The following is a 56,471-nucleotide window of genomic DNA, read 5'->3' as shown; positions in this document are numbered from 1 at the left end:
CGACACGTTCAACGACAGGTCGTTGGAGTCGACCACGCCTTTGATGAAGCGCAGGTACAGCGGCAGGAACGACTCAGCCTGATCCATGACGAACACACGCTGCACGTACAGCTTCAGGCCTTTCGGCGCTTCACGCTGGTACAGATCGAACGGAGCACGGGTCGGTACATAAAGCAGCGAGGTGTACTCGAGCTTGCCTTCGACCTTGTTGTGGCTCCAGCTCAGCGGGTTTTCAAAATCGTGAGCAACGTGCTTGTAGAACTCCTGGTATTCCTCGTCCTTTACTTCAGTGCGAGGGCGAGTCCACAGGGCGCTGGCGCGGTTGACGGTTTCCCATTCAACGGCAGGCTTGTCTTCACCTTCAACGGCTGCCACTTCTTTGGGCAACTCGATCGGCAAGGCGATGTGGTCGGAATACTTCTTGATGATGTTGCGCAGACGCCAGCCATCGGCGAATTCGTCTTCACCGGATTTCAGGTGCAGGACAATGCGCGTACCACGGTCAGCCTTCTCGACGGTGGCGATTTCGAATTCGCCTTCGCCTTTGGACGACCAGTGCACGCCTTCGCTGGCAGCGAGGCCGGCACGGCGACTGAATACGTCAACTTTATCGGCAACGATGAAGGCCGAGTAAAAACCGACACCGAATTGACCGATCAGGTGCGAGTCTTTTTTCTGATCGCCAGACAGGTGTTTCATGAAATCGGCAGTGCCGGACTTGGCGATGGTGCCCAGATGGGTCACCGCGTCTTCACGGCTCATGCCGATACCGTTGTCTTCGAGGGTGACGGTTTTAGCGTCTTTGTCGAAGCTCACACGGATTTTCAGTTCAGCGCCGCCTTCCAGCAAGTCAGGCTTGGCGAGGGCTTCAAAGCGTAATTTATCGACAGCGTCAGAGGCGTTCGAGATCAATTCGCGAAGGAAAATTTCCTTGTTGGAATACAGCGAATGGATCATGAGGTGCAGCAGTTGCTTCACCTCGGTCTGGAAGCCCAGGGTTTCCTTTTGAGTTTCCACACTCATGGTCATCAAACTCCAATCAGATGGCATAAGCCGCGACCTTGAGGTCGACGGCGGGTTGTCCTCAGAGTTGGGGGCTGAGATCAGGATTTCAAGGGCTCTTCGATTTTGAAGTGAGCGCGGGCCGTGGCAATGGGCTCGGCCTCAGTGCTTTGCCAAGCGGTAATCGCCACGTTTGCCACCCGCCGCCCCTGTCGGCACACCTGGCATCTGGCCCAGGTATCGCGAAACTGCCCCGCGCGCAGGTAGTCGAGGGAAAAGTCGATAATCTTCGGCACGCCGGGTGAGCCGGTGAAGATCAGCAGGTGCAGTGCCGCCGAGAGTTCCATGAACCCGGCAATCACCCCGCCATGAATCGCCGGCAATAAAGGATTACCAATGTTGTCCTTGTTGGCCGGCAGGCGAAACAGCAGCTCATCCCCGACACGCGAACATTCGACGCCGATCAGTTTGGCGTAAGGAATCAGGTGCAGCAGCGAGGCGTAGTCCCCTTGGGCATGGGCCTGTTGAAATTGTTCCTTGAACGTGTCGGTCATTTCGCCCCTCCAGCAATGACGCCGCCAAAACCTTTAGTGCCTTTAATGCCCTTGCCCATGCGCATGAAGGTACCCACCGCATGGGCGATGGGCTGCTCGGGGTCGTCCTGATAGGCAAAACCGCGCGCGAAGATGACGTCGGTGGTCACTCGGTAGCATTGGGCGAAGCCGTACACGTCCTTGTGCGGCTCGGCGGCATGCATGTAGTCGATGCGCAAGTCGAGCGTCGGACAGACTTCGAATTCGGGCAGCACGCAAAGGGTAGCCATGCCGCAGGCGGTGTCCATCAGCGAGGTCAACGCTCCACCATGAATCACCCCGGTTTGCGGATTGCCGACGATCTGCGGGCTGTACGGCAGAATCACCGTCAATCCTTCGCTGCTGGCGCTGTGAACGCGCATGCCGAGTACCTGACAATGCCGCAAGGCCGACAGGAATCGCGTCGCACGCTCAAAAACGGGGTTTTCGGCCATTGGATTAAACTCTTCTTAGTGTCTGGGCAAAGTAGCAGGCAAGAAGGAAAAAGTTCCGCTGCAAAACAAACTTATATATCTGTGCGAATTGAGGAACTTAACCCTATTCGCCGCGCTCGAAAGGCCAGTAGATATTTTCCATCAGGAGAAACACCCCATGCGTAAGACTTTAGCTATTGCCTTGATGTTGACCGCTTCCCTCGGTCTCGCTGCCTGCGATAAAAAATCCGAGGACAAAGCTCAAGATGCTAACCAACATGCCGAGCAAGCTCAGGAAAAAATGAGCGAAGCTCAGGATAAAGTGAACGAGGCAGCAAAAGAAAACGCCGAAGCTGCCAAAGCTCAGGCCGAATCGAACGCAGCAGCGACAAAAGAAGCCGCGCCAGAAGCACCTAAAAACTAAAAGCGTTTTTAGTGATAAAAGAAAACCCGCCAAGTGCGGGTTTTCTTTTATCTGCGGCTTTTGTTTGCAATGCAGTATTAGATCAAAATCGTCCTAAAAGTCGGACTAATCATCAGCAACAACGAACACACTAAGCCGACGAACCACACCAGGCTGCGCTGCCAGGCCAAGTCCGCCCAATAGCACAACAGATATATGATGCGCGCGATCACAAAGACGATCGCCAGCGCATCGATCAGCCATCCCGCCGTCTGCGTGGTGTGCGCGATCAACACCCCCACCGCAAAGATCATGAACGCCTCGAAACTGTTCTGATGGGCCGCCAATGCACGGGCACCGAAGCCTGTAAGTTGCGCCTGCTGTTGGCGCGGCAGGTGATTGTTGTAACCACCCTGCTCGTTCATGGCTTTGGCTACCGGGATCTTTGCCACGAAAATCAACAATGCACTGATAAACACACACCAGAACGGAATACTCATCAAGCAGCCTCCTTGTTAACTTCAGGCAATGGCGCCTCTGTGGGGGTATAGACCATCACATCGAGAACGTCGGAGTGAAATTCGCGGCGATACAACACCAGCACGACGCCGGCACTCATCAACATAAACAACCAGGGACTAACGAACCACGCCAGCATGGTCATGCCGAAGTAATAGGAACGCAGACCGAAGTTGAACTGGTTAGCCGCCATGGAAATGACACGTGCCGCTCGGGAAGCAAAGGCTTTACGCTCTTGCTCGGACACATGGCGCTCGCCGATCATCGGTGCCGAGCCCACGAGAATGGCCGCAAAGTTGTACTGACGCATGCACCAGCTGAACGTAAAGAACGCATAGACAAACACCAGCGCCAGGCACAACAACTTGATCTCCGACATGCCCTGGGAAGCCTGTTGCACCATCGGGATATCCGCCAGCAACGACACGGCTCTGTCGGACGCACCCAATACCGTGAGAATACCGGCCAGGATAATCAGCGTGCTGGAAGCGAAGAACGAGGCATTGCGCTCCAGGTTACCGATCACGCTGGCATCGGCAATGCGGTTGTCGCGCAACAGCATGCGGCGCATCCAGTCTTCGCGATACAGGTGCAACACGCTGGCCAGGCACGCGGTGTCGCGGCCTTTCCATGTCGCGTAACGGGTGTAGCCACCCCAGCAGATGACAAACCAGAGCGCGGCGAGGATGTGGATGATGTTGGTGTGGATGAACGACATGCAATTCCCTGTGAGACGTTGGCATTGGTGAACCTTGTAGGAGCGAGGCTTGCCCGCGAAGACGACATAACATTCGACAAAATTATCGCCTGACACAACGCCTTCGCAGGCAAGCCTCGCTCCTACAGGTAGTGCTTCGACGTTAGCGCAAGGAAAAAGACACTGCATCACACGCATAAAAAATGCCCCGTATCGATTGATACGGGGCATTTCCATTTTTTGCCAGGAAGCAGCTCGAGGCCCGCTTGTGATGGGCTATGAAGCAGCTTAAGCCAGGGCTTCGGCGCGCTTGCCCAGCAGACGATCGCAGACCACCGCGACCACCAGGGTCATGACCGCCGGCACCAGCCACGCCAGACCCTGCTCGCTCAGTGGCAGGTGAGTCAGCTGGGTCGGCATCCAATCGGCCAGACCGGCGCCCTTGAGGGCATCGATCAGACCGAAGATGAACGACACCAGCATCACCGGACCGACGATGCGGCCCTGCTCATGCCAGAAGTCCTTGCAGAAGCTCAGCGCTACCAGGGCGATGCACGGCGGGTAGATGGCGGTCAGCACCGGGATCGAGAACGCGATCAGCTTGGTGAGGCCCAGATTGGACACCAACAGGGAGAACGCAGCCAGGATGATCACCAGCGTCTTGTAAGACAGTGGCAGTACACGGCTGAAGTATTCGGCACAAGCACACGTCAGACCGACCGCTGTCACCAGGCAGGCCAGGGAGATCAGCACTGCAAGGAAACCGCTGCCGAGCGAACCGAATGTGTGCTGAACATACGCGTGCAATACCGCCGCGCCATTGGCAGCACCAGCCGCCACTTCATGACTGCCCGAACCGAGACGGAACAGACTGACGTAAACCAGCGCCAGGCCCACGCCGGCAATCAGACCGGCAATGATCGCGTAACGGGTGATCAGCGCTGGTGATTCCACGCCACGGGAGCGGATCGCATTGACAATGACAATGCCGAATACCAGCGCACCCAGGGTATCCATGGTCAGGTAACCATTGATAAAGCCTTGGGAGAACGGTGCTGCGACATATTCAGGAGTGGCCACGCCGATATCACCGGCCGGCAACGCAAACGCGGCGATGCCGAGAACGGCCAGGGCGATGATCTTCAGCGGTGCAAGGAAACGTCCTACGGTGTCGAGCAGGCGGCCCGGGTAGAGCGAGATGAAGAACACCAGCAGGAAGTACACCGAGCTATAGAGAAACAACGCCAGCGGGCTCTCGCCAGTCAGCGGCGCCAGGCCCACTTCGAACGACACGGTCGCGGTACGTGGCGTTGCGAACAACGGGCCTACAGCGAGGTAGCACGCAGCTGCCAGCAGGCCACCGGCGACTTTACCGATCGGGCTGCTCAAGGCATCCATTGCACCACCGACCTTGGCCAGGGCGACAACGGTGATCACCGGCAAACCAACCGCGGTGATCAGAAAACCCAGCGCCGCCATCCAGACATTAGGCCCGGACTGCAAACCGACGATAGGCGGGAAGATGATGTTGCCAGCCCCGACGAACAGGGCAAATGTCATAAAACCCAGTGCCAGGATGTCCTGGCCTTTCAACACTTTCATTAAGGAAATACCACACTACTGAATCGGAATTTAGAGAGGGATTTCCCTTATGGGTGAGGGAAATGCTGTCGGCCCGTATAGGACTAACCCGTTTAGCGCGTTGCTGCCTTGTGGGCTGCGGACGCAAAAATGGCTGCTAGCCTAACGAATTTGCACGACAAACGCACTGTTACAGGGCGAACTATCCGATACGCGACATTTCAATGTCGCGTTTTTGCATGTAAATGGTGGGCTGCTGCAAGTAAGCCTTCGCGGGCAAGCCTCGCTCCTACAGGTATTGAGTCGTTCGCCGAATTAGAGAACGACATAAATCCGTAGGAGCGAGGCTTGCCCGCGAAGAGCCCCTCCCCGCAAACCCACCCCCCGGAAACGACAAAGGCCACCCGAAGGTGGCCTTTGTTTGGCGAAGCGTCAGTTAAGCGCGAGGCTTACTTGATCGCCCAACCGGTCAGCTCGGACAAAGCCTTGCCGATGTCTGCCAGCGAACGCACGGTTTTAACGCCTGCGTCTTCCAGGGCAGCAAACTTCTCGTCTGCAGTGCCTTTGCCGCCAGAGATGATTGCGCCAGCATGGCCCATGCGCTTGCCCGGAGGAGCAGTCACACCAGCGATGTAGGAAACAACCGGCTTGGTCACGTGTGCCTTGATGTAGGCAGCCGCTTCTTCTTCAGCCGAACCGCCGATCTCGCCGATCATCACGATCGCTTCGGTCTTCGGGTCTTCCTGGAACAGCTTCAGGATGTCGATGAAATTCGAACCCGGGATCGGGTCACCACCGATGCCGACGCAAGTCGACTGACCGAAACCGGCGTCAGTAGTCTGCTTCACAGCTTCGTAGGTCAGGGTGCCGGAACGGGAAACGATACCGACCTTGCCTGGCAAGTGAATGTGACCAGGCATGATGCCGATCTTGCATTCGCCTGGAGTGATCACGCCTGGGCAGTTAGGACCGATCAGGACTACGCCCAGCTCGTCGCACTTGACCTTGGCATCCAGCATGTCCAGGGTAGGAATGCCTTCAGTGATGCAAACGATCAGCTTGATGCCGCCGAAGGCTGCTTCCAGGATGGAGTCCTTGCAGAAAGGAGCTGGAACGTAGATCACGCTGGCGGTGGCGCCAGTGGCGGCTACAGCATCTTTCACGGTGTTGAACACTGGCAGACCCAGGTGTTCGGTGCCGCCTTTGCCTGGAGTTACACCACCAACCATCTTGGTGCCGTACTCGATGGCTTGCTGGGTGTGGAAACTACCTTGCGAACCGGTAATACCCTGGCAGATAACTTTGGTGTCTTTATTGATCAGGACGCTCATTATTTGCCCTCCGCAGCTTTGACAACTTGTTGAGCAGCGTCGGTCAGGCTGGTAGCAGCGATGATGTTCAAACCGCTTTCTGCCAGTACTTTAGCGCCCAGCTCAGCGTTGTTGCCTTCAAGGCGAACAACAACCGGGATTTTCACGCCGACTTCTTTCACAGCGCCGATGATGCCTTCGGCAATCATGTCGCAACGAACGATGCCGCCGAAGATGTTGACCAATACTGCAGCGACGTTAGTGTCGGACAGGATGATCTTGAACGCTTCGGTTACGCGTTCTTTGGTAGCACCGCCGCCCACGTCGAGGAAGTTGGCTGGTTTGCCGCCATGCAGGTTGACGATGTCCATGGTACCCATGGCCAGGCCAGCACCGTTGACCATGCAACCGATGTTGCCTTCCAGTGCTACGTAGTTCAGTTCGAACTTGGCAGCGTGCGCTTCGCGCGGATCGTCTTGCGACGGATCGTGGAAAGTCTTCAGCTTAGGCTGACGGTACATGGCGTTGGCGTCGATATTGATCTTGGCGTCGAGGCAATGCAGATCGCCGTCAGCCTTGATCACCAGCGGGTTCACTTCCAGCAGAGCCAGGTCGTGATCCTTGAACAGCTTGGCCAGACCTACGAAGATCTTGGCGAACTGAGCAACTTGCTTGCCTTCCAGACCCAGCTGGAATGCCAGCTCGCGACCCTGGAATGGCTGAGCGCCAACCAGTGGATCGATAGTGGCTTTCAGAATTTTTTCTGGAGTGTCGTGAGCGATTTTCTCGATGTCCACGCCACCTTCGGTGGAAGCCATGAACACGATGCGACGGCTCGAACGGTCAACGACAGCGCCCAGGTACAGCTCTTTAGCGATATCAGTGCACGACTCAACCAGGATCTTGGTGACTGGCTGGCCATTGGCATCAGTCTGGTAAGTCACCAGACGCTTGCCCAACCACTGTTGAGCGAATGCTTTGGCGTCTTCTTTGCTGCGAACCAGCTTTACGCCGCCCGCTTTACCGCGACCACCAGCGTGGACCTGGGCTTTGACAACCCACTCGGTGCCGCCGATTTTGTCGCAAGCTTCTGCTGCTGCTTCCGGGGTGTCTACTGCGTAGCCGGTGGAAACTGGCAGGCCGTATTCAGCGAACAGCTGCTTACCCTGATACTCGTGAAGATTCATGCTTATTACCGTCTTCGTTAGGTACTGCGCATTCGGTGCTGCACCGTTCTGGTGCCGCACCACCTGTGACTGCTGCTTGCGTAGCTTTCCAGTTACCCGGTGCAGCTACGCAAGACTGCGTCCAGCGGACATTCCGCGGTGAGTCTTGCACGCAAGGCTCACGACGGGCCGTACCGCCGTGGTTTCTTATTGTCTTAACGCTTCTTGCGGTTGGCGATGTGGATGGCACCGCCATTCACAGCCAAAGCTGCTTCGTGCAAGGCTTCAGACAGGGTCGGATGGGAGAAAACCATCATGCCCAGGTCTTCAGCGCTGGTGCCGAATTCCATACCGATCGCGCCCTGCTGAACCAGTTCTGCAGCGCTCGGGCCAATCACGTGGACGCCCAATACGCGGTCAGTCTTGGCATCGGCAATGACTTTCACGAAACCGCCGGTGTCGTTGGCTGCCATGGCACGGCCACTGGCTGCGAACGGGAAGGTGCCAACGTTAACTTCAACGCCTTCAGCCTTCAAGGCCTGCTCGGTTTTGCCGACCCACGCGATTTCCGGGTGAGTATAAATAACTGACGGGATCAAGTCATAGTTCATCTGGGCTTTGTGGCCCTTGATGCGCTCGACAACCATGATGCCCTCTTCCGAGGCCTTGTGTGCCAGCATCATGCCGCGAACCACGTCACCGATGGCGTAAACGCCCGGTACAGTGGTGGCGCAGTGATCGTCAACGTGCACGAAACCGCGCTCGTCCAGGGTCACACCGCAATCAGCAGCCAGCAAATCAGTGGTCACCGGACGGCGACCAACGGCTACGATCAGCTTGTCGAAAGTGATGTTCTGTTCGCCGTTGGCATCGGTGTAGTTCACAACGACTTCGTCGCCGTTCACTTTGGAACCGGTAACGCGAGCGCCCAGCTTGATGTCCAGACCTTGTTTGGTCAGGGTTTTCAGCGCTTCCTTGGAAACGGCAGCGTCAGCGGCCATCAGGAAGGTGTCCAGCGCTTCTAGAACGGTAACTTCTGCACCCAGACGGGACCAGACCGAACCCAGTTCCAGACCGATCACGCCAGCGCCAATCACGCCCAGACGTTTTGGAACCGATTGGAATTCCAGCGCGCCAGTCGAATCAACAATCACATTCTGGTCGACAGGAGCCGGTGGAATGTCGATCGGACGCGAACCTGGAGCCAGAATCACGTTCTCGGCTTCAATGATTTCTACCGAACCGTCAGGCTTGGTGACTTCGACTTTCTTGCCGGCCAGCAGTTTGCCGTGGCCCTGGATCGAGGTCACACCGTTTGCCTTGAACAGGGTGGCAACACCCGAGGTCAGGCCTTTGACGATGTTGGCTTTACGGCCGACCATTGCTGGCACGTCCATGGTCACGCCAGCGTGGTTGATACCGTGGATCGCGAAGCCGTCTTGGGCTTCGTGGAACTTCCAGGAGCTGTCCAGCAGCGCCTTGGATGGAATGCAGCCGACGTTCAGGCAAGTACCGCCGAGGGCCAGTTTGCCTTCCTTGTCGGTGTATTTCTCGATGCAGGCAGTGGAGAGGCCCAATTGCGCTGCTTTAATGGCAGCCACGTAGCCGCCAGGGCCCGCGCCAATCACTACCACGTCGAATTTCTGAGTCATGTGTCATTCCTTCTCGAATCAAACCGGACGGCCCCTTTTGGGGACCGTCGTGGGACGAAGCTGGTCATTACAGAAGGGCCGTCCATCGCTGAACGGCCCGCGCAACGAAATCAGATATCCAGCAGCAAACGAGCCGGGTCTTCCAGCAGGTTCTTGATGGTAACCAGGAAGGTCACAGCTTCTTTGCCGTCGATCAAACGGTGATCGTAGGACAGAGCCAGGTACATCATCGGACGGATAACGACTTGGCCGTTGATCGCCATAGGACGCTGCAGAATGTTGTGCATGCCCAGGATGGCCGCTTGTGGCGGGTTGACGATCGGAGTCGACATCATCGAACCGAAGGTACCACCGTTGGTGATGGTGAACGTACCACCGGTCATTTCGTCCATCGACAGCTTGCCGTCACGAGCCTTCTTGCCGAAGGTGGCGATGCCGCCTTCGATTTCAGCCAGGCTCATCAGTTCGGCGTTACGCAGAACCGGTACAACCAGGCCGCGGTCGCTGGAAACAGCAACACCGACGTCGGCGTAGCCGTGGTAAACGATGTCAGCACCGTCGATCGACGCGTTGACAGCCGGGAAGCGTTTCAGCGCTTCGGTGGCAGCCTTGACGAAGAACGACATGAAGCCCAGGCGCACGCCGTTGTGGGACTTCTCGAACAGATCCTTGTACTTCGAACGCAGGGCCATGACTTCGGTCATGTCGACTTCGTTGAAAGTGGTCAGCATTGCCATGTTCGATTGAGCTTCAACCAGACGCTTGGCAACGGTGGCCCGCACGCGGGTCATCGGTACGCGCTTCTCGATGCGATCGCCGGCAGCGAACACTGGAGCAGCAGCGGCAGGCGCAGCAGCCTTGGCAGGCGCGGCAGCCGGAGCGGCTTTCTTGGCAGCTACAGCGGCAACAACGTCTTCCTTGGTCACACGACCGCCTTTGCCAGTACCGGCAACGGAAGCGATGTTGATGCCGTTTTCTTCAGCCAGCTTGCGAGCAGCCGGTGCAGCAACAGGATCGTCTTCGCCCGCTTCGGCAGGAGCAGCGGCAGCGGCAGGTGCAGCAGCGGCAGGAGCAGCGGCGGCAGCACTGCCCTCACCGATGGAGCCCAGAACTTCGTCGGACAGAACGGTGTCGCCTTCGTTCTTGACGATAGCGCCCAGCACGCCATCAGCGGTGGCCAACACTTCCAGTACGACTTTGTCAGTTTCGATGTCGACGATCAGTTCGTCACGCTTGACGGCGTCGCCCGGTTTTTTGTGCCAGGTGGCAACGGTGCCATCGGCAACCGATTCCGGGAAAGTGGGGGCTTTGATTTCGATAGCCATTATCTGTGGGTCCTTAAATTCGGTTTCAGGTGCGCGAAGGCGTTAAACAGTAAAGGCGTCTTGCAGCAGTTGTTCCTGCTGCTCAGCGTGCATCGATGCATAACCACAAGCAGGTGCAGCAGAAGCCTCACGGCCCGCGTACTCGAGTACGAGAGACTTGTTGAGCGTACTGATGCTACGACGCAAGTGGTGTTGGCTGCAGTACCAGGCACCCTGGTTCATCGGCTCTTCCTGACACCAAACGGCATGCTTGGCGTTGGTGTAAGGAGCCAGGACTTCTTTCAGGTCGTCCTCAGGGAATGGGTACAGCTGCTCGATACGCACGATGGCGATGTCATCACGACCTTCGGCACGGCGTTTTTCCAGCAGGTCGTAGTAGACCTTGCCGCTACACAGAACAACGCGCTCGACCTTTTTCGGGTCCAGGGCATCGATTTCCGGGATAACGGTCTGGAACGAACCTTCGGCCAGATCTTCCAGGGTCGAGATGGCCAGTTTGTGACGCAGCAGCGACTTCGGAGTCAGGACGATCAACGGCTTGCGCAGCGGGCGAATCACCTGACGACGCAGCAAGTGGTAGATCTGAGCCGGGGTGGTCGGGACGGCAACCTGAACGTTGTGCTCGGCGCACAGTTGCAGGTAACGCTCCAGGCGGGCCGAAGAGTGCTCCGGACCCTGACCTTCATACCCGTGCGGCAGCAGCATGGTCAGACCGCAGAGACGGCCCCACTTGTGCTCGCCACTGGTGATGAACTGGTCGATAACCACTTGGGCACCGTTGGCGAAGTCGCCGAACTGTGCTTCCCAGATCACCAACGCCTCAGGCGTGGTGGTCGAGTAACCGTATTCGAACGCCAGCACGGCTTCTTCGGACAGGAACGAATCGTACAGGTCGAAACGTGGCTGGCCCTTGTACAGGTTTTGCAGCGGGACGTAGGTACCCGCGTCTTTCTGGTTGTGCAAGACAGCGTGACGGTGCGAGAACGTACCGCGACCGATGTCCTGACCCGTCATGCGAATCGGGTGACCTTCGAACGCCAGGGTCGCGTACGCCATGGTTTCGGCGTAACCCCAGTTGATCGGCAGGCCGCCGGCTTGCATTTTCTGACGGTCTTCGTAGATTTTCGAGACCTGGCGCTGAACCACGAAGCCTTCCGGAATTTCCAGCAGCTTGGCGGACAGTTCCTGCAAGGTTTTCAGATCGAAGCGAGTGTCGTGACGCGCGGTCCAGGCGTGGCCCAGATACGGACGCCAATCCACGAACAACTCTTTGTTCGGCTCTTTGACCAGGCTTTTTACCACGTGCAGGCCGTTGTCCAGCGCATTGCGGTATTCGTCGACTTTCGCCTGAACACGCTCTGCGTCCAGCACACCGCTCTGGGTCAGACGATCGGCATACAGCTCACGGGTGGTGCGCTGTTTGGTGATCTGCTGATACATGATTGGCTGGGTGCCGCTAGGCTCGTCGGCCTCGTTGTGGCCGCGACGACGGTAGCAGACCATGTCGATTACCACGTCACGCTTGAACTGCATGCGGTAGTCGATGGCCAGCTGGGTCACGAACAACACGGCTTCCGGATCATCACCATTCACATGGAGAATCGGCGCCTGGATCATCTTCGCAACGTCGGTCGCGTACTCGGTGGAGCGCGAGTCCAGCGGGTTGCTGATGGTGAAACCGACCTGGTTGTTGATCACGATGTGCACGGTGCCGCCGGTCTTGAAACCGCGGGTCTGCGACATCTGGAAGGTTTCCATGACCACACCTTGACCGGCGAATGCCGCGTCACCGTGGATGGAGATCGGCAGAACCTTCTCGCCGGTAGGGTCGTTACGACGATCCTGACGGGCGCGAACCGAACCCTCGACCACCGGGGAAACGATTTCCAGGTGTGAAGGGTTGAAGGCCATGGCCAGGTGAACTTCACCACCGGTGGTCATCACGTTGGACGAGAAGCCCTGGTGATACTTGACGTCACCGGAACCCAGCTCGACCTTCTTCTTGCCTTCGAACTCGTCGAACAGCTCGCGCGGGTTCTTGCCGAAGGTGTTGACCAGTACGTTGAGACGGCCACGGTGGGCCATGCCGATCACGATTTCCTTGGTGCCGTAGGAGCCGGAACGCTGGATCAGCTCGTCGAGCATCGGAATCAGGCTCTCGCCGCCTTCCAGACCGAAACGCTTGGTACCCGGGTATTTGGTCCCGAGGTATTTTTCCAGGCCTTCGCCAGCGGTGACGCGCTCAAGCAGGTGGCTCTTGATGTCGACGGAGTACGTGGGACGGCCGCGCACGCTTTCCAGACGCTGCTGGAACCACTGACGCTGCTCGGAATCGGTGATATGCGTAAATTCAGCGCCGATGGTGCGGCAATATGTCTGCTGCAACGCTTCGTGAATTTCGCGTAGGCTCGCCTCCTCTTTGCCGATGAACAGGTCGCCGGCACGGAAGGTCGTATCAAGATCGGCATTGGTCAAGCCGTAATGATTGATTGACAGGTCTGCAGGTGCAGGACGCTGCCACAGCCCCAGCGGGTCAAGCTGGGCTGCCTGGTGGCCACGCATACGGTAGGCCTGGATCAATCGCAGCACTTCAACTTGCTTCTTCTCGTGCTCACTGCTCACGCTACCGGCGGAAACCGGTTGGGCGCGGCGCTGGTTCTTTGCCAGCAAGACGAAATGATCGCGAATTGTGGAGTGCGAAACATCGGTGACAGGGTTGCCATCAGCAGGCAACTTCTGGAAGTAGGTGCGCCACTCTTCTGGCACAGCGTTAGGGTCGTGCAGGTAGAGCTCGTAGAGCTCTTCCACATAGGCAGCGTTACTACCGGATAGGTAGGCGCTGTTCCACATGCGCTGCATCACGCTTTCTTGCATGCTTGGTCACCCTCGGTTAGGGGAACACCACCGGCGTCGACACCGAGCAAACTTGCAGAAGTCCGAATGCAGCGACTAAAACAAGCCACTTAGGATCACGCTGATAGTCCGGGTACCAGCCCGGATGCCCCTGCTTGTCTCATTTCTTCAAAATAAGAGCGGCAGCCTTTTAAGCTGCTGCTCAGGTTAAAACTACGGCGCCGGTTGAAGCCTGCGCCGTAGCATCTACGGGTACAGCGGTCCTACGGGTACAGCAGCTGAATCACACGCCGCTTTGCAGCAACATGTTACGGATGTGACCGATGGCCTTAGTCGGGTTCAGGCCTTTCGGACAAACGTTGACGCAGTTCATGATGCCCCGGCAGCGGAATACGCTGAACGGGTCATCCAGCGAAGCCAGACGCTCGGATGTCTTGTTGTCGCGGCTGTCTGCCAGGAAGCGATAGGCTTGCAGCAGAGCAGCCGGACCCAGGAACTTGTCCGGGTTCCACCAGAAGGACGGGCACGAAGTCGAGCAGCAAGCGCACAGGATGCACTCGTACAGACCGTCGAGCTTTTCACGCTCTTCAGGGGACTGCAGACGCTCGATGGCCGGAGCCGGCGTGTCGTTCTGCAGGTATGGCTTAACCTTTTCATATTGCTTGTAGAAGATGCTCATATCGACGACCAGGTCACGGATAACCGGCAAACCTGGCAGCGGACGAACGATCAGCTTGTTACGTTTAACGACGGCAGACAGCGGCGTGATGCATGCCAGACCGTTTTTGCCGTTGATGTTCATGCCGTCGGAACCGCAAACACCTTCACGGCAAGAGCGACGATAGGAGAAACCTTCGTCCTGCTCTTTGATCAGGGCCAGCACGTCCAGCACCATCAGGTCTTTACCACCGGTATCAACCTGGAATTCCTGCATGAACGGCGCAGCGTCCTGATCAGGGTTGTAACGATAAACACTGACTTGCAACATGGCGGCCACCCTTAATAAGTCCGAATCTTAGGTTCAAAAGTCGGAACAGTCTTCGGCGAGAAGTTCACAGCACGCTTGGTAACGCGCTTGTCACCCGGGAAGTACAGGGTGTGGCACAGCCAGTTTTCATCGTCACGGTCTTCGAAGTCTTCACGGGCGTGAGCACCGCGGGACTCTTTGCGCACTTCTGCAGCGATGGCAGTGGCTTCGGCCACTTCCAGCAGGTTCTGCAGTTCCAGCGCTTCGATACGCGCCGTGTTGAACGCCTGGCTCTTGTCGTTGATCTTGACGTTGGCGATGCGCACGCGCAGATCAGCCAGCTGAGCAATACCCTTCTGCATGTATTCGCCGGTACGGAACACACCGAAGTAGTTCTGCATGCAGCTTTGCAGTTCGCGACGCAGGGTTGCCACGTCTTCACCTTCGGTACGCTCGTTCAGAGCGGACAGACGTGCCAGGGCAGCGTTGATGTCGGCGTCGGTGGCGTCATCGTATTCGATACCGTCGCTCAGCGCTTTTTCCAGGTGCAGGCCGGCAGCGCGGCCGAATACCACCAGGTCAAGCAGCGAGTTGCCGCCCAGACGGTTGGCGCCGTGAACCGATACGCACGCCACTTCACCCACTGCGAACAGGCCAGGGATGATTTCGTCGACGCCTTCGTCGTTCTGGGTGATTGCCTGACCGTGAATGTTGGTCGGAACGCCGCCCATCATATAGTGGCAGGTCGGAACGACCGGAACCGGAGCAACAACAGGGTCAACGTGTGCGAAAGTCTTGGACAGTTCGCAGATGCCTGGCAGACGGCTGTGCAGCACTTCCTCGCCCAAGTGGTCGAGTTTGAGCATTACGTGGTCGCCATTCGGACCGCAACCGTTGCCGGCGATGATCTCTTTAACCATCGAACGGGCAACAACGTCACGACCGGCAAGGTCTTTGGCGTTCGGAGCATAACGCTCCATGAAACGCTCGCCGTGCTTGTTGATCAGGTAACCACCTTCACCACGGCAACCTTCGGTAACCAGTACACCGGCGCCGGCGATGCCGGTCGGGTGGAACTGCCACATTTCGATGTCTTGTACCGGTACGCCGGCACGCAGCGCCATACCAACGCCGTCACCGGTATTGATCAGGGCGTTGGTGGTCGAAGCGTAGATACGACCTGCACCGCCGGTGGCCAGTACGGTAGCCTTGGCGCGGATGTAGGTGGTTTCGCCGGTTTCGATGCAGATGGCAATCACGCCGACGAATGCGCCGTCCTGGTTCTTCACCAGATCAACAGCGTAGTACTCGTTAAGGAACGTGGTGCCGGCTTTCAGGTTGCCCTGATAAAGGGTGTGCAGCAGCGCGTGACCGGTACGGTCGGACGCGGCACAGGTACGGGCGGCCTGGCCACCTTTACCGTAATCCTTCGACTGACCGCCGAATGGACGCTGGTAGATGCGGCCCTGTTCGGTACGGGAGAACGGCAGACCCATGTGGTCCAGTTCGAAAACTGCAGCCGGGCCTTCCTGACACATGTATTCGATAGCGTCCTGGTCACCGATGTAATCGGAACCCTTGACGGTATCGTACATGTGCCAGCGCCAATCATCGTTCGGATCAGCGGACGCGATGGCGCAGGTGATGCCACCCTGGGCCGATACGGTGTGCGAACGGGTCGGGAAAACCTTGGTGATCACGGCAGTCTTGTGACCGCCTTGTGCCAGTTGCAGCGCTGCGCGCATGCCGGCACCGCCGCCACCAATAATGATGGCGTCGAAAGAAATCGTTGGAATGTTAGCCATGGATCAGATACCCCAGAGAATCTGCACACCCCAGACGAAGTAAGCGAACATCGCAACGCCGCATACTGCCTGGAAAAGGAAACGTACTGCAGTCGCGGACTTGCCCAGCGCCATCGGCGTCAGGTAGTCAGTCGCGATAGTCCACATGCCGACCCAGGCGTGAGCGCCCAGGGCTACAAGGGCCAGCAGACTGAAGATACGCATCCAGTTGCTTGCGAACAGTTCGTGCCATTGGGTGTAGCCAATGCCAGGATTCGCAACGAGGTATCCGATCAGGAAGATGAAATAAGCCGCGAGAACGACCGCAGACACACGCTGTGCCATCCAGTCATAGAGGCCCGAACGCGACAGGTTCGTAACGCTGGTTACCATATCCAAACTCCCGCCAGAACGATCAACACCGCAGATACGGCGATAATGATTTGCGAGCCCAGTTTGCCGCCTTCCAGCGTCTCACCGATGCCCATATCCATAATCAAATGGCGCACACCGGCTACCAGGTGATACAGAAGAGCGGACAGGAGGCCCCATGCTACGAACTTGGCCAGCGGGCTGGTCAAGCATGCCTTCACCTCGGCAAAACCTTCCTCGGAACCCAGAGACTTGCCCAATGCATAAAGCATGAAGCCAAGGCCCAGGAAGAGGATGATGCCGGAAACACGGTGAAGAAACGACGTAACGCCGGTGATGGGGAGTTTGATGGTCCTTAGGTCTAGGTTTACAGGTCGTTGGCTTTTCACGGCTTTTTTTCACACTGAAGAGCCCCTAACAATCAGGGCAAAGTTGTTGGGGAGTGCACTGGTCAGGTAACCACCACCCAGGGATGCGACCCCCAATAAAGCAGGCCCAAAAGCCCCTGGCGGTCGGTGGCCGAGTATAGACAGTTAGGCTACTAATGACAACGCGTTCACCTTCCCCTAATAGCTGATTGCACAAGTGACATAAAAGGCGTAAATGGCAGTCAATTTCGAGGAAAAAGTCCGGTTAAAGCCTTCTGGAGCAAGACTTTAGGCAAATTGACATTCGAATTTATCTCACTATAGTGGTGCGGGCCCTGCGTGGGGGGTCTGTCTGATGATTTCAAGCATAAATAGGAGGCCACATGGCTGACAAAAAAGCGCAGTTGATCATCGAGGGCGCAGCCCCCGTCGAGCTGCCCATTTTAACCGGCACCGTTGGTCCCGATGTTATCGACGTTCGGGGCCTGACGGCCACGGGCCGTTTCACCTTTGACCCTGGTTTCATGTCGACTGCCTCCTGCGAGTCGAAGATCACCTATATCGACGGCGACAACGGCATTTTGCTGCACCGCGGCTACCCGATCGAACAGCTGGCTGAAAAGTCGGACTACCTGGAAACCTGCTATCTGCTGCTCAATGGCGAATTGCCGACCGCAGAACAAAAGGCCCAGTTCGTCGGCACCGTGAAGAACCACACCATGGTTCACGAGCAATTGAAGACCTTCTTCAACGGCTTCCGTCGCGACGCCCACCCGATGGCCGTCATGTGCGGCGTAGTGGGCGCCCTCTCGGCCTTCTACCACGACTCCCTCGACATCAATAACCCGCAGCATCGCGAAATCTCCGCGATCCGCCTGGTTGCCAAGATGCCGACCCTGGCCGCAATGGTTTACAAGTACTCCATGGGCCAACCCATGATGTACCCGCGCAACGACCTGTCGTACGCGGAAAACTTCCTGCACATGATGTTCAACACCCCGTGCGAGATCAAACCGATCAGCCCGGTACTCGCCAAGGCCATGGACCGGATCTTCATCCTCCATGCCGACCACGAGCAGAACGCATCGACTTCTACCGTACGTCTGGCCGGCTCGTCGGGTGCCAACCCGTTCGCCTGTATCGCCGCCGGTATCGCTGCACTGTGGGGCCCTGCCCACGGCGGTGCGAACGAAGCCGTTCTGACCATGCTTGACGAGATTGGCGATGTTTCGAACATCGACAAGTACATCGCCAAGGCCAAGGACAAGAACGATCCGTTCAAACTGATGGGCTTCGGTCACCGGGTTTACAAAAACCGCGACCCTCGTGCCACCGTCATGAAGCAGACCTGCGACGAAGTACTGAAAGAACTGGGCATCACCAACGATCCGCAACTCGAACTGGCTATGCGCCTGGAAGAGATCGCCCTGACCGATCCGTACTTCATCGAACGCTCGCTGTACCCGAACGTCGACTTCTACTCGGGGATCATCCTCAAGGCGATCGGCATTCCAACCAGCATGTTCACCGTGATCTTCGCTCTGGCGCGGACTGTCGGCTGGATTTCCCACTGGAAAGAAATGCTCTCCAGCCCGTACAAGATTGGCCGTCCGCGTCAGCTGTACACTGGCTATGAGTCGCGTGATATCACCCGGCTTGAAGACCGCAAATAAGACCTGTCTTGCGATAACGTCTTAAGTTGCACCGGAAACGGCCTCTATAAATAGAGGCCGTTTTTGTTTGTGCCTGACGTTGAGTTACGCGGCAGCCTGAGGGCCGACCGGGCTCTGTGGTTGTGTACATATCCGTTTCTTCGGTTGCGCCGGCTGGCGGTTCCGCTCTTACAGCGGGTCACTTTGGAAAAGCGCCAAAGTAACCAAAGCGCTCTTGCCCCTTTCGTTCGGTGCCTCGCCCAGGCTCGGCATGCCCTCGCTCCGGTCCTGCCCCGTGGGCCCGCCGCGATCGGCCATCCATGGCCGGGCGCGGCTAACCCGGCATCCATGCCGGGTTGCCCACTGCGCAGAACCTCCACTCGGCCTCTCGAGGGGGCGGTGCATCAAGATCAAAAGCTGCAGGCGAGCTAACGCTCGGCCTATAGAGTGGTGAAAAAAAGAGCGGATGGCTCTGATTTTGGATGTGCTCTGATTTTTTGTGGGAGCGGGCTTGCTCGGGAAGCTGTTGATCTTGCTGTTGCTTTGGCTTTTGATCTTGATCTTGATCTCGCCCCTTTCCCAGAGGCCGAACGCAGGCGTTGCGTAGGGGGCACCGCGGCAAGGATGCCGCGGTAGCCGCCCCCCGGAGCAATGCCTTCGTTATGGCATGCCGAGCCTAAGCGAGGCACCGAATGGAGGGGCAAGAGCGCTTTGGTTACTTTCGCGCTTTTCCAAAGTGACTCGCTGTAAAAGCGAAACCGCCAGCGGCCGTGACCGCAGAAACGGATATGTACACAATCAAATAGCCTGGTCGACTATCAGGCAGCCTTCGCGGGCAAGCCTCGCTCCTACAAGGGCGGGCGATAACCGCCAGCCGACGCTACCGCAGAAACGGATATATACACGATCAAAGAGCAGGCCACCTCCGCGGAAAAATCATACAGAGTCCGATAACCGCCCAATAAAAAATGCCCCGATCTCTCGACCGGGGCATTCGTTTTAACGCAGCTTATATATAGAAGCCTCAGTGCGAAACCGCCCCGCTCGCCCCCAACCCGGTCTGCGAACGAACAAACTGCGGGAAGAACAGCGCGCGTTCGTTCACACCTTCGGCGGACTTGTCAGTGACCGAGAAGAACCAGATCCCGACAAACGCAATGGCCATGGAGAACAGCGCCGGGTATTCATACGGGAAGATCGCCTTCTCGTGACCCAAGATCTGCACCCAGATGGTTGGCCCCAACACCATCAAGCCAACTGCACTGACCAGACCCAGCCAGCCGCCGATCATCGCACCGCGAGTCGTCAGCTTCTTCCAGTACATGGAAAGCAGCAGTACCGGGAAGTTACAGCTCGCCGCGATGGAGAACGCCAGGCCCACCATGAACGCGATGTTCTGCTTCTCGAACAGAATACCCAAGCCGATCGCCAGCACCGCCAGAGCGATGGTGGTGATTTTCGAGACACGGATCTCGTCCTTCTCGTTGGCCTTGCCCTTCTTGATCACACTGGCGTACAGATCATGGGACACCGCCGAAGCACCGGCCAGGGTCAGACCAGCCACCACCGCCAGGATGGTTGCGAACGCCACCGCCGAGATGAAGCCCAGGAAGATACTGCCACCCACCGCGTTGGCCAAATGCACCGCCGCCATGTTGTTGCCGCCCATCAGCGCGCCAGCCGCATCTTTGAAGGCCGGATTGGTGCTGACCAGCAGAATCGCGCCGAAGCCGATGATGAAGGTCAGGATGTAGAAGTAGCCAATGAAGCCGGTTGCATACAGCACGCTTTTACGCGCTTCTTTAGCGTCACTCACGGTGAAGAAGCGCATCAGGATGTGCGGCAGGCCAGCGGTACCGAACATCAGTGCCAGGCCGAGGGAGAACGCCGAGACCGGATCCTTCACCAGACCGCCCGGGCTCATGATCGCTTCACCTTTAGGGTGAACCTTGATCGCCTCGGAGAACAGCGCGTTGAAGTCGAAGTTGACGTATTTCATCACCATCAGTGCCATGAACGAGGCACCGGACAGCAACAGCACCGCCTTGATGATCTGCACCCAAGTGGTCGCCAGCATGCCGCCGAACAGCACGTACAGGCACATCAGGATACCGACCAGGATCACCGCAACGTGATAGTCGAGACCGAACAGCAGCTGAATCAGCTTGCCAGCACCCACCATTTGCGCAATCAGGTAGAAAGCCACCACCACCAGCGAACCGCAAGCCGACAGCGAGCGGATCTGGGTCTGCCCAAGGCGGTAGGACGCCACGTCGGCAAAGGTGTACTTGCCCAGGTTGCGCAGGCGCTCGGCGATCAGGAACAGAATGATCGGCCAGCCCACCAGGAAGCCGATCGAGTAGATCAGGCCATCGTAGCCAGAGGTAAACACCAGGGCGGAAATACCCAGGAAGGATGCCGCGGACATGTAGTCACCGGCAATCGCCAAGCCGTTCTGGAAACCGGTGATCTTGCCGCCCGCCGCATAGTAGTCGGCGGCCGAGTTGTTTTTCTTGGAAGCCCAGTAAGTGATACACAGGGTTGCACCCACGAATGCCACGAACATCAGGATCGCGGAAATGTTGAGTGGTTGTTTCTGTACCGCACCCGTCAGGGCTTCAGCCGCCCAGACGCCAGGTGCAAAGGCTGCGATGCTCAATAGAGCCATTAGACGCCGGATCATTGCTGAGCCTCCTTGAGAATCGCATTGTTCAAGTCGTCGAATTCGCCATTGGCGCGTCGCACGTAAATGCCCGTCAGGATAAAGGCCGAAACGATCAGCCCGACACCGATCGGAATGCCCCAAGTAATTGAGGACTCGGGGCTGATTTTTGCGCCCAGGATATGCGGTCCGTAAGCAATCAAAAGAATGAATCCGGAGTACAGCCCAAGCATGATCGCTGAAAGAATCCAGGCGAATCGTTCTCTCTTGCTGACCAGCTCCTTGAAGCGCGGGCTGTTCTGAATCGAGAGGTAAATGCTGTCGTTCATTGTTTTTATCCTCGCAGCACAGATTTAGTTGGAACGGTATCCACTCTATGCGGCTGCCGGACAGGTTCCAGACGACCTTAGTATTAGAACGACATGACAGAGTCGCCATTTCTCATGCATGCGTTAAACACATAAAAAAGCAAAAGGCCCCTTGGCATAAATGCCAAGGGGCCTCGAGAGCTGCTGACTAGACGCGTCAGGTCAAATCACTTGGTCCAGTCGGCAACGCGATCCGGGTGTTTAGCCACCCAATCCTTCGCTGCTGCTTCAGGCTTGGCGCCGTCCTGAATCGCCAACATGACTTCGCCGATTTCGTCTTTCGATGCCCATTGGAAGTTCTTCAGGAACTTCGCAACTTCCGGCGCCTTGGTTGCCAGCTCTTTGCTACCGATGCTGTTCACGGTTTCAGCCGCGCCATAAACGCCTTTCGGGTCGTCCAGGAAGCGCAGTTTCCACTTGGCGAACATCCAGTGCGGCACCCAACCGGTGACGGCAATGGATTCGTTTTTCTTCTCGGCACGGGTCAGCTCGGCAATCATGCCGGCGCCGGAACTGGCCTTGAGGGTATAGCCGTCCAGGCCATAGTCCTTGATCGCCTGCTCGGACTTGAGCATCACGCCTGAACCGGCATCGATACCGACGATACGATTTTTGAAGCTGTCGTCGGTTTTCAGATCGGCAATAGACTTGGCCTTGACGTACTCCGGCACGATCAGGCCGATTTTTGCATCCTTGAAGTTCGGGCCGTAATCGACGACCTGATCCTTGTTCTTGGTCCAGTATTCACCGTGAGTCACGGGCAGCCACGCCGACAGCATGGCGTCGAGCTTGCCAGTGGCCACACCCTGCCACATGATCCCGGTGGCAACCGCTTGCAGCTTCACGTCATAACCGAGTTTCTGTCTGATCACTTCCGCGGCCACGTTGGTCGTGGCGACGCTGTCCGACCAGCCGTCTACATAACCGATCGTCACTGCCTTGCCTTCAGCACTGGCCATCGTAGAACTGATCGCCAGCACCAAAGCGGCACCTGCGCCCAAGAGTCGTCGCATCTTCATCGTTACTTCCCCGAAAGTGCTGCGCTCGACGGATGCCGAGCCGCTCAACGTATTGTTATGGTGCACAGCGCCCCCATCACGCCTCACCGCAAACTCGTTCAAACATCAGCGGAGTACTGACGATTGGATGATCAACCTGACGCCCACTGCGACCTGCTCTGCCAGCGACCTCAAGGCATCGAGAAACGACATCAGAAGGCCATTAATTGCAACCGTCGCAAATCCATCCGCCACCCCGCCTGAACTTTGCATGTCAAAATTATGCGGGCCACCAAGCGCGGGACAAATGCAGGTAACATGCGCGGCTTTGTTCCCAGACGGCCTGACCATGCCCGCGACATCCCGCTTTCCTCTTCTTGCTTATTTATTTGCCTGCCTGCTGGGGCTTTTTGCCCTTGGTGGCTTCTGGTATGGACTCGGCAAACCGGTGATCCTGCCGGACGTGGCCAGCGCAACACACAAGCTGCAATGCGCCTCCTACACCCCGTTCGACAAAGACCAGTCGCCGTTCGATGTGCCGTTCAAACTGCGCCCCGAGCGCATGGACGCCGACCTCGCACTGCTGGCAACCCGTTTCGAATGCATCCGTACTTATTCCATGACCGGCCTGGAGGCCCTGCCCGACCTCGCACGCAAGCACGGCTTGAAGCTGATGATCGGCGCCTGGGTCAACAGCAACCCGGTGGACACCGCCAAGGAGGTCGACCTGCTGATCGCCTCGGCCAATGCCAACGCCGATGTAGTGACCTCGGTGATCGTAGGTAATGAAACCCTGCTGCGCAAGGAAGTCACCGGCGCACAGTTGGCAACGCTGATTAACAAGGTCAAAAGTCAGGTCAAACAACCGGTGACCTACGCCGACGTCTGGGAGTTCTGGCTCAAGCATCCCGAAATCGCTCCGGCGGTGGACTTCCTGACCATTCATTTGCTGCCGTACTGGGAAGACGATCCATCAAACATCGACGCTGCATTGCAGCATGTGGCCGAAGTGCGTCAGGTGTTCGGCAACAAATTTGCGCCCAAAGACGTGATGATTGGCGAAACCGGCTGGCCGAGCGAAGGCCGTCAGCGCGAAACCGCGTTGCCGAGCCGAGTCAACGAAGCCAGGTTCATTCGTAGCTTTGTGATCATGGCCGAACAGCAAGGCTGGCATTACAACCTGATCGAGGCATTCGACCAGCCCTGGAAACGCGCCAGCGAAGGTGCGGTCGGGGGTTACTGGGGATTGTTCGACGCCGATCGTCAGGATAAGGGCGTGCTGGCCGGGCCGGTCTCGAACGTGCCGTACTGGTCGCAATGGCTGGCGCTGGGTGGCTTGATCTTCATCGGCACACTGATCCTCGGCGGTCGCGTTCGCAGCACCCGCGCGGCGTTGGTGCTGCCACTGCTCGGCGCGTTGGCGGCCTGTTCGATGGGTGCCTGGGGCGATCTGGCTCGGGTCACCACACGGTTTGCCAGTGAATGGCTGTGGGTCGCTTTGCTGACGGGGTTGAATCTGTTGGTGCTGGCCCATGCCGCGCTGGCCTTGAGCGCTCGTACCGGCTGGCGTGAACGCGCCTTCAATGCACTGGAGCGTCGCGCTGGCTGGTGGCTGGCAGCGGCAGGTTTTGCCGCGGCGGTGATGATGCTGGAGCTGGTGTTCGATCCGCGTTATCGCAGCTTCCCGAGTGTTGCGTTCATCCTGCCGGCGCTGGTGTACCTGTGCCGTCCGGTCAGTGTGCCGCGCCGGGAAATTGCCCTGCTGACCTTCATCATCGGCGCCGGCATTGCGCCGCAACTGTATCAAGAAGGTTTGCAGAACCAGCAGGCCTGGGGTTGGGCGCTGGTGAGTGTGTTGATGGTGGCGGCGTTGTGGCGCAGCTTGCGGGTTCGCAAGGGCTGATCTTCAGCGTGCTTGCGGGCCTCTTCGCGGGCAAGCCTCGCTCCTACAGATTTATTTCGACCGTGATAATTGCGAACGACTCTAAACTGTAGGAGCGAGGCTTGCCCGCGAAGGCTGCCCATCAGGCGCTACGAGAAGCCCGAACCAGACGCAATGCAGCAATCACCACCGCAAACACCGCCAACGTGGTGTTGTACAACGCCAGCGCCGGAAACCCGAACACCAGCGCCAGCACCGCCAGCCACCACCCCGCTCGCCCTGGTAGAACAAAACCAATCACGGCGGCAGCCAATGCTACCCAGCCCAGAACCTTGAAATGAATCATCAAACCGAGATTCGAACGAATCTGGCATTCCCAACGACTGGCCTCATCCACGCAGATGCCGACCCATTGCGCATCCTCCATAAAGCCATAACGCGCGCCATAACTGGCGGCCAGCCATAACGGCAGAAGAACGAGCAACAGGATCACAGGCAGACGGCGGGACATGCAACACTCCAATAAACGAAATCGGCGGCCAGCTTAATCCCCCGCCCGCGGTAAGCAAGTGACATCAACAGATAACTGTTCATCAAATAGCTGCAAAGTGTATCGTCCAGCTACCGTTGCTCCGAAATCAGGCCTGATTGGTGCCCGTCATGGCACTTTGGCGCAAATCCTGTGGTCATAGCCTGCGAACTTCATCCGGCACCTTCCTCTAAGGGATCTAGTCATGCTCCGTTCCTTGCGCTGCGCCGCCCTGTTTGGCGGCTTGATTTTAAGTGCGTCCGCACTGGCGGCCGACATTGATGCCGCCAGTTACGGCTACCCCCTGACCAACCCGTTCGAGGCGACTATCGCCACGACACCGCCGGAGTTACGCCCGGAGTTGCCGCTGGACGACGATATCAATCAGGAGGATCGCAGCGTCACATTGCGCCCGGAGCGTGAATTCAGCCTGCCGGACAACTTCTGGCCGGTGAAGAAACTCACCTACCGCATCGCCACGCAAGATCAAGCGGCACCGTTGATCTTCCTGATCTCCGGCACGGGTGCACGCTATGACAGCACCCTCAACGAGTACCTGAAAAAGCTCTACTACAAGGCCGGCTATCACGTGGTGCAGCTGTCGTCGCCGACCAGCTTCGACTTCATGACCGCCGCCTCGCGCTTCGCCACCCCCGGCGTGACCAAGGAAGATGCCGAAGACATGTACCGGGTAATGCAGGCCGTTCGGGCGCAGAACCCGAAGCTGCCGGTCACCGATTATTTCCTGACCGGTTACAGCCTTGGCGCACTGGATGCGGCATTTGTCGCGCACCTGGATGAAACCCGTCGCAGCTTCAATTTCAAGAAAGTCTTGCTGCTCAACCCACCGGTCAACCTTTACACCTCGGTCACCAACCTGGACAAGCTGGTACAGACAGAGGTAAAGGGCATCAACAACAGCACCACCTTCTATGAACTGGTACTGGACAAACTGACCCGCTACTTCCAGCAGAAGGGCTACATCGACCTCAACGACGCCCTGCTCTACGACTTCCAGCAGTCCAAGCAGCACTTGAGCAACGAACAGATGGCCATGCTGATTGGCACTTCGTTCCGTTTCTCTGCAGCGGACATCGCCTTCACCTCGGACCTGATCAACCGCCGCGGCCTGATCACGCCACCGAAATACCCGATCACCGAAGGCACCACCCTCACGCCGTTCCTCAAACGCGCGCTGCAATGCGACTTCGACTGCTACCTGACCGAACAGGTCATTCCGATGTGGCGCGCCCGCACCGATGGCGGCAGCCTGCTGCAACTGATCGATCAGGTCAGCCTGTATGCACTCAAGGATTACCTGCACGACAGCCCGAAAATCGCCGTCATGCACAACGCCGACGACGTGATCCTCGGCCCTGGCGACCTGGGGTTTCTGCGCCGGACCTTTGGCGACCGTTTGACTGTTTATCCATTGGGCGGCCATTGCGGCAACCTCAACTATCGCGTCAACAGCGACGCCATGCTGGAGTTTTTCCGTGGCTAAATACCCCCTGCTGATCGCAGCGTTACTCTGTGCAGGCGTCGCCAACGCCGACAACAGCAAAGCCAACGCACCTGTGGTGGTCGATAGTGACGGCTTCAAGGAACCGCTGAGCAAACTCAAATTCAACCCGGGGCTGGATCAGCGCGAGTTCGAACGTTCGACGCTCAACGCGCTGAACGTCTACGACCCGCTGGAAGAATGGAACCGCCGCGTCTACCACTTCAACTACCGTTTCGACCAATGGGTGTTCCTGCCCGTGGTCAACGGCTATCGCTACATCACCCCAAGTTTCCTGCGCACCGGCGTCAGCAACTTCTTCAACAACGTCGGCGATGTGCCAAACCTGGTGAACAGTTTGCTGCAATTCAAAGGTCAGCGTTCGATGGAAACCACCGCGCGCCTGCTGCTCAACACCACCATCGGTGTCGCCGGCCTGTGGGACCCGGCCACCGCCATGGGGCTGCCGCGCCAGAGCGAAGACTTCGGTCAGACACTGGGCTTCTACGGCGTACCGGGCGGTGCCTATTTCGTGCTGCCGATCCTCGGCCCGTCGAACCTGCGCGACACCGCGGGCCTGGTAGTGGATTACACCGGCGAATCGGCGATCAACTTCTTGAACGTGGCCGAAGTCAGCTCCAACCATCCGGAAGTCTGGGCACTTCGCGTCATCGACAAGCGCTATCAGAACAGCTTCCGCTATGGTCAGCTGAATACGCCGTTCGAGTATGAAAAAGTGCGTTACGTGTACACCGAGTCGCGCAAGCTGCAGGTCGCCGAGTAATTGCATCGGCAACACCACAAAACAAATGTGGGAGCGGGCTTGCTCGCGAAGGCGGTATAACAGTCAACATTGATGCTGAATGTTATTACCTCTTCGCGAGCAAGCCCGCTCCCACACTTGATCGTATTGCCAGGCTTCAACCTTTGACTGCTTTCCAGGTCTTGCTCACCGCCATCACTCCCACCAACACCGCCGCACCCGCCACAATCCCGGCCACCGCATTCAGCAACGTCGGCACGATAAACCCGGCCCCACCAGCACTCGCGCTGACACTCTCGATCCAGTGATGAACCACCGGCACACCATGGGTCAGAATCCCGCCGCCGACCAAGAACATCGCCGCGGTGCCGATCACCGACAGGCTTTTCATCATGTACGGCGCTGCACGCAGAATCCCGCCGCCGATGCTTTTGGCCATTTGCCCAGGCTTCTGGGTCAGCCACAGACCGAGGTCGTCGAGCTTGACGATGCCAGCCACCAGGCCGTAGACGCCGATGGTCATGACGATGGCGATGCCCGAGAGCACGATCACTTGCTGGGTCAGCGAAGCGGCAGCCACGGTGCCCAGGGTGATGGCGATGATTTCCGCCGAGAGAATGAAGTCGGTACGGATCGCCCCTTTGATCTTGTCCTTCTCGAACGCCACCAGGTCGACCGCCGGGTTGGCCACGGCCTCGACCAGCTCTGCGTGTTCGGCCTGATCTTCAGCTTTGCTGTGGAGGAATTTGTGGGCGAGTTTCTCGAAGCCTTCAAAGCACAGGTAAGCGCCACCGACCATCAATAACGGCGTGACCAGCCACGGAATGAACGCACTGATGGCCAAGGCCGACGGCACCAGGATCAGTTTGTTGAGGAACGAACCCTTGGCCACGGCCCACACCACCGGGATTTCCCGCTCGGCACGCACGCCGGAAACCTGCTGGGCATTGAGCGCCAGATCGTCACCAAGCACGCCGGCGGTCTTCTTCGCGGCCATTTTGGTCATCAACGCCACATCGTCCAGTACGGTGGCGATGTCGTCGATCAGCACCAGCAAACTGCTTCCTGCCATGAATCAGGTTTCCTTCTTGAATGAATGGCGCGCAGCATAGCGCGACCCGAGGCTACACGGGGCATTCTTGAGCGCCGCGCGAGGCCGGTGCTACCATGCGCAACCGCCAGAACAGGCAAGGAACTCCTTGGTTTATGAGCACCATCCGCGAGCGCAACAAAGAACTGATCCTGCGTGCCGCCAGTGAAGAATTTGCCGACAAGGGCTTCGCTGCGACCAAAACCAGTGACATCGCGGCCAAGGCCGGGCTGCCCAAGCCTAACGTCTACTACTACTTCAAATCCAAGGAAAATCTCTACCGCGAGGTCCTGGAAAGCATCATCGAGCCAATCCTGCAGGCCTCGACGCCGTTCAACGCCGACGGCGTGCCCAGCGAAGTGCTGAGCGGCTACATTCGCTCGAAAATCCGCATCTCCCGTGACCTGCCCTTCGCCTCCAAAGTGTTCGCCAGCGAAATCATGCACGGCGCCCCGCACCTGAGCCCCGACCTGGTCGAGCAGCTCAACGGCCAGGCGAGGCACAACATCGACTGCATCCAGACCTGGATCGACCGCGGCCAGATCGCCCCGATCGACCCCAACCACCTGATGTTCAGCATCTGGGCCGCGACCCAGACCTATGCCGACTTCGACTGGCAGATCTCTGCGGTTACCGGTAAAGCCAAGCTGGATGAGGCCGACTATGAAGCGGCGGCGCAGACGATTATCCGGTTGGTGCTTAAGGGGTGTGAGCTGGACTGATAGACTGAGCGAACCCCAATCGCGAGCAAGCCCGCTCCCACAGGTTCGGTGGTGTACACAAAATATGTGAACACCCTCAATCCTTGTGGGAGCGGGCTTGCCCGCGATGAAGGCGACTCTATCTAAATTCTTAAAGCCAGATGGCATCCCACAACGGATAGTCGCCAAGCCGCTCTACAAGACCTGCCCGCAATGGATTGGCCACTACATACCGTGCCATCTTCACCAAGTCTTCTTCTCGCCTCAATGCCCGGTCGTGATAGCCCTGCTGCCAAAGTGGTCCGTTCCTGTTACTGGAAATATTCACCTCCCGCGTAATCAGTGACTTGGTTTGACGCATCAGGTTACTGAGCGAACATTTCTCCAACTCGACAAGCCAATGGAAGTGATCAGGCATAACCACCCATGCCAGTGAATTCACTAACCCCGTGTTCTGTGCTTGGCGAAATTGATGAACAACCAACCTGCCCAATGCGAAATCCGCAAATACCGGCTCGCGATCAAGTGTATTGGTAGTCAGTAAGTAGATTCGATTAGGTTCGGCATAGCGCCCCTTTCTTAGGCGATGTGAAGCAGGAAGATCAGGCAATCCGTTGCCCCTTCATGATGGATTCATCAGAAGACTAGACCTCAGCGGCCCATAGACCGCGACAGTCCGTTATCCAGATGTGTCCATGAGGCCGCCATCGCGGGCAAGCCCGCTCCCACAAGGATCGAAAGTGTTCACAGATTTTGTGTTCACCTACAAGGATCGAGGGTGTTCACAGATTTTGTGTTCACCTACAAGGATCGATGGTGTTCACAGGTTTTGTGTTCACCAGCAGGAACCTGTGGGAGCGGGCTTGCCCGCGATGACATTCGATCAGCCGCTGAAGATCAACCAACCACCCCCGCATCCGCCCTCAACCCCTGCGCCTCGATCGCTCTGATCGCACATTGCTCATCAACATCAGACAAATCACCGCTGATACCCACCGCCCCCAACACACTCCCTTCCTGATCCCGAATCAACACGCCGCCCGGTACCGGGACGACGCTGCCCTGCCCCAGGCTATTCAGCGCGGCGAAGAAGGCCGGGCGTTGTTGGGCGTCCTGGGCCAGCAGGCGTGAGCCTTTGCCCAGGGCGATCGCACCCCAGGCTTTGCCGATGGCGATCTGCGGGCGTAGCAGGCTGGCGCCGTCTTCGCGCTGCAGCGTTATCAAGTGCCCGCCGGCGTCCAGCACGGCAACGGTCAAGGGCGCGGCAGAGATTGCACGGCCTGCGGAGATGGCCTGGTTGGCCAGGTTGACTGCGACGTTCAAGGTTAAAGCGCTCATGGTGCCGTCCTCATTTTGTTATTGGGAAAGCCGTTGGATTGCTTTTTGTTGCGCAATCCGATGCAACAAATAGAACACAATGAATTATTTTTTTGTATACAATAATTCTCGAAAAGCTCCACATGCGACGAAAAGCCACAGTCCTTCGGGCTTCCGACGAATGAAACAGCTGCTTGAGAAAATGGATTGACCTGCGCCGTCCGCCATGAATACACTCTGCGCAAAGCCACTTGTATACAATTACAAAACGTAAGAGGCACAAAACCATGAGCAAAATGAGAGCAATCGAAGCCGCCGTTCTGGTGATGCGCCGTGAAGGGGTTGATACCGCTTTTGGCATCCCGGGCGCCGCGATCAACCCGCTGTACTCCGCCTTGCAGAAGGTCGGTGGCATCGATCACGTCCTCGCTCGCCACGTTGAAGGCGCCTCGCACATGGCCGAGGGCTACACCCGCACCAAGGCCGGCAACATCGGCGTGTGCATCGGCACCTCCGGCCCGGCCGGTACCGACATGGTCACCGGGCTCTACAGCGCCTCGGCCGACTCGATCCCGATCCTGTGCATCACCGGCCAGGCACCGCGGGCCCGGATGCACAAGGAAGACTTCCAGGCCGTCGATATCACCAGCATAGTCAAGCCGGTCACCAAGTGGTCGACCACCGTCATGGAGCCTGGCCAGGTGCCTTACGCGTTCCAGAAAGCCTTCTATGAAATGCGCTCCGGCCGCCCTGGCCCAGTGCTGATCGACCTGCCGTTCGACGTGCAGATGGCTGAAATCGAATTCGACATCGACGCTTATGAGTCGCTGCCGCTGGCCAAGCCGACCGCTAATCGCGTACAGATCGAGAAGGCCCTGGCCATGCTCGATCAGGCTGAACGTCCATTGCTGGTGGCCGGTGGTGGCATCATCAATGCCGACGCCAGCGAGTTGCTGGTGGAGTTCGCTGAGCTGACCGGCATTCCAGTGATCCCGACCCTGATGGGCTGGGGCACCATCCCGGACGATCACCCGCTGATGGTTGGCATGGTCGGCCTGCAAACCTCACACCGTTACGGCAACGCCACAATGCTGAAGTCCGACGTGGTGCTGGGCGTCGGTAACCGTTGGGCTAACCGTCACACCGGTTCGGTCGACGTTTATACCGAAGGCCGCAAGTTCATTCATGTCGACATCGAACCGACCCAGATCGGCCGCGTGTTCACCCCGGACCTGGGCATCGTGTCCGACGCCGCTGCCGCGTTGACCGTGTTCATCGAAGTCGCTCGCGAATGGCAAGCCGCCGGCAAGCTGAAAAACCGCAGCGCCTGGCTACAAGACTGCCAGCAACGCAAAGCCAGCCTGCAGCGCAAAACTCACTTCGACAACGTGCCGGTCAAGCCGCAGCGGGTTTACGAAGAAATGAACCAGGTGTTCGGCAAGGACACCTGCTACGTCAGCACCATCGGTCTGTCGCAGATTGCCGGCGCGCAGTTCCTGCACGTCTACAAACCGCGTCACTGGATCAACTGCGGCCAGGCCGGCCCGTTGGGCTGGACCATTCCGGCCGCACTCGGCGTGGTCAAGGCTGATCCGACCCGCAAGGTGGTGGCGCTGTCTGGGGATTATGACTTCCAGTTCATGATTGAAGAACTGGCAGTAGGCGCGCAGTTCAAGCTGCCGTACATCCACGTTGTCGTGAACAACTCGTACCTGGGTTTGATCCGTCAGGCCCAGCGCGGTTTCGACATGGACTACTGCGTGCAGTTGTCTTTCGACAACCTCAACGCTCCGGAACTCAACGGTTACGGTGTCGACCACGTCGCTGTCGCCGAAGGCCTGGGTTGCAAGGCGTTGCGGGTGTTCGAACCGGCTCAGATCCAGCCCGCCCTGCGCAAGGCTCAGGAACTGATCGAGGAGTTCAAAGTGCCGGTGATCGTCGAAATCATTCTGGAGCGCGTGACCAACATTTCCATGGGCACCGAGATCAACGCCGTCAACGAATTCGAAGACCTGGCGCTGGTCGGCAACGATGCGCCAACGGCGATTTCGCTGCTCGATTAACTGCTGATCGTTCCCACTGTGGGATCCGGGAACGATGACCATACCTATACGGGAGACCACCATGCCGCGTTTCGCAGCCAACCTGTCCATGCTGTTCACCGAGCAGGATTTTCTTGCCCGTTTCGACGCTGCCGCCAAGGCCGGCTTCAGTGGTGTCGAATACCTGTTTCCCTACGATTTCAGCTCCGCCGAAATCAAGGCCAGGCTCGATGCCAATGGCTTGACCCAGGTGCTGTTCAACCTACCGGCCGGGGACTGGGCCAAGGGCGAGCGCGGTATCGCGTGCCTGCCGGATCGGGTCGAAGAATTCCGCGCCGGTGTCGATCTGGCCATCGCTTACGCCAAAGTGCTGGGCAACACCCAGATCAACTGTCTGGCCGGTATTCGTCCACAAGGCGTCGACGATGCCACCGTGGAAAAGACCTTTGTCGCCAACCTCAAGTACGCGGCCGACAAGCTGCAAGCGGTGGGCATCAAACTGGTGATGGAAGCGATCAACACCCGTGACATCCCAGGCTTCTACCTGAACAACACGGCGCAAGCCCTATCGATTCGCGAACAAGTCGGCAGCGCCAACCTGTTCCTGCAATACGACATCTATCACATGCAAGTCATGGAGGGCGACCTGGCCCGCACCATGGCCGCGCACCTGGACGAGATCAACCACATCCAGTTGGCCGACAACCCAGGGCGCAACGAACCGGGCACCGGTGAAATCAATTACCGCTTCCTGTTCGAACACCTGGACCGCATCGGTTATCAGGGTTGGGTTGGCTGCGAATACAAGCCGCTGACCACCACTGAGGCAGGCTTGGGCTGGTTGAAAACCCATAACGCGATTTGATCTGACACCGCGTCATCGTTCTTCGCGGGCAAGCCTCGCTCCTACGGGGGGCCAGAATTGTCTGTAGGAGCGAGGCTTGCCCGCGAAGGCGTCCTCGCTGCCATCCCACGAATTTTGCGAACAGAGCAATAAAAACAAGAGGATTTTCTCATGGCTAAAATCGGATTTATCGGCACCGGCATCATGGGCCACCCAATGGCGTTGAACCTGCAGAAAGCCGGTCACAGCCTGTTCCTGTCGGCACACCACGACCCAGCCCCTGCCGACCTGATCGCCGCCGGCGCCGTCGCCCTGGCGAACCCGAAAGAAGTGGCCCAGGAAGCCGAATTCATCATCGTCATGGTCCCGGATACTCCGCAGGTCGATGACGTGCTGTTCCGCGCCGATGGCGTTGCGGCAGGCGTGAGCAAGGGCAAAGTCGTGATCGACATGAGCTCGATCTCGCCGACTGCCACTAAAGCCTTCGCAGCCAAAATCAACGAGAAAGGCGCGCAGTACCTCGACGCCCCGGTTTCCGGCGGCGAAGTCGGCGCCAAGGCTGCGACCCTGAGCATCATGGTCGGCGGCGATGCCGATGCCTTCGAACGCGCCCTGCCGCTGTTCCAGGCCATGGGCAAAAACATCACCCTGGTCGGTGGCAACGGCGACGGTCAAACCGCGAAAGTGGCGAACCAGATCATCGTCGCGCTGAACATCCAGGCCGTGGCCGAAGCCCTGCTGTTCGCCTCGAAAAACGGTGCCGATCCAGCCAAGGTGCGTGAAGCGCTGATGGGCGGTTTTGCCTCGTCGAAGATCCTTGAAGTCCATGGCGAGCGCATGATCAAAGGCACTTTCGATCCAGGCTTCCGCATCAGCCTGCACCAGAAGGACCTGAACCTGGCCCTGGCCGGCGCTCGCGAACTGGGCATCAACCTGCCGAACACCGCCAATACCCAGCAAGTGTTCAGCACCTGCGCGGCCATTGGCGGCAGCAACTGGGACCACTCGGCGCTGATCAAAGGCCTGGAACACATGGCGAATTTCTCGATTCGCGATAAATAACACCATCACCCGCCCCTGTAGGAGCGAGGCTTGCCCGCGAAGGGATCGCCTCGGTGCAGCAGAAACACCGAGGTGGCCGGTTCGCGGGCAAGCCTCGCTCCTACAGGGGCAAGCAGCTTTCTCCAATAACAAGAATTCCGGGAGCCCGCCATGTCGGTCGATCCGCAACAACTGCTGCGCGAGCTGTTTGCCACAGCCATCGACGCAGCCCATCCGCAGCACGTCCTCGAAGCTCATTTACCCAAAGATCGTAGCGGTCGGGTGATCGTCATCGGCGCCGGTAAAGCCGCAGCGGCCATGGCTCAGGTGGTCGAGCGCTGCTGGCAGGGTGAAGTGTCCGGCCTGGTGGTGACCCGTTACGGTCACGGCGCCCCGTGCGAAAAAATCGAAGTGGTCGAAGCCGCGCACCCGGTGCCGGATGCGGCTGGTTTGGCTGTTGCGAAACGGGTGCTGGAACTGGTCAGCGACCTGAGCGAAGACGACCGCGTGATCTTCCTGCTGTCTGGCGGTGGATCGGCATTGTTGGCACTACCCGCCGCCGGCATCACCCTCGCCGACAAACAGTCGATCAACAAAGCCCTGCTCAGATCCGGCGCGACCATCGGCGAGATGAATTGCGTGCGCAAGCACCTCTCGGCGATCAAGGGCGGTCGTCTGGGCAAAGCCTGCTGGCCGGCCACGGTTTATACCTATGCGATTTCCGATGTACCGGGCGATCTCGCCACGGTCATCGCGTCCGGCCCCACCGTGGCCGACCCGAGCACCTCGGCCGAAGCGCTGGCGATCCTCAAGCGTTATGGCATCGAAGTCCCGGCCTCGGTGCGTAACTGGCTGCAAAGCGCGGAATCGGAAACAGTCAAACCCGGCGATCCGAGCCTGGCCCGCAGTCATTTCCAGTTGATCGCCCGCCCACAGCAATCGCTCGAAGCGGCGGCGGTGAAAGCCCGTCAGGCCGGTTTCAGTCCGTTGATTCTCGGCGACCTGGAAGGTGAATCCCGGGACGTGGCGAAAGTCCACGCCGGCATTGCGCGGCAGATCGTCCAGCACGGCCAGCCGCTGGCAGCTCCGTGCGTGATTCTGTCCGGCGGCGAAACCACCGTCACCGTGCGCGGCAATGGCCGTGGCGGGCGCAACGCCGAATTCCTGCTAAGCCTGATCGACAGCCTCAAAGGCCTGCCCGGCGTCTACGCCTTGGCGGGTGACACCGACGGCATCGACGGCTCCGAAGACAACGCCGGCGCCATCATGACCCCAGACAGTTACGCCCGCGCTGCCGCCCTCGGCCTCGCTGCCTGCGATGAACTGGACAACAACAATGGCTACGGCTATTTCGCGGCGCTGGATGCGCTGATCGTCACCGAGCCGACCCGCACCAACGTCAACGACTTCCGCGCCATCCTGATTCTCGAGAGCACTAAACATGACGCCTGATAAGAAGGTCAAAATCCTCGCCACCCTTGGCCCGGCCACCAACGGGATCGACGACATCCGTGAGCTGGTGCAGGCCGGGGTCAATATCTTTCGCCTGAACTTCAGCCACGGCGATCACGCCGACCACGCCCAGCGCTATCAATGGATTCGTGAGGTCGAGCGTCAGCTGAATTACCCGCTGGGGATACTGATGGACCTGCAAGGCCCGAAACTGCGGGTCGGCAAATTCGCCCGTGGCAAAGTGCAGTTGTATCGCGGTCAGGCCTTGCGTCTGGACCTGGACCCGACGCCGGGCGATGAGCGCCGGGTCAACTTGCCTCACCCGGAAATCATCGCCGCGCTTACGCCTGGCATGGACCTGCTGCTGGACGACGGCAAGCTGCGCCTGCGGGTGGTGACCAAATACGCCGACGCCATCGACACCACAGTGCTCAATGGCGGCGAGCTGTCGGATCGCAAAGGCGTCAACGTGCCGCAAGCGGTGCTCGACCTGAGCCCGTTGACCACCAAGGATCGTCGCGACTTGAGCTTTGGTCTGGAGCTGGGGGTGGATTGGGTCGCGCTGTCGTTCGTGCAACGCCCGGAAGACATCCGCGAAGCCCGCGCATTGATCGGCGACAAGGCCTTCTTGATGGCCAAGATCGAGAAACCCTCGGCCGTGACTCAACTGCGTGAAATCGCCGAATTGAGCGATGCGATCATGGTCGCTCGCGGTGATCTGGGCGTGGAAGTGCCGGCCGAAAGCGTGCCGCAAATCCAGAAAAACATCATCAGCACTTGCCGCCAACTCGGCAAACCGGTGGTGGTGGCGACGCAGATGCTGGAGTCGATGCGTTTCTCTCCCGCCCCGACCCGCGCCGAAGTCACTGACGTCGCCAATGCGGTGGCCGAAGGCGCGGACGCGGTGATGCTGTCGGCGGAAACCGCGTCCGGTGAATATCCGCTTGAAGCTGTGCAGATGATGAGCAAGATCATCCGTCAGGTGGAAAACGGCCCGGACTATCAGGCCCAACTGGACGTGAGCCGGCCGAAAGCCGAGGCCACGGTGTCCGACGCGATCAGCTGCGCGATCCGCCGCATCAGCAACGTGCTGCCGGTGGCGGTGTTGGTGAACTACAGCGAGTCCGGCACCTCAAGCCTGCGGGCTGCGCGGGAACGGCCAACGGTGCCGATCCTCAACCTGACGCCGAATTTGCAAACCGCGCGGCGTTTGACGGTAGCGTGGGGCGTGCACTCGGTGGTCAATGATCGGCTGCGCCAGGTGGATGAAGTGTGCTCGACGGCGTTGGAGATTGCCCAGGCACAGGGGATGGCTCAACGCGGCGATACGTTGTTGATCACGGCGGGAGTGCCGTTTGGGCAGCCGGGGTCAACCAATTCGTTGCGCATTGAGACGTTGATTTAGCGCCTGTACCGGCCTCTTCGCGAGCAAGCCCGCTCCCACATTTAATCTGAGTTCGACACAAGACTAATGTGGGAGCGGGCTTGCTCGCGAAGCAGGCGACTCGGCTCCTCTGACACACAGACCTAAAATGCCTGCCAACCACTTCAACACCCAATGCCCCGACTGGGCCACTGCCCTGCTCAATGGCTTCAGTCAAATCTTTCTCCAGCGCCATCCGCTGTGCGGTCTGCTGTGTCTGTTGGCGATTCTGTTCAGCGCTCCGGCCCTGCTCGGCGGTGCGTTGCTGGGAGGGGTCGCCGGGTTGCTCACCGCGCAACGTCGCGGTTACACAAAGGCTGATCGTCAGGCCGGCCTGTTCAGTTACAACGGTATTCTGCTCGGTCTGCTGCTGAGCCTTTATTTCCCGTGGTCAGCGTTATTGCCGCCGCTAATCATTGCCGCTGGCGGCCTGAGTGCGATGCTCACCCAGCAATGGCTCAAGCATTCGCGCGATCATGATTGCCTTCCCGCCTACACCGCGCCCTTCGTCGGGATGAGCTGGTTGCTACTGTCGTTTGCCGCCCCCCAGCAGCCCGCGCCGCTGATCGAAATGACCACACTCAACTTGCTTGCCGCGTCATTGAAAGGGCTCGGTCAGGTGCTGTTTCTCGGTCATCCGCTGGCCGGTGCTCTGATTGCCATGGGTTTGCTGATCGCTGACCATCGTGCCTTCCTGTGGGCGCTGCTCGGCTCCGCTGCCGGCCTCGGTTTCGCCCTTCTGCATCACGAAACATCAACCGCGCTGCTGGGTTTGAGCGGCTACAACGCCGTGCTTGCCGCCCTCGCCTTCAGCCAAAATCGTCGCCAGCCTTGGCTGCCATTGTTGGGAATCCTGCTGGTGGTGTTGCTCACGCCGGGGTTCGTCGCACTGGGGCTGGCAACGCTGACGGCACCCTTCATCCTCGCCTGCTGGCTGATTCGCGCAGGCATTCGGGTGCTGCGTCAGGCCGCCATGGACAGCGCGCCTTGCGCTACCGGGGAGAATCGACCTAGGCTTCGCTGATTCTTGGTTCAGGCGTTTTCCATGGACAGCAATAAAAACTGGCGTGAAGACCTTTACGTCATCATTTTCCAATCCGATACTCCGGCCGGTCGCCGCTTCGACAGCATTCTGTTGTTGATCATCCTGGCGAGCCTGGTGATCGTGATTCTGGACAGTATCGACAGCGTTCATCAGAACTACGCCGACATACTGGCGTACATCGAATGGGGCTTCACCATCGTTTTCGCCATCGAATACGGTCTGCGCCTGTACTGCTCGCCCAAGCCGCTGCGCTACGCGTTCAGCTTCTATGGGCTGGTGGACTTGCTGGCGATCGTGCCCGGCATTCTTGCGTTGTATTACAGCGATGCGCAGTACCTGCTGATTATCCGGATCATTCGGATGCTGCGGATTTTCCGCGTGCTCAAGCTCAGCCCGTATCTGAAGCAAGCCAACTACTTGATGACGGCGCTGCGCGGCAGCAAGCAGAAGATCGTGGTGTTTCTGCTCAGCGTCAGCACCCTGGTGACGGTGTTCGGCACTCTGATGTACGTGATCGAAGGCCCGGAACACGGCTTCACCAGCATCCCCAAAGGCATCTATTGGGCCATCGTCACACTGACTACCGTGGGATTTGGCGATATCGTGCCCAGGACGCCATTGGGTCAGGTGGTTTCGTCGCTGGTGATGATCACCGGTTACTCGATCATCGCCGTGCCCACAGGGATCTTTACCGCGGAACTGGCCAACGCGATGCGCGGCGAACAATTGCAACACGATTGCCCGACCTGCGAGAAAAACAGTCACGAACACGGCGCAGCATTTTGCTCCCGTTGCGGCAACGCGCTGTTCAAGAAACTGGAATAAGCAAAGTGCTTTTTAATCTTTAAAGGACTATGCGAGCCCGGCTATAGTCGCTGGCAAATTGCCAACACTTTCCATAGAACATGTTTGATAAAACAAGGAATGCGCAGTGAAAAAACTCTTTGGCGCCTCACTTCTGGCCGCTGGCCTGGTCTTGGGCAGCGTGGCTCAGGCTGCACCGACCCTGCTTAACGTTTCCTACGACGTGATGCGAGATTTCTACAAGGACTACAACGCTGCCTTCCAGAAACACTGGCAAGCCGAGCACAACGAAAACATCACGCTGCAAATGTCCTTCGGCGGTTCCAGCAAGCAGGCGCGCTCAGTGATCGATGGCCTGCCGGCTGATGTCATCACCATGAACATGGCCACCGACATCAACGCCCTGGCGGACAACGGCAAACTGGTCCCGGACAACTGGGTTACGCGCCTGCCGAACAACAGCGCGCCATTCACCTCGGCCACCGTGTTTATCGTGCGCAAAGGCAACCCGAAAGCATTGAAAGACTGGCCCGACCTGCTCAAGGACGGTGTGCAAGTGATCGTCCCCAACCCGAAAACCTCGGGCAACGGCCGCTATACCTACCTCTCGGCGTGGGGTTATGTGCTGAAAAACGGCGGCGACGAGAACAAGGCCAAAGCCTTCGTCGGCAAACTGTTCAAGCAAGCGCCAGTGCTGGATACCGGTGGCCGTGCAGCGACTACCACATTCATGACCAACCAGATCGGCGACGTGCTGGTGACCTTTGAAAACGAAGCGGAAATGATTGCGCGTGAGTTTGGCCGCGACCAGTTCGAAGTGATCTACCCAAGCGTTTCCGCCGAAGCAGAGCCGCCAGTGTCTGTGGTCGACAAAGTGGTCGAGAAAAAAGGCACTCGCGCTGCTGCCGAGGAATATTTGAAGTACCTGTGGTCGCCGGAAGGTCAAGAAATTGCGGCGGCCAACTACCTGCGTCCGCGTGATCCGGCGGTATTGGCCAAGTACACCGATCGCTTCCCGAAGGTTGATTTCCTTTCGGTGGAGAAGACCTTTGGTGACTGGCGCACGGTGCAGAAGACCCACTTCAATGATGGCGGGGTTTTCGATCAGATTTACAGCGGTCAGTAATTCCTGAGGCCAATGAAAAGGCGACCTTCATAGGTCGCCTTTTTTGTGGGAGCCAGGAGACCCAATGAACGGCCTCTCTCAATCATTCTTCAGAGGCATGATTACTATCACCCTATTTCCCCTTCCGCCGCTCCAGCCAGCCGATTAGCCTCTGCGCATTCCTTCTTTTTCAACGAGCCACGTTATGAACCCAGCGACTCAGGTGCCCCACGGTGCCACCACAATGACCCGAGGCATGGTGCTGCTCTTCGCCTTCTGCTGCGGCGCCATCGTAGCCAACATCTACTACGCCCAGCCGATCATCGGCCTGATCGCGCCGGACATCGGCCTGACCGACACCATGGCCAGCCTGATCGTTTCGCTGACACAGATTGGTTATGCGTTGGGTCTGTTCTTCCTGGTGCCCTTGGGTGATCTGCTGGAAAACCGCCGCTTGATGATCATCACCACCGTGGTGGCGATTGCCAGTCTGTTGGGCGCGGCATTCACCGATCAGCCGAACGTGTTTCTGCTGATCTCGTTGCTGGTGGGGTTCAGCTCAGTGTCGGTACAGATCCTGATTCCACTGGCCGCCCATCTGGCGCCGGAAGAATCGCGCGGCCGCGTGGTCGGCGGCATCATGGGTGGTTTGCTGCTGGGGATTCTGCTGGCTCGACCGGTATCCAGCGTAATAGCCGATCACTTCGGCTGGCGTGCGATGTTCATCATCGCTGCGGTATTGATGGCGGCCATCAGCATTGTGCTGGCCCTGACCATTCCCAAGCGCCAGCCAGATCACAGCGCTTCTTATGGCCAGTTGTTGGGTTCGCTCTGGACGCTGTTGCGTCAGCAGCCGGTATTGCGTCAGCGCGCGTTTTACCAAGCCTGCATGTTCGCCACCTTCAGCCTGTTCTGGACTGCGGTGCCGCTGGAACTGTCGCGTAATCATGGGCTGTCGCAAACCCAGATCGCGATCTTCGCCCTGGTTGGCGCCATTGGCGCGATTGCCGCACCCATCGCCGGTCGACTGGCCGATGCCGGTCATACCCGCATCGCCTCGCTGCTGGCCCTGCTGTTCGCCAGCCTGAGCTTCCTGCCCGCCTTCATCCACCCGGTCTACAGCGTTATCGGCCTCGCGGTGACGGGGGTGGTGCTGGATTTCTGCGTGCAAATGAACATGGTCCTCGGCCAACGCGCGGTCTACACCCTCGACGCTAAAAGCCGCGGCCGTCTGAATGCGCTGTACATGACCAGCATCTTCATCGGCGGCGCGTTTGGTTCTTCGGTGGCCAGCGCGGTGTATGAGCATGGCGGCTGGTTGTGGATCGTGATTGTGGGTAGTGCGTTTCCATTGTTGGCGTTGTTGCGGTTTTTGAGTGTTTCGCAAAGGCGTTCGTTGGCAACGGCTTAGGACGCTAAAAGCTTCGCGGGCAAGCCTCGCTCCTACAGGGTTAGTGTAAGACCTGTAGGAGCGAGGCTTGCCCGCGAAGGCGATTCGGTTGATACCCCTCAATGCCGAACCAGTTTCTCCATCGCCGCATCCGCGAGAAAGGAGGAGCGGCTTTTGACATTGTGCTCTCGCACATAGCGGTCAATGCGCTGGATCACGTAGCCAGGCAGCGTCACGTTGACCTTCTCGGTCTTGCCCAGATAGGGCGAGATGTCGAGTTCCAGCATTCCCCAACCCATGTCGGCAAGTCGTACGCGATCCTGTAGGAGCTGGCGAAGCCTGCGATCTTTTCAGCCCCCAAAAAGCAAAACGGCGATCCTCAGATCGCCGTTTCCATTCACTGCCCGAATTTTCTGCCTAACCCACCCGGCACGCCATGGATGTCCGTCTCTTCCCATGGCCCGTTGGGGCTGATCGAGCGACTCCAGCCGTTGTTCCAGCGGTAGTAGGTGCGCTGGCGGTAGAAGGTGTTGGTCTGATCATCGAGAACGTAAACGCCGAGTTTCGCATCCCAATGACTGTTGCCCCCCGGTGGCGGGGCGAAGCTGGCGGAAGTGCGTGGAATCGGCTTGGACGGTTTGACCGGGATGCTCGGTTTGCTCGGTGTCGTCGTTGGAGGCGGTTTGGTGCTTGGCCCCGAAGGCGGGATTGGCGGCAGCCGTGTGGGCTCGGGCTGCTGGACCGCACAGGCGCTTAACCCCAAAACCATACTGAGGAGAGTGATACGAGCGATGGCGGTCATGGTGGTGCTTCCTGTTATTTATCCGGGCTGTCGATGATCAGTTTTTGTTGCGCGGTGGTGCTGGTGGCCAAGGGTTGGCTGCGACCGATCCATTCGCCGGCAGTCGGTTGGCCAGCGCGGGAGATGCGCGCAACCAGTTGGACTTCAGGGAAGTTCGACAGTTTCAACTGCGGCATCATGGCGTCGGCATCACCCAGTTCGACGGTTGCCGGCAAGTCGGCGACGGTCAGACGCTTGGCGGCCAGCGGTGCGGGCGGGCCGGAGATGGCGCGGGCAAAGATAAACACGCTGTCACCCGGTTGGACTTTGGCTTTGAGCTCTGGCGCCAGATCGACATGCACTTTGAGCAGTGCCGCAGCTTTAACCGCAGGCGCTTGGGCAACCTTGCCACCGCTGGCTTCAAGCTTCTCGGCGGCCCGTGTAATCCCGCCCTGCAGCGCGACGCGGGATTTATCATCCGGCGGCAGTTGCGCCAGCAGGCGGTTCCAGTAGTCGATGGCGTCCTGATAACGCTCGCCTTCAAAGGCCGCGATGCCCAGCAGACCGAGGCTGGTGACTTCTTTCGGATCAGCTTTCAGCGCTTCGTCGGTCAGGGCCTGGACCTTGTCCGACCACTTCTTGCCGTCGGCGAAATATTGCGCCTGGGCCCACTGCCCGAGCAGTTCCGGCTGCCGCCCGGCCAGAGTCACTGTGCGCTCGAAGATCTTCGCCGCATCGCCCGGACGGTCCTGAGCCATGTAGGTGCGGCCAAGGAAGTACAGGCCCTCGGCCGAGTCCGGTTGGGCGGCGACCGCACGCTCCAGACGACGGGTCATTTCTTCCATCGACTGCGGCGCCTGGGCGAATTCGCGGGTCAGCTCGACTTTGTCGCTGGCGCCGAAATGCAGGTACAGCCCAAGGCCCAACACCGGCACCAGAATCGCCGCCAGCAATGGCAACGGCTTGCCCAGACGCGATACGCGCGGCGCCTCGACGCCTTCGGTGTCGGCGAGCAGTTCACGGGCAGCTTCGGCGCGGCCGGTGTCCATTTGTTCGGCGTTGAGCACGCCCTCTTCCTGCTGACTCTGCAACTCAGCCACGCGCTCCTGATAAAGCGCGACGTTCAGCGCCGTACGGTCCTCCTCAAGCTGGGCCCGACGACCACGCAGAACGGGGATCAACAGAAAACTCAGGGCAACCAGGAGCAGCAGGCCTGCAGCGAGCCAGAAATCAATCATTCTTGGTTTTATCCAACAGGTGGTCGAGGCGCTCGCGCTCCTCGGCGGAAAGCGTGTCCGGGCTGTCAGTGCGTTGTACGCGACGACGACGGACGATCACGGCGATGATCACAAAACCGCCCAGCAGCAGGCCGGCGGGGCCGAACCAGAGCAGTGCGGTTTTGGCGTTGAGGGCAGGTTTGTAGCGGACGAAATCACCGTAGCGGTCGACCATGAAATCGATGATCTGCTGGTTGTCCTTGCCCTCGCCGAGCATGCGAAAAATCTCTTTGCGCAGGTCGGCGGCGATTGGTGCGTTGGAGTCGGCGATGTCCTGATTCTGGCACTTGGGGCAACGCAGCTCTTTGGTCAGCTCGCGAAAACGCTCACGATCGCCTTCTTTGGCGAACTCGTAGGTGTCGATGGCCGCGTGGGCCACACCGGCCATGCTCAAGCCCAGAACAGCGGCGGCAATCCAGCGCTTCATGGCTTGGCCTCGTCGACCAGCGCCTGATACTTGGCCGCCAGTTTTTCGCGCCAGACTTGTTCGTCGATCACGCCGACGAATTTGTCGCGGATGATGCCCTTGGCGTCGATGAAGAAAGTTTCCGGTGCGCCGTATACGCCGAGGTTCAGGCCCAGGGTGCCGGCATCGTCACGGATGTCCAGTTGATACGGGTTATGGAACTCGGCCAGCCACTTCAAGGCATCGGTGTTGACGTCCTTGTAGTTGACGCCGTAGATCACCACCCCTTGCTGAGCTAATTTGTTCAGCACCGGGTGCTCGACCCGGCAGGAAATGCACCAGGTGCCCCAGACGTTGACCAGTGCCGGTTTACCCAGAAGATCCGCTTTGGTCAGGGTTTTGTCACCCTGCACCGAGGGCAGCGAAAACTCAGGGAACGGTTTGTTGATCATCGCCGAAGGCAGCTCGGCCGGGTTCAGGTACAGACCCCGATACAGAAAAACAGCAACCACCAGAAAAATCGCCAGTGGCAACAGCATCAACCAACGTCTCATGCGGTGGCTCCCGTCATGCCGAGTGCTTCACGCACGCGGCTTTTCACCTTGACCCGATAACGGCGATCCAGCGCCGCCAGCAACCCGCCGAGACCTGTGAGCAACCCGCCGAACCAGATCCAGCGCACGAACGGTTTGACATGCACACGAACCGCCCAGGCGCCCTCGCCCAACGGCTCGCCCAGCGCGACGTAAAGGTCACGGGTGAAACCGGCGTCGATCCCGGCTTCGGTCATCACCGAGTTCTGCACGGTGTAGAGGCGTTTTTCCGGGTGCAGCACACTGATTTCCTTGCCATCGCGGATCACCCGCACGGTGCCCTTGTCGGAGGTGAAGTTCGGCCCTTCGAAGTGCTTGGCGCCTTCGAACACAAACTGATAACCGGCCAGGCTCATGGATTCACCCGGCGCCAGGCGCAGATCGCGCTCGGCACTGTTCTGGCTCGACAACACAACACCCAGCGCGCATACGGCAATGCCCAAATGCGCGATCTGCATGCCCCAATAGCTGCGGGTAAGGGTCGGCAGACCTTTGATCAAACCCTTGTGACGCGTCTTGTCGAAGATATCCCGCACACCGGCCAGCAACACCCAGGCAGCCAGCATGAACGTCGCCAGCACCGCCCAGTTGAAATCGCCGTAAGCGACACCCGCCACCACGGCCAGTGCAGCGCTGCCGAGCAACACCGGGGTCAACATGCTCATCAGCCATTTGACCGGCGTGTCTTTCCAGCGCACCAGCATGCCGACCGCCATCACCACCATCAGTATCGCCATCAATGGAATGAACAGCGCGTTGAAATACGGCGGGCCGACCGACAGTTTGGCGCCGGTCATCGCGTCGAGAATCAGCGGATACAAGGTGCCGAGCAGGATCATCGACGCGGCCACCACCAGCACCAGGTTATTGCCCAGCAGCAGGGTTTCCCGGGACCAGAGGTTGAAGCCGACGTGGCTCTTGACCACCGGAGCGCGCAGGGCGAACAGCGTCAGCGAACCACCGACCACGAACAGCAGGAAGATCAGGATGAACACACCGCGCTCAGGATCGGAGGCAAAGGCATGAACTGACGTCAGAACGCCGGAGCGTACGAGGAAGGTCCCGAGCAAACTCAACGAGAACGCGGCGATGGCCAGCAACACGGTCCAGCTCTTGAACACGCCACGTTTTTCCGTGACCGCCAACGAGTGAATCAACGCCGTGCCCACCAGCCAAGGCATGAAGGAAGCGTTTTCCACCGGGTCCCAGAACCACCAGCCGCCCCAGCCAAGTTCGTAATAGGCCCACCAGGAGCCCAACGTAATACCGATACCGAGGAAGGCCCAGGCCACGATGGTCCACGGACGGGACCAGCGCGCCCACGCCGCATCGAGACGACCACCCAGCAGCGCGGCAATGGCGAAGGCGAAAGCCACGGAGAAACCGACGTAACCCATGTACAGCATCGGCGGATGAACGATCAGGCCGATGTCTTGCAGCAAGGGATTGAGGTCGCGCCCATCCGTCGGCATCTGCGGCAGGATTCGGGCGAAAGGGTTAGATGTCAGGATCAGGAACAGCAAAAAGCCGGTGCTGATCATGCCCATTACTGCCAGCACCCGGGCCAGCATCACTTGCGGCAATTGCCGGGAGAACACCGACACCGCGAAGGTCCAGCCGCCGAGGATCAATGCCCACAGCAGCAACGAACCTTCGTGAGCGCCCCAGACGGCGCTGAATTTGTAGTACCACGGCAAGGCGCTGTTGGAGTTGCTGGCCACATAAGCGACGGAGAAGTCGTCCGCCATGAAGGCATACGTCAGGCACCCGAAAGCGAACAGCAAAAACGCGAACTGCCCCCATGCGGCGGGCTGAGCCAGGCTCATCCATAGACGGTCGCCACGCCAGGCACCGAGCAACGGCACCACGGCTTGAACCAGCGCGAAACACAGCGCCAGGATCATGGCCAGGTGGCCGAGTTCGGGGATAAAGATGCCGGAAGTCATCGATCAACCCTCCTTCGCGGGTGTTGGGGCGGATTGACCACTGTCTTTCAGCGCCTTGGTCACTTCCGGCGGCATGTACTTCTCGTCGTGCTTGGCCAGCACTTCGTCGGCCACCACCACGCCGTCAGCGTTGAGCTTGCCGAGGGCGACGATGCCCTGCCCTTCGCGGAACAGGTCCGGCAGGATGCCGCGGTAGCTGATGGTCACGGATTTGTTGAAGTCGGTGACGATGAATTTCACGTCCAGGGAATCGCCGGAACGTTGTAGCGAACCTTTCTCCACCATACCGCCCGCGCGGATACGCGTGTCTTGCGGGGCTTCGCCGTTGGCGATCTGGGTCGGGGTGTAAAACAGATTGATGTTCTGCTGAAGGGCGCTCAGGGCCAGGCCGACGGCAGCGCCGACACCGACCAGGATCGCGAGAATGATCATAAGACGCTTTTTACGCAGCGGATTCACTTGCCGTTCTCCCGGCGCAGACGACGCGCCTCTTGTTGCAGATACCGCTTGCGGGCCAGGATCGGCGCCGCCACGTTGAGGGCCAGCACCGCCAGGCTTATGCCATAGGCTGACCAGACATACAGGCCGTGATGGCCCATGGCGAGAAAGTCGCCGAATGAAGCGAAACTCATCGAGCGGCCTCCAGACTGTTCTGCACTTCGGTTTTCACCCAGCTCGCCCGGGCTTCGCGCTTGAGCACTTCAAGGCGCATGCGCAGCAACAGCACCGCGCCGAAGAAACAGTAGAAACCCAGCGCCGACAGCAGCAGCGGCAGCCACATCTCGGCGGGCATCGCCGGTTTTTCGGTGAGGGTAAAGGTTGCGCCCTGGTGCAGGGTGTTCCACCACTCCACCGAGTATTTAATGATCGGGATGTTGATCACGCCGACGATTGCCAGCACCGCGCAGGCCTTGGCCGCACTGTCACGATTGCTGATGGCGTTGCCCAGCGCAATAAGACCGAAGTACAGAAACAGCAGAATAAGCATGGACGTAAGTCGCGCATCCCAGACCCACCACGAACCCCAGGTCGGTTTGCCCCAGATCGCACCGGTGACCAGCGCCACGGCAGTCATCCACGCACCGATCGGCGCGGCGCATTGAAGGGCGACGTCGGCCAGTTTCATCTTCCAGACCAGCCCGACGATGCCGCACACGGCCAGCATCACGTAGATGGACTGCGCCAGCATGGCGGCGGGAACGTGGATGTAAATGATGCGAAAGCTGTTGCCTTGCTGATAGTCCGGCGGCGCGAAGGCCAGCCCCCAAACCACGCCGATGCTGATCAGCAGCAACGCCGCGACGCTCAGCCATGGCAGCAGTTTGCCACTGATGCCGTAAAACCATTTGGGCGAGCCGAGCTTATGAAACCAGGTCCAGTTCATTGCTGTTTCCATCACGGGTGCTCTTCGCTTTGAAGAGCCAAGGGTCTTTACTGATCAAAATTTGACCAGACCTCATTATTCGCCGACGCTGATCTTCAGGCCAGCAGCTATTGCAAAAGGTGCCAGGGTTATCGCCAGGGCGGTCAGGCTACCAAGCCACAAGAGATAACCGGTCGCCGGCATACCCTGCAATGCCGCCTGCAAGGCGCCACTGCCGAGAATCAACACCGGGATGTACAGCGGCAGAATCAGCAGCGCCAATAACAGGCCACCGCGCTTCAATCCTACCGTCAACGCCGCGCCCACCGCACCGAGCAGGCTCAGCACCGGTGTACCGAGCAATAAAGAAAGCAGCAACACCGGCAGACAGGCGGCAGGCAAACCAAGCATCAACGCCAGCAAGGGTGCGAGCAAAACCAGCGCCAAGCCGGAAAACGCCCAGTGTGCCAGCACCTTGGCCAAAACCAGAATAGGCAGGGGGTGCGGCGAAAGGACCCACTGCTCAAGCGATCCGTCTTCGAAATCACTGCGAAAGAGCCCGTCCAGCGAGAGCAAGACCGATAAAAGCGCCGCCACCCAGACCAGCCCCGGGGACAAGGTTTGCAACAATTGAGGCCCGGCGCCGACCGCCAACGGGAACAAAGAGACCACGATGGCGAAGAACACCAGCGGATTCGCCAGTTCGGCAGGACGGCGGAACAGCAAACGTGCCTCGCGGGCGACCAACAGGCCGAAAACACTCATACGGCCCAGTTCCCCAAATCAATGTCACGATAGCCGGCAGGCACCCGGGTGAGCGTGTGGTGAGTGGTGAGGACCACCATGCCACCCCGTTCACAGTGCGCCGCCAGGTGTTCTTCGAGTTGCGCCACGCCTTGTTTGTCGAGCGCGGTAAACGGCTCATCGAGGATCCAAAGCGGCGGGCTGTCCAGATACAACCGTGCCAACGCGACGCGACGTTGCTGACCGGCAGACAGGGTATGGCAAGGAACATCCTCGAAACCGCGCAGCCCCACCGCCGTCAGCGCCTGCCAGATCGCCTCATGGGAGGCCGGTTGATGCAAGGCGCAGAGCCAACTGAGGTTTTCCTCAGGGGTCAGCAGGTCTTTGATGCCGGCGGCATGGCCGATCCACAACAGGTTGCGCGCCAATTCGCTGCGCTGTTCGTTCAGTGGCAAGCCGTTGAGCAGCACCTGCCCGGCAGTCGGATGCATCAAGCCGCAAAGCAGACGTAAAAGGCTGGTCTTGCCGCTGCCGTTGGGGCCGCTGATCTGTACCATTTCGCCACTGGCCAGTCTCAATTCGAGATTTTCGAAGAGCAGCCGAAGGTCTCGCTCACAGGCAAGGGCAACGGTTTGCAGGACAGGACTGGTCAAGAGATCACGGGCCTTTTGCGGTTCAAGTCGGCGGCAGAGCGGCCGCTAAAGAGATGCAGCATAGATGCATTGGCGGCTTGTTCTAGAGAGCCAGGTCAAACAAATGCAATGTTTTCGCCACTCCCCGAAGACGGGCGGCATTATACATGCCATGCCCTACTCTAAAGAGTGCATTTTCCTCAGGTTGTGACCGCGTATGACAGGCGAAATGAACATCCTCCCGTTGCCGCCGACCACGCCCGCGACTTCGCGGCCGCTGGTGGTGAGTGGTGATCTACTCAAGCTGCTGACACCGATGGAGGGCCTGATCTCCGTTGGGCAAACCGCCAAGGCTGAAGTGCTGTCGCTCAAGCAGACGGATCAGACTTTTCAGCTGTTGCTCAAGGTCACCCTCGACAGCGGCCGCCAGACCACGGTCCAGGCCACCAGCACTCAGCCGTTGCCCCAAGGCACCAGCCTGGCGATTACCCAGCCATCGGCGGGCAACCTGGCGGTCACGGTGCAACAGGCCATCGCCTCCAGCGTCGCGACGCTCACCCGCATCGACACGGCGCAACTGCCGGTCGGCACCTTGCTGCAAGGCAAAGTACTGACCTCTCAGGTCATGCCGCAGGTGCCAGGTCAGCCGACGGTGTTTCGCTCGATGGTGAGCCTGCTCAATACCGCGCTGAGTGGCAGCACGCTGAGCATCGACAGCCCGACGCCACTGCGCATCGGTACCTTGCTGAGCGCCTTGGTGCAGGACACCCAGACCCTGACATTCGTCCCGTTGAGCAGCCGTCAGGAACAGTTGGCGGTGACGCAGCAATTGGTCAGCCAGCAAAGTCGCCAGGGCTCTCTGGATGGCTTGCTCAAAGTCCTGCAAAACCTGCCGCCATCGGATCAGACCTCCAGCGCCCTGCGCGCCGCCGTAGACAAATTGCTCGCCGGCCTGCCGGACGTTCAGCAATTGAGTACACCAAAAGGCCTGGCCCAGGCGTTGGCCAACAGCGGTCTGTTCCTTGAAGCGAAACTGCTGACCGGGCAAAACCCGACGCTGACGCCAGACATGAAGGGCGACCTGCTCAAGCTGATCGCGCAACTGACGCCGGGCCTGCCGGCCAATACCAATCTCAACGCGATCATCGCCGCCAATACACTGGCGCAAGCGCTGCCCAGCTTCGTGCGAAGCGCCCTCGGCATGTTGGGGCAAGTCAGCGCCAAACCGTTGCCGACCAGTTTCCCGCTCCCCGAGCGCCTGCTGCAAAGTCAGGACGGTGAAGGCGATCTGGAACATTTGCTGCGCCTGGCAGCAGCGGCTGTCTCGCGCCTGCAAAGCCATCAACTGTCGAGCCTGGAACAGACCGGCCTCACCGACGACGGTCGGCTGCTCAGCACCTGGCAACTGGAAATCCCCATGCGCAACCTGCAGGACATCGTGCCATTGCAGGTCAAATTCCAGCGCGAAGAAGCACCTGAGAAAGAACAACCGCACGAACGCCGCGACGAACACGAACCCAAGCAACAATTGTGGCGAGTCGATCTGGCGTTCGACATGGAACCGCTGGGGCCGCTACAGATTCAGGCCCAACTGATCAAAGGCAGCCTCTCCAGTCAGCTATGGGCCGAACGGCCGTACACCGCCAGCCTGATCGAAAGCAATCTGGCCGGGTTGCGCGAACGCCTGCTGGCGTCAGGCCTGAACGTCGGCGATCTGGATTGCCACCTTGGCACACCGCCCCAAGGCCCTCAAACCCGTCTCGAACAACGCTGGGTCGACGAAACCGCATGAACGAATCCGCCACACCGCGCCAGGCCATCGCCCTCAAATACGACGGCAGCCACTCCCCTACCCTCACGGCCAAAGGTGACGAGGAACTGGCCGAAGCCATTCTGCAGATTGCCCGGGATTATGAGGTGCCGATCTATGAAAACGCCGAGCTGGTGAAACTGCTGGCGCGGATGGAATTGGGGGAGAGTATTCCGCAGGAGTTGTATCGCACGATTGCGGAGATTATTGCGTTTGCGTGGAATTTGAAGGGCAAGTTTCCCGAGGGGCATGATCCGGAGGTGGGGATGATGGAGAAAGACATTACCGGCCGCGGGGATGATTACTGAGGTTTCGAGGACGCCTTCGCGGGCAAGCCCGCTCCCACAGGGATAGGTGGTGAACACAAAATGTGTGAACGTAGCCAATCCAATGTGGGAGCGGGCTTGCCCGCGATAGCGATCTAAACCACACCGCAAAAATCAGTTCTTATGCAACTTACTCATCAACTCAGCCTCAGCCTGGGTCAACCCGCAGGACTGTGTCAGCTCACTGACGCTCGCGCCCATCCCCACCAGCCGTGCCGCCTGGGCGAATGAAAGGCTCGACGGATCACGCTGCTCCAGCTGCGCCAGTTTGTCCGGCAACGGCCCGACGACGGCGCGCAGTTCGTGCAGGTCTTCACCCATGCGCACGTTGCCGTTCTGGTAGTCGTCGACGCGTTTGGCCAGGTCCTTGATGCGCTGATCGCGCAGCGCATCGCCCTCGGCCTGTTGCGCGGCGATCTGCCGCTGAGCGCGGATGTACGCCAGGAACATCGCCAGCGTGCCTGCCCATAAAAGGAACAGGACAATGACAGCCACCTCAAGAATCAATCAGATACTCTCCAGTTCCGACCATTCTTCTTCGCTCATCATCTTGTCCAGCTCGACCAGGATCAGCAGTTCGTTGTTCTTGTTGCACACGCCTTGAATGAACTTGGCGGACTCTTCGTTACCGACGTTCGGCGCGGTCTCGATTTCCGACTGACGCAGGTAAACCACTTCAGCCACGCTGTCGACCATGATCCCGACCACTTGCTTGTCGGCTTCGATGATGACGATACGGGTGTTGTCGCTGATCTCGGCATTCATCAGGCCGAAGCGCTGACGGGTGTCGATCACGGTGACCACGTTACCGCGCAGGTTGATGATGCCCAGCACGTAGCTCGGAGCACCCGGGACCGGGGCGATTTCGGTGTAGCGCAGGACTTCCTGAACGCGCATCACGTTGATGCCGTAGGTTTCGTTGTCCAGTTTGAAGGTTACCCATTGCAGGATCGGATCTTCAGAACCTTTTGCATTCGTCGCTTGACTACTCATACCCTGACCCCTCGAAAAACCGCTTCTGGCGGTGTGTGTTCTGTAGGCAGCATTCAACAATGCTGTCGCATACTTGTTATGTCGGCAGCTATGTCGGTTTGTGAAGTGGCTTGCTGCCGCTCATGTGCTTTGCCCCGCCGCTGGCGATCAACTCGGCCAGGGCAGAAACGTCCAGCAGCGCACACATGTGCTCAATCACCGTGCCGGCGAGCCATGGCCGCTGACCTCGGTGACTTCTCCATTTGATTTCGTTTGGGTCCAGGCGCAATGAGCGGCTGACCTGATGCACCGCCAGCCCCCACTCGTAGCCCTGAACCGAAATAACGTATTGCAGGCCCTGGCGGAAATCATCGCGGTAGCGGTCCGGCATGACCCAACGCGCGGTATCCAGCACTTTCAGGTTGCCGGCCTGGCTCGGCAGGATCCCAAGGAACCATTCCGGCTGGCCGAACAACGGCGTCAGCTCGTGACCGGCCAAGGAATAAATCGAGCCCAGGCACACCAGTGGCACCGCCAGGGTCAACCCGGCGACGTCGAACAACAGGCACTCGAACGGCTCGGCAGCCCATGCCGGACGACCGTCGGTTTCCACCGGTGGCGGCGTGTTGCTGGGTGGCAGATGAACTTCAACCAACGGCGGCACCAACGCTTGCAGCAGGGGTGCAATCGTCGACACGGGCGCCAGAATCGGTGCCGGCGCTTCGATCACGGCCACCGGTGCTTTCACCACTGGCGCAACGATGGGTGCAGCAGCCACGGCCGGTTTCTGCGCATCACGGGCCTGTTCTTCAAGCACGGCAGCCTGGAACTCATCCAGCGCGACCTCAACCTCGATAACCTCGACAACCTCGGGCAGCGCCTCCACTTCTGGCGGCAACTCTTCGGTCGCGTCCTGCAGCAATGCGTCCAGATAGGACTGGAGGGCCAGTTGCGGACGCGAGGTGACTTTCACCGGCCGATTCATGCGCGCACCTTTGTAGGAGCGAGGCTTGCCCGCGAAGAACGATAATGCGATTTAACTGTGGTAACTGCGGCGACTGCTTCGCGGGCAAGCCTCGCTCCTACGGGGATTGAGTTCATCTCACGCCACCTGCGGAACACGTTGCGCCGCCAGCAGATGCTTGAGCAGTGCACGGTAAGCGAGAACGCCACGGCTCTTGCCGTCGAATTGCGAAGGCGTCAGCCCTGCCCGGCTCGCGTCACGCAAGCGGGTGTCGATCGGAATGTAGCCTTGCCAGATTTCTTCCGGGTACTTGTCGCGCAGCACGCGAAGGGTGCCAAGGGACGCCTGGGTGCGGCGGTCGAACAGGGTCGGCACGATGCTGAACGGCAGCGCCTGTTTGCGCGAACGGTTGATCATCGCCAGGGTGTTGACCATGCGTTCCAGGCCTTTGACCGCCAAGTGTTCGGTCTGTACCGGAATCACCAACTGCTGGCTGGCCGCCAAGGCATTGACCATCAGCACACCGAGCAACGGCGGGCTGTCGATCACCGCGTAATCGAAGTCCTGCCACAACTGCGCCAGGCTCTTGGCGATCACCAGGCCCAAACCACTCTGGCCCGGCGACTGGCGCTCAAGGGTTGCCAGCGCGGTGCTCGATGGCAACAGGGAAATGCGTTCGTCACTGGTGGGCATCAGCAACTGACCGGGCAAGCCTTGCGGCACACTGCCCTTATGCAGAAACAAGTCGTAGCTGCTGTGTTCCAGGCTGTCGGGGTCGTAACCGAAGTAGCTGGTCATGGAGCCGTGGGGGTCGAGATCGACCACAACCACGCGCTTGCCCGCCTCAGCCAGCAAACCGGCTAAAGCGATGGAGGAAGTGGTTTTACCGACACCACCCTTTTGATTGGCGACTGCCCAGACTCTCATTCGGATTGTTCCTCCCGGTCGAAAAGGTTGACCGAGAAATAGCTCAACGTATTAATGCGGGTGACGGAGAATTGACGGCGCTCTCTCGTCCCGGCGACTTGACCGGAGCCGGTGCAGTTTGTGTGCCAGCCCGCTTCAACGCGGCATCCGGTTGTGCATGAGCCGTTCCGGTACCCGTGAGGCTGCGGCGTACATCGAGATTTCGTGAAACCACCAACACCACCCGACGGTTGCGCGCCCGGCCTTCGGCGGTGGCGTTATTGGCCACTGGCTGGAACTCGCCATAACCCACCGACGCCAGACGACCGGGGTTCACACCCTGCATCGCCAGCATGCGCACGATGCTTGCCGAACGGGCCGAGGACAGCTCCCAGTTGGTCGGATATTGCGCGGTGCGAATCGGCTGATCGTCGGTAAAGCCTTCGACGTGGATCGGGTTGTCGAACGGCCTCAGGATCGCCGCGACCTTATCGATAATGTTGAAGGCGATGTCGCTGGGCATTGCATCGCCGCTGCCGAACAACAGGCTGGAATTGAGCTCGATCTCGACCCACAACTCATTGCCGCGCACGGTCATCTGGTTGGAACTGATCAAGTCGCCAAACGCCGCGCTGATGTCATCGGCAATGCTTTTGAGCGGATCGTTGGCAGCCTGGGCGATGCCAGCGTCAATCTGTTCGCTGTCCTTGACCAGCGGCTTGGCCGGGGTCACGGTCTTCGGTCGCTCGTCACCAATCGGGATCGGCTTGAGGGCGCGATCAGAGTCGGTAAACACCCCGATCAACGCCTCGGAAATGACCTTGTACTTACCTTCGTTGATCGAAGAAATCGAGTACATCACCACGAAGAAAGCAAACAGCAATGTAATGAAGTCGGCGTAGGAAACGAGCCAGCGTTCATGGTTTACGTGTTCTTCAGGCTGCCGACGACGTGCCATGCTCCATGTCTCCCATCAATCCATGAAGCCCTGAAGCTTCAACTCAATAGAGCGAGGGTTTTCACCTTCGGCGATCGACAGAATCCCTTCCAGCAACATCTCGCGATAACGCGACTGCCGCAACGCGATGGACTTGAGCTTGGCGGCAACCGGCAGCAATATCAGGTTGGCACTGGCCACGCCATAGATGGTGGCGACGAAGGCGACGGCAATGCCGCTGCCCAACTGCGATGGATCGGCCAGGTTGCCCATGACGTGGATCAGGCCCATCACCGCACCGATGATGCCGATGGTCGGCGCGTAGCCGCCCATGCTTTCAAAGACTTTGGCGGCTTCGATGTCGCGGCTTTCCTGGGTGTAGAAATCCACTTCCAGAATGCTGCGAATCGCTTCCGGCTCGGCGCCGTCCACCAGCAGTTGCAGGCCTTTGCGCGAGTAGCTGTCGGGTTCGGCGTCGGCCACCCCTTCCAGACCGAGCAAACCTTCCTTGCGGGCAGTCAGGCTCCAGTTCACGACGCGATCGATGCCGCCAGCCAGGTCCACACGCGGTGGAAACAGAATCCAGGCGAGAATCTGCATGGCGCGCTTGAAGGCGCTCATCGGCGATTGCAGCAGCGCTGCACCAACGGTCCCACCGAGTACGATCAACGCTGCCGGGCCGTTGGCCAACGCGCCGAGGTGACCGCCTTCAAGGTAGTTGCCGCCGATGATGGCGACAAACGCCATGATGATCCCGATAAGGCTGAGTACATCCATCAGAGACACGCCTCGACCAGGTGACGGCCGATATCGTCCAGGCTGTACACCGCGTCCGCGAGCTCGGCTTTGACGATCGCCATGGGCATGCCGTAGATCACGCAGCTGGCTTCATCCTGAGCCCAGATCGCACTGCCGCCCTGCTTGAGCAGACGCGCGCCTTCGCGACCGTCGGCGCCCATGCCGGTGAGTACCACCGCCAGAACTTTGTCGCCGTAGGATTTGGCCGCGGAACCGAAGGTGATGTCCACGCACGGCTTGTAGTTCAGACGTTCATCGCCCGGCAGGATTTTCACCGCGCCGCGGCCGTCGATCATCATCTGCTTGCCACCCGGCGCCAGCAGCGCCAGGCCCGGACGCAGGATGTCGCCATCCTCGGCTTCCTTGACGCTGATGCGGCACAGCTTGTCCAGACGCTCGGCG

The 56,471-nt window shown here is 59.0% G+C and carries 56 protein-coding genes and 1 pseudogene (2 of these 57 running past the window's edge); 17 read left to right on the top strand and 40 right to left on the bottom strand.

The genetic code is table 11. The annotated features are described in order from the left end of the window. From htpG to KW837_RS01065, 3 genes are all read right to left on the bottom strand, one after another. Positions 1-1,023, bottom strand: the 5' portion of a protein-coding gene (htpG, locus tag KW837_RS01075) for a molecular chaperone HtpG (RefSeq protein ID WP_218394218.1). The gene continues 882 nt to the left of window position 1, outside the view; only the first 1,023 of its 1,905 coding nucleotides appear in the window; the start codon lies at positions 1,021-1,023; the stop codon falls past the left edge of the window. 80 nt (positions 1,024-1,103) lie between these two features. Continuing rightward, positions 1,104-1,556, bottom strand: coding sequence for a PaaI family thioesterase (locus KW837_RS01070; protein ID WP_218394217.1), 453 nt, complete (start codon positions 1,554-1,556; stop codon positions 1,104-1,106). After that, positions 1,553-2,029, bottom strand: coding sequence for a PaaI family thioesterase (locus KW837_RS01065; protein ID WP_218394216.1), 477 nt, complete (start codon positions 2,027-2,029; stop codon positions 1,553-1,555). Before KW837_RS01065 ends, KW837_RS01070 begins: the two co-directional genes overlap by 4 nt. A 157-nt stretch (positions 2,030-2,186) precedes the next feature. Here KW837_RS01065 and KW837_RS01060 point away from each other — a divergent pair, with 157 nt between their 5' ends. Next, entirely contained in the window at positions 2,187-2,432 is a 246-nt protein-coding gene (locus tag KW837_RS01060) for a hypothetical protein (protein WP_123496139.1), read from the top strand. A gap of 77 nt (positions 2,433-2,509) precedes the next feature. Here KW837_RS01060 and KW837_RS01055 read toward each other — a convergent pair whose 3' ends face one another. The 12 genes from KW837_RS01055 to sdhC form a co-directional block, all read right to left on the bottom strand. Continuing rightward, positions 2,510-2,911 (bottom strand): MAPEG family protein, encoded by a 402-nt coding sequence (locus KW837_RS01055; RefSeq protein ID WP_218394215.1) that lies wholly within the window; start codon positions 2,909-2,911, stop codon positions 2,510-2,512. Continuing rightward, entirely contained in the window at positions 2,911-3,648 is a 738-nt protein-coding gene (locus KW837_RS01050) for a DUF599 domain-containing protein (RefSeq protein ID WP_218394214.1), read from the bottom strand. The genes KW837_RS01055 and KW837_RS01050 overlap by 1 nt, the downstream gene beginning before the upstream one ends. 267 nt (positions 3,649-3,915) lie before the next feature. Further along, the gene (gene brnQ / locus KW837_RS01045; RefSeq protein WP_218394213.1) at positions 3,916-5,229 is read right to left on the bottom strand and encodes a branched-chain amino acid transport system II carrier protein; all 1,314 of its coding nucleotides are present in this window, start codon (positions 5,227-5,229) and stop codon (positions 3,916-3,918) included. A gap of 428 nt (positions 5,230-5,657) precedes the next feature. Further along, a complete protein-coding gene (sucD, locus tag KW837_RS01040) occupies positions 5,658-6,539 on the bottom strand; it encodes a succinate--CoA ligase subunit alpha (protein WP_123496133.1) in 882 nt (293 codons plus the stop codon). Next, the gene (gene sucC, locus KW837_RS01035; protein WP_007898980.1) at positions 6,539-7,705 is read right to left on the bottom strand and encodes an ADP-forming succinate--CoA ligase subunit beta; all 1,167 of its coding nucleotides are present in this window, start codon (positions 7,703-7,705) and stop codon (positions 6,539-6,541) included. The genes sucD and sucC overlap by 1 nt, the downstream gene beginning before the upstream one ends. 194 nt (positions 7,706-7,899) lie before the next feature. After that, positions 7,900-9,336 carry a dihydrolipoyl dehydrogenase gene (gene lpdA, locus KW837_RS01030; protein WP_123496131.1) on the bottom strand — a complete coding sequence of 479 codons (1,437 nt, stop codon included), beginning with the start codon at positions 9,334-9,336 and terminating at the stop codon, positions 7,900-7,902. 110 nt (positions 9,337-9,446) lie between these two features. Then, positions 9,447-10,661: a 2-oxoglutarate dehydrogenase complex dihydrolipoyllysine-residue succinyltransferase gene (gene odhB, locus KW837_RS01025; protein WP_218394212.1), complete on the bottom strand. Its 1,215-nt coding sequence runs from the start codon at positions 10,659-10,661 to the stop codon at positions 9,447-9,449. A gap of 42 nt (positions 10,662-10,703) precedes the next feature. Further along, positions 10,704-13,535, bottom strand: a complete 2,832-nt coding sequence (locus tag KW837_RS01020; protein WP_192345752.1) for a 2-oxoglutarate dehydrogenase E1 component — start codon at positions 13,533-13,535, stop codon at positions 10,704-10,706. 262 nt (positions 13,536-13,797) lie between these two features. Beyond that, on the bottom strand, positions 13,798-14,502 hold the full coding sequence (locus KW837_RS01015) for a succinate dehydrogenase iron-sulfur subunit (protein WP_007898989.1): 705 nt from the start codon (positions 14,500-14,502) through the stop codon (positions 13,798-13,800). Positions 14,503-14,513: 11 nt separating this feature from the next. Beyond that, positions 14,514-16,286 (bottom strand): succinate dehydrogenase flavoprotein subunit, encoded by a 1,773-nt coding sequence (gene sdhA, locus KW837_RS01010; protein ID WP_123496127.1) that lies wholly within the window; start codon positions 16,284-16,286, stop codon positions 14,514-14,516. Between the two features lie 3 nt (positions 16,287-16,289). Continuing rightward, entirely contained in the window at positions 16,290-16,658 is a 369-nt protein-coding gene (gene sdhD / locus KW837_RS01005; protein WP_052967227.1) for a succinate dehydrogenase, hydrophobic membrane anchor protein, read from the bottom strand. Next, positions 16,652-17,026 (bottom strand): succinate dehydrogenase, cytochrome b556 subunit, encoded by a 375-nt coding sequence (sdhC, locus tag KW837_RS01000; protein ID WP_032830362.1) that lies wholly within the window; start codon positions 17,024-17,026, stop codon positions 16,652-16,654. The genes sdhD and sdhC overlap by 7 nt, the downstream gene beginning before the upstream one ends. Positions 17,027-17,388: 362 nt before the next feature. Between sdhC and gltA the strand changes: the two genes are divergently transcribed. After that, the gene (gene gltA, locus KW837_RS00995; RefSeq protein ID WP_105339798.1) at positions 17,389-18,678 is read left to right on the top strand and encodes a citrate synthase; all 1,290 of its coding nucleotides are present in this window, start codon (positions 17,389-17,391) and stop codon (positions 18,676-18,678) included. A gap of 1,003 nt (positions 18,679-19,681) precedes the next feature. Here the strand turns inward: gltA and KW837_RS00990 are convergent. From KW837_RS00990 to KW837_RS00980, 3 genes are all read right to left on the bottom strand, one after another. Next, the gene (locus KW837_RS00990) at positions 19,682-21,340 is read right to left on the bottom strand and encodes a cation acetate symporter (RefSeq protein ID WP_218394211.1); all 1,659 of its coding nucleotides are present in this window, start codon (positions 21,338-21,340) and stop codon (positions 19,682-19,684) included. Next, positions 21,337-21,648: a DUF485 domain-containing protein gene (locus KW837_RS00985; protein ID WP_008026759.1), complete on the bottom strand. Its 312-nt coding sequence runs from the start codon at positions 21,646-21,648 to the stop codon at positions 21,337-21,339. The genes KW837_RS00990 and KW837_RS00985 overlap by 4 nt, the downstream gene beginning before the upstream one ends. Positions 21,649-21,854: 206 nt before the next feature. Continuing rightward, a complete protein-coding gene (locus tag KW837_RS00980) occupies positions 21,855-22,706 on the bottom strand; it encodes a glycine betaine ABC transporter substrate-binding protein (RefSeq protein ID WP_123720738.1) in 852 nt (283 codons plus the stop codon). A gap of 286 nt (positions 22,707-22,992) precedes the next feature. Between KW837_RS00980 and KW837_RS00975 the strand changes: the two genes are divergently transcribed. Beyond that, a complete protein-coding gene (locus KW837_RS00975) occupies positions 22,993-24,588 on the top strand; it encodes a beta (1-6) glucans synthase (RefSeq protein WP_218394210.1) in 1,596 nt (531 codons plus the stop codon). 121 nt (positions 24,589-24,709) lie between these two features. On the opposite strand, the gene KW837_RS00970 is transcribed toward KW837_RS00975, so the two are convergent. After that, positions 24,710-25,078, bottom strand: a complete 369-nt coding sequence (locus KW837_RS00970) for a hypothetical protein (protein ID WP_192345749.1) — start codon at positions 25,076-25,078, stop codon at positions 24,710-24,712. 223 nt (positions 25,079-25,301) lie between these two features. Between KW837_RS00970 and KW837_RS00965 the strand changes: the two genes are divergently transcribed. Both KW837_RS00965 and KW837_RS00960 read left to right on the top strand, forming a co-directional pair. Beyond that, a complete protein-coding gene (locus tag KW837_RS00965; RefSeq protein WP_192345748.1) occupies positions 25,302-26,600 on the top strand; it encodes a serine/threonine protein kinase in 1,299 nt (432 codons plus the stop codon). Further along, the gene (locus tag KW837_RS00960) at positions 26,593-27,381 is read left to right on the top strand and encodes a VacJ family lipoprotein (protein WP_218394209.1); all 789 of its coding nucleotides are present in this window, start codon (positions 26,593-26,595) and stop codon (positions 27,379-27,381) included. The genes KW837_RS00965 and KW837_RS00960 overlap by 8 nt, the downstream gene beginning before the upstream one ends. A 136-nt stretch (positions 27,382-27,517) precedes the next feature. On the opposite strand, the gene KW837_RS00955 is transcribed toward KW837_RS00960, so the two are convergent. Continuing rightward, the gene (locus KW837_RS00955) at positions 27,518-28,432 is read right to left on the bottom strand and encodes a DUF808 domain-containing protein (protein WP_218394208.1); all 915 of its coding nucleotides are present in this window, start codon (positions 28,430-28,432) and stop codon (positions 27,518-27,520) included. Positions 28,433-28,566: 134 nt separating this feature from the next. On the opposite strand from KW837_RS00955, the gene KW837_RS00950 reads away from it, so the two are divergent. Then, positions 28,567-29,172: a TetR/AcrR family transcriptional regulator gene (locus KW837_RS00950; RefSeq protein ID WP_030131738.1), complete on the top strand. Its 606-nt coding sequence runs from the start codon at positions 28,567-28,569 to the stop codon at positions 29,170-29,172. Between the two features lie 130 nt (positions 29,173-29,302). Here KW837_RS00950 and KW837_RS00945 read toward each other — a convergent pair whose 3' ends face one another. Continuing rightward, the gene (locus KW837_RS00945; RefSeq protein WP_218394207.1) at positions 29,303-29,761 is read right to left on the bottom strand and encodes a transposase; all 459 of its coding nucleotides are present in this window, start codon (positions 29,759-29,761) and stop codon (positions 29,303-29,305) included. A gap of 287 nt (positions 29,762-30,048) precedes the next feature. Continuing rightward, entirely contained in the window at positions 30,049-30,489 is a 441-nt protein-coding gene (locus KW837_RS00940; RefSeq protein ID WP_218394206.1) for a heme-binding protein, read from the bottom strand. 266 nt (positions 30,490-30,755) lie between these two features. Between KW837_RS00940 and gcl the strand changes: the two genes are divergently transcribed. The 9 genes from gcl (at position 30,756) to KW837_RS00895 (ending at position 41,635) form a co-directional block, all read left to right on the top strand. Next, positions 30,756-32,531 carry a glyoxylate carboligase gene (gene gcl / locus KW837_RS00935; RefSeq protein WP_218394205.1) on the top strand — a complete coding sequence of 592 codons (1,776 nt, stop codon included), beginning with the start codon at positions 30,756-30,758 and terminating at the stop codon, positions 32,529-32,531. Positions 32,532-32,592: 61 nt separating this feature from the next. Next, on the top strand, positions 32,593-33,375 hold the full coding sequence (hyi, locus tag KW837_RS00930) for a hydroxypyruvate isomerase (protein WP_218394204.1): 783 nt from the start codon (positions 32,593-32,595) through the stop codon (positions 33,373-33,375). Between the two features lie 150 nt (positions 33,376-33,525). After that, positions 33,526-34,416, top strand: coding sequence for a 2-hydroxy-3-oxopropionate reductase (locus KW837_RS00925; RefSeq protein WP_030131742.1), 891 nt, complete (start codon positions 33,526-33,528; stop codon positions 34,414-34,416). Positions 34,417-34,566: 150 nt separating this feature from the next. Beyond that, the gene (locus KW837_RS00920) at positions 34,567-35,847 is read left to right on the top strand and encodes a glycerate kinase (protein ID WP_218394203.1); all 1,281 of its coding nucleotides are present in this window, start codon (positions 34,567-34,569) and stop codon (positions 35,845-35,847) included. Beyond that, positions 35,837-37,252 carry a pyruvate kinase gene (pyk, locus tag KW837_RS00915; protein ID WP_218394202.1) on the top strand — a complete coding sequence of 472 codons (1,416 nt, stop codon included), beginning with the start codon at positions 35,837-35,839 and terminating at the stop codon, positions 37,250-37,252. The genes KW837_RS00920 and pyk overlap by 11 nt, the downstream gene beginning before the upstream one ends. Before the next feature lie 127 nt (positions 37,253-37,379). Next, on the top strand, positions 37,380-38,294 hold the full coding sequence (locus KW837_RS00910; RefSeq protein WP_218394201.1) for an urea transporter: 915 nt from the start codon (positions 37,380-37,382) through the stop codon (positions 38,292-38,294). Positions 38,295-38,315: 21 nt separating this feature from the next. Continuing rightward, positions 38,316-39,140, top strand: a complete 825-nt coding sequence (locus tag KW837_RS00905; protein ID WP_123496095.1) for an ion transporter — start codon at positions 38,316-38,318, stop codon at positions 39,138-39,140. 106 nt (positions 39,141-39,246) lie between these two features. After that, positions 39,247-40,245, top strand: coding sequence for a sulfate ABC transporter substrate-binding protein (locus KW837_RS00900; protein WP_192345739.1), 999 nt, complete (start codon positions 39,247-39,249; stop codon positions 40,243-40,245). Between the two features lie 184 nt (positions 40,246-40,429). After that, positions 40,430-41,635, top strand: coding sequence for an MFS transporter (locus tag KW837_RS00895; RefSeq protein ID WP_218394200.1), 1,206 nt, complete (start codon positions 40,430-40,432; stop codon positions 41,633-41,635). Between the two features lie 98 nt (positions 41,636-41,733). Here KW837_RS00895 and KW837_RS00890 read toward each other — a convergent pair. The 11 genes and pseudogenes from KW837_RS00890 to ccmA all read right to left on the bottom strand — a co-directional run. Then, positions 41,734-41,922, bottom strand: a pseudogene (locus KW837_RS00890) (type II toxin-antitoxin system HicB family antitoxin); the annotation flags it as partial. 89 nt (positions 41,923-42,011) lie between these two features. Further along, a complete protein-coding gene (locus tag KW837_RS00885) occupies positions 42,012-42,416 on the bottom strand; it encodes a hypothetical protein (RefSeq protein ID WP_123496081.1) in 405 nt (134 codons plus the stop codon). 14 nt (positions 42,417-42,430) lie between these two features. After that, positions 42,431-43,633 (bottom strand): c-type cytochrome biogenesis protein CcmI, encoded by a 1,203-nt coding sequence (gene ccmI, locus KW837_RS00880; protein ID WP_218394199.1) that lies wholly within the window; start codon positions 43,631-43,633, stop codon positions 42,431-42,433. Next, entirely contained in the window at positions 43,626-44,099 is a 474-nt protein-coding gene (locus tag KW837_RS00875) for a cytochrome c-type biogenesis protein (protein WP_007894247.1), read from the bottom strand. Before KW837_RS00875 ends, ccmI begins: the two co-directional genes overlap by 8 nt. After that, the gene (locus KW837_RS00870; RefSeq protein WP_063342928.1) at positions 44,096-44,632 is read right to left on the bottom strand and encodes a DsbE family thiol:disulfide interchange protein; all 537 of its coding nucleotides are present in this window, start codon (positions 44,630-44,632) and stop codon (positions 44,096-44,098) included. Before KW837_RS00870 ends, KW837_RS00875 begins: the two co-directional genes overlap by 4 nt. After that, positions 44,629-46,617 (bottom strand): heme lyase CcmF/NrfE family subunit, encoded by a 1,989-nt coding sequence (locus KW837_RS00865; RefSeq protein WP_218394198.1) that lies wholly within the window; start codon positions 46,615-46,617, stop codon positions 44,629-44,631. The genes KW837_RS00870 and KW837_RS00865 overlap by 4 nt, the downstream gene beginning before the upstream one ends. A 3-nt stretch (positions 46,618-46,620) precedes the next feature. Further along, complete coding sequence (ccmE, locus tag KW837_RS00860) at positions 46,621-47,076, bottom strand: cytochrome c maturation protein CcmE (RefSeq protein ID WP_192345731.1); 456 nt, start codon at positions 47,074-47,076, stop codon at positions 46,621-46,623. Then, complete coding sequence (ccmD, locus tag KW837_RS00855; RefSeq protein WP_007894243.1) at positions 47,073-47,249, bottom strand: heme exporter protein CcmD; 177 nt, start codon at positions 47,247-47,249, stop codon at positions 47,073-47,075. The genes ccmE and ccmD overlap by 4 nt, the downstream gene beginning before the upstream one ends. Next, complete coding sequence (locus tag KW837_RS00850; protein WP_192345730.1) at positions 47,246-48,001, bottom strand: heme ABC transporter permease; 756 nt, start codon at positions 47,999-48,001, stop codon at positions 47,246-47,248. The genes ccmD and KW837_RS00850 overlap by 4 nt, the downstream gene beginning before the upstream one ends. Before the next feature lie 75 nt (positions 48,002-48,076). Then, positions 48,077-48,745 carry a heme exporter protein CcmB gene (gene ccmB, locus KW837_RS00845; RefSeq protein ID WP_218394197.1) on the bottom strand — a complete coding sequence of 223 codons (669 nt, stop codon included), beginning with the start codon at positions 48,743-48,745 and terminating at the stop codon, positions 48,077-48,079. Then, positions 48,742-49,377: a cytochrome c biogenesis heme-transporting ATPase CcmA gene (gene ccmA / locus KW837_RS00840; RefSeq protein WP_123496069.1), complete on the bottom strand. Its 636-nt coding sequence runs from the start codon at positions 49,375-49,377 to the stop codon at positions 48,742-48,744. The genes ccmB and ccmA overlap by 4 nt, the downstream gene beginning before the upstream one ends. A 196-nt stretch (positions 49,378-49,573) precedes the next feature. On the opposite strand from ccmA, the gene KW837_RS00835 reads away from it, so the two are divergent. Both KW837_RS00835 and KW837_RS00830 read left to right on the top strand, forming a co-directional pair. After that, positions 49,574-51,148 carry a flagellar hook-length control protein FliK gene (locus KW837_RS00835; protein WP_218394196.1) on the top strand — a complete coding sequence of 525 codons (1,575 nt, stop codon included), beginning with the start codon at positions 49,574-49,576 and terminating at the stop codon, positions 51,146-51,148. After that, positions 51,145-51,474 carry an EscU/YscU/HrcU family type III secretion system export apparatus switch protein gene (locus tag KW837_RS00830; RefSeq protein WP_218394195.1) on the top strand — a complete coding sequence of 110 codons (330 nt, stop codon included), beginning with the start codon at positions 51,145-51,147 and terminating at the stop codon, positions 51,472-51,474. Before KW837_RS00835 ends, KW837_RS00830 begins: the two co-directional genes overlap by 4 nt. Positions 51,475-51,606: 132 nt before the next feature. On the opposite strand, the gene KW837_RS00825 is transcribed toward KW837_RS00830, so the two are convergent. The 7 genes from KW837_RS00825 to KW837_RS00795 all read right to left on the bottom strand — a co-directional run. Beyond that, a complete protein-coding gene (locus KW837_RS00825; protein WP_218394194.1) occupies positions 51,607-51,999 on the bottom strand; it encodes a DUF2802 domain-containing protein in 393 nt (130 codons plus the stop codon). Next, positions 52,000-52,485 carry a chemotaxis protein CheW gene (locus KW837_RS00820; RefSeq protein ID WP_008072653.1) on the bottom strand — a complete coding sequence of 162 codons (486 nt, stop codon included), beginning with the start codon at positions 52,483-52,485 and terminating at the stop codon, positions 52,000-52,002. Positions 52,486-52,573: 88 nt separating this feature from the next. Further along, positions 52,574-53,449: a CheW domain-containing protein gene (locus KW837_RS00815; RefSeq protein WP_218394193.1), complete on the bottom strand. Its 876-nt coding sequence runs from the start codon at positions 53,447-53,449 to the stop codon at positions 52,574-52,576. A 117-nt stretch (positions 53,450-53,566) separates the two neighbouring features. Next, on the bottom strand, positions 53,567-54,355 hold the full coding sequence (locus tag KW837_RS00810) for a ParA family protein (RefSeq protein WP_007894220.1): 789 nt from the start codon (positions 54,353-54,355) through the stop codon (positions 53,567-53,569). A gap of 43 nt (positions 54,356-54,398) precedes the next feature. Further along, positions 54,399-55,292: a flagellar motor protein MotD gene (gene motD, locus KW837_RS00805; protein ID WP_008072648.1), complete on the bottom strand. Its 894-nt coding sequence runs from the start codon at positions 55,290-55,292 to the stop codon at positions 54,399-54,401. 15 nt (positions 55,293-55,307) lie between these two features. Further along, positions 55,308-56,048 (bottom strand): flagellar motor protein, encoded by a 741-nt coding sequence (locus tag KW837_RS00800; protein WP_008072647.1) that lies wholly within the window; start codon positions 56,046-56,048, stop codon positions 55,308-55,310. Then, positions 56,048-56,471: the end of a chemotaxis response regulator protein-glutamate methylesterase gene (locus KW837_RS00795; protein ID WP_192345723.1), read on the bottom strand. Its footprint extends 710 nt past the window's final position; only the last 424 of its 1,134 coding nucleotides appear in the window; its start codon lies off the right edge, out of view; it ends in the stop codon at positions 56,048-56,050. The genes KW837_RS00800 and KW837_RS00795 overlap by 1 nt, the downstream gene beginning before the upstream one ends.

The organism is Pseudomonas sp. PDM24 (genome assembly GCF_019218905.1).
Lineage (GTDB): Bacteria > Pseudomonadota > Gammaproteobacteria > Pseudomonadales > Pseudomonadaceae > Aquipseudomonas.
Note: the sequence above shows the minus strand (reverse complement) of the source record. Positions and strands in the feature narration are given on the sequence as shown.

Bases quoted from the DNA above. Each gene is read 5' to 3' on its own strand.
- KW837_RS01070 (WP_218394217.1), bottom strand. From the start codon at position 1,556: ATGACCGACACGTTCAAGGAACAATTTCAACAGGCCCATGCCCAAGGG.
- KW837_RS01065 (WP_218394216.1), bottom strand. From the start codon at position 2,029: ATGGCCGAAAACCCCGTTTTTGAGCGTGCGACGCGATTCCTGTCGGCC.
- KW837_RS01060 (WP_123496139.1), top strand. From the start codon at position 2,187: ATGCGTAAGACTTTAGCTATTGCCTTGATGTTGACCGCTTCCCTCGGT.
- KW837_RS01055 (WP_218394215.1), bottom strand. From the start codon at position 2,911: ATGAGTATTCCGTTCTGGTGTGTGTTTATCAGTGCATTGTTGATTTTC.
- KW837_RS01050 (WP_218394214.1), bottom strand. From the start codon at position 3,648: ATGTCGTTCATCCACACCAACATCATCCACATCCTCGCCGCGCTCTGG.
- brnQ (WP_218394213.1), bottom strand. From the start codon at position 5,229: ATGAAAGTGTTGAAAGGCCAGGACATCCTGGCACTGGGTTTTATGACA.
- sucD (WP_123496133.1), bottom strand. From the start codon at position 6,539: ATGAGCGTCCTGATCAATAAAGACACCAAAGTTATCTGCCAGGGTATT.
- sucC (WP_007898980.1), bottom strand. From the start codon at position 7,705: ATGAATCTTCACGAGTATCAGGGTAAGCAGCTGTTCGCTGAATACGGC.
- lpdA (WP_123496131.1), bottom strand. From the start codon at position 9,336: ATGACTCAGAAATTCGACGTGGTAGTGATTGGCGCGGGCCCTGGCGGC.
- odhB (WP_218394212.1), bottom strand. From the start codon at position 10,661: ATGGCTATCGAAATCAAAGCCCCCACTTTCCCGGAATCGGTTGCCGAT.
- KW837_RS01020 (WP_192345752.1), bottom strand. From the start codon at position 13,535: ATGCAAGAAAGCGTGATGCAGCGCATGTGGAACAGCGCCTACCTATCC.
- KW837_RS01015 (WP_007898989.1), bottom strand. From the start codon at position 14,502: ATGTTGCAAGTCAGTGTTTATCGTTACAACCCTGATCAGGACGCTGCG.
- sdhA (WP_123496127.1), bottom strand. From the start codon at position 16,286: ATGGCTAACATTCCAACGATTTCTTTCGACGCCATCATTATTGGTGGC.
- sdhD (WP_052967227.1), bottom strand. From the start codon at position 16,658: ATGGTAACCAGCGTTACGAACCTGTCGCGTTCGGGCCTCTATGACTGG.
- gltA (WP_105339798.1), top strand. From the start codon at position 17,389: ATGGCTGACAAAAAAGCGCAGTTGATCATCGAGGGCGCAGCCCCCGTC.
- KW837_RS00990 (WP_218394211.1), bottom strand. From the start codon at position 21,340: ATGATCCGGCGTCTAATGGCTCTATTGAGCATCGCAGCCTTTGCACCT.
- KW837_RS00985 (WP_008026759.1), bottom strand. From the start codon at position 21,648: ATGAACGACAGCATTTACCTCTCGATTCAGAACAGCCCGCGCTTCAAG.
- KW837_RS00980 (WP_123720738.1), bottom strand. From the start codon at position 22,706: ATGAAGATGCGACGACTCTTGGGCGCAGGTGCCGCTTTGGTGCTGGCG.
- KW837_RS00975 (WP_218394210.1), top strand. From the start codon at position 22,993: ATGCAGGTAACATGCGCGGCTTTGTTCCCAGACGGCCTGACCATGCCC.
- KW837_RS00970 (WP_192345749.1), bottom strand. From the start codon at position 25,078: ATGTCCCGCCGTCTGCCTGTGATCCTGTTGCTCGTTCTTCTGCCGTTA.
- KW837_RS00965 (WP_192345748.1), top strand. From the start codon at position 25,302: ATGCTCCGTTCCTTGCGCTGCGCCGCCCTGTTTGGCGGCTTGATTTTA.
- KW837_RS00955 (WP_218394208.1), bottom strand. From the start codon at position 28,432: ATGGCAGGAAGCAGTTTGCTGGTGCTGATCGACGACATCGCCACCGTA.
- KW837_RS00950 (WP_030131738.1), top strand. From the start codon at position 28,567: ATGAGCACCATCCGCGAGCGCAACAAAGAACTGATCCTGCGTGCCGCC.
- KW837_RS00940 (WP_218394206.1), bottom strand. From the start codon at position 30,489: ATGAGCGCTTTAACCTTGAACGTCGCAGTCAACCTGGCCAACCAGGCC.
- gcl (WP_218394205.1), top strand. From the start codon at position 30,756: ATGAGCAAAATGAGAGCAATCGAAGCCGCCGTTCTGGTGATGCGCCGT.
- hyi (WP_218394204.1), top strand. From the start codon at position 32,593: ATGCCGCGTTTCGCAGCCAACCTGTCCATGCTGTTCACCGAGCAGGAT.
- KW837_RS00925 (WP_030131742.1), top strand. From the start codon at position 33,526: ATGGCTAAAATCGGATTTATCGGCACCGGCATCATGGGCCACCCAATG.
- KW837_RS00920 (WP_218394203.1), top strand. From the start codon at position 34,567: ATGTCGGTCGATCCGCAACAACTGCTGCGCGAGCTGTTTGCCACAGCC.
- pyk (WP_218394202.1), top strand. From the start codon at position 35,837: ATGACGCCTGATAAGAAGGTCAAAATCCTCGCCACCCTTGGCCCGGCC.
- KW837_RS00910 (WP_218394201.1), top strand. From the start codon at position 37,380: ATGCCTGCCAACCACTTCAACACCCAATGCCCCGACTGGGCCACTGCC.
- KW837_RS00905 (WP_123496095.1), top strand. From the start codon at position 38,316: ATGGACAGCAATAAAAACTGGCGTGAAGACCTTTACGTCATCATTTTC.
- KW837_RS00895 (WP_218394200.1), top strand. From the start codon at position 40,430: ATGAACCCAGCGACTCAGGTGCCCCACGGTGCCACCACAATGACCCGA.
- KW837_RS00885 (WP_123496081.1), bottom strand. From the start codon at position 42,416: ATGACCGCCATCGCTCGTATCACTCTCCTCAGTATGGTTTTGGGGTTA.
- ccmI (WP_218394199.1), bottom strand. From the start codon at position 43,633: ATGATTGATTTCTGGCTCGCTGCAGGCCTGCTGCTCCTGGTTGCCCTG.
- KW837_RS00875 (WP_007894247.1), bottom strand. From the start codon at position 44,099: ATGAAGCGCTGGATTGCCGCCGCTGTTCTGGGCTTGAGCATGGCCGGT.
- KW837_RS00870 (WP_063342928.1), bottom strand. From the start codon at position 44,632: ATGAGACGTTGGTTGATGCTGTTGCCACTGGCGATTTTTCTGGTGGTT.
- KW837_RS00865 (WP_218394198.1), bottom strand. From the start codon at position 46,617: ATGACTTCCGGCATCTTTATCCCCGAACTCGGCCACCTGGCCATGATC.
- ccmD (WP_007894243.1), bottom strand. From the start codon at position 47,249: ATGAGTTTCGCTTCATTCGGCGACTTTCTCGCCATGGGCCATCACGGC.
- KW837_RS00850 (WP_192345730.1), bottom strand. From the start codon at position 48,001: ATGAACTGGACCTGGTTTCATAAGCTCGGCTCGCCCAAATGGTTTTAC.
- ccmB (WP_218394197.1), bottom strand. From the start codon at position 48,745: ATGAGTGTTTTCGGCCTGTTGGTCGCCCGCGAGGCACGTTTGCTGTTC.
- KW837_RS00835 (WP_218394196.1), top strand. From the start codon at position 49,574: ATGACAGGCGAAATGAACATCCTCCCGTTGCCGCCGACCACGCCCGCG.
- KW837_RS00830 (WP_218394195.1), top strand. From the start codon at position 51,145: ATGAACGAATCCGCCACACCGCGCCAGGCCATCGCCCTCAAATACGAC.
- KW837_RS00820 (WP_008072653.1), bottom strand. From the start codon at position 52,485: ATGAGTAGTCAAGCGACGAATGCAAAAGGTTCTGAAGATCCGATCCTG.
- KW837_RS00815 (WP_218394193.1), bottom strand. From the start codon at position 53,449: ATGAATCGGCCGGTGAAAGTCACCTCGCGTCCGCAACTGGCCCTCCAG.
- KW837_RS00810 (WP_007894220.1), bottom strand. From the start codon at position 54,355: ATGAGAGTCTGGGCAGTCGCCAATCAAAAGGGTGGTGTCGGTAAAACC.
- motD (WP_008072648.1), bottom strand. From the start codon at position 55,292: ATGGCACGTCGTCGGCAGCCTGAAGAACACGTAAACCATGAACGCTGG.
- KW837_RS00800 (WP_008072647.1), bottom strand. From the start codon at position 56,048: ATGGATGTACTCAGCCTTATCGGGATCATCATGGCGTTTGTCGCCATC.